The organism is Saccharothrix ecbatanensis, assembly GCF_014205015.1.
Lineage (GTDB): Bacteria > Actinomycetota > Actinomycetes > Mycobacteriales > Pseudonocardiaceae > Actinosynnema > Actinosynnema ecbatanense.
Window position 1 is genome coordinate 973,165 of the sequence record NZ_JACHMO010000001.1, and the last position, 56,095, is coordinate 1,029,259.

56 protein-coding genes and 1 pseudogene (2 of these 57 running past the window's edge) are annotated in these 56,095 nt (G+C 69.6%); 26 read left to right on the top strand and 31 right to left on the bottom strand.

Going from position 1 to position 56,095, the window contains the following annotated elements; all coding sequences use genetic code 11:
- On the top strand, window positions 1–220 hold the 3' portion of the coding sequence (locus F4560_RS04375) for an AbiTii domain-containing protein (protein WP_184916529.1). Its footprint begins 593 nt before the window's first position; only the last 220 of its 813 coding nucleotides appear in the window; the start codon falls outside the window, past its left edge; its stop codon occupies window positions 218–220.
- On the opposite strand, the gene F4560_RS04380 is transcribed toward F4560_RS04375, so the two are convergent.
- From F4560_RS04380 to F4560_RS04420, 9 genes are all read right to left on the bottom strand, one after another.
- Entirely contained in the window at window positions 189–815 is a 627-nt protein-coding gene (locus F4560_RS04380) for a phage tail tube protein (RefSeq protein WP_184916532.1), read from the bottom strand. The genes F4560_RS04375 and F4560_RS04380 overlap by 32 nt on opposite strands.
- Window positions 816–906: 91 nt before the next feature.
- Entirely contained in the window at window positions 907–1,323 is a 417-nt protein-coding gene (locus tag F4560_RS04385) for a hypothetical protein (protein WP_184916535.1), read from the bottom strand.
- Window positions 1,320–1,637, bottom strand: coding sequence for a hypothetical protein (locus F4560_RS04390; protein WP_184916538.1), 318 nt, complete (start codon window positions 1,635–1,637; stop codon window positions 1,320–1,322). The genes F4560_RS04385 and F4560_RS04390 overlap by 4 nt, the downstream gene beginning before the upstream one ends.
- A 3-nt stretch (window positions 1,638–1,640) precedes the next feature.
- Entirely contained in the window at window positions 1,641–1,943 is a 303-nt protein-coding gene (locus F4560_RS04395; RefSeq protein ID WP_184916541.1) for a hypothetical protein, read from the bottom strand.
- 158 nt (window positions 1,944–2,101) lie between these two features.
- The gene (locus F4560_RS04400) at window positions 2,102–2,452 is read right to left on the bottom strand and encodes a hypothetical protein (RefSeq protein WP_184916543.1); all 351 of its coding nucleotides are present in this window, start codon (window positions 2,450–2,452) and stop codon (window positions 2,102–2,104) included.
- A 42-nt stretch (window positions 2,453–2,494) separates the two neighbouring features.
- Window positions 2,495–3,610, bottom strand: coding sequence for a pentapeptide repeat-containing protein (locus F4560_RS04405; protein ID WP_184916546.1), 1,116 nt, complete (start codon window positions 3,608–3,610; stop codon window positions 2,495–2,497).
- Window positions 3,611–3,685: 75 nt separating this feature from the next.
- Window positions 3,686–3,865 carry a hypothetical protein gene (locus F4560_RS04410; RefSeq protein ID WP_184916549.1) on the bottom strand — a complete coding sequence of 60 codons (180 nt, stop codon included), beginning with the start codon at window positions 3,863–3,865 and terminating at the stop codon, window positions 3,686–3,688.
- A complete protein-coding gene (locus tag F4560_RS04415) occupies window positions 3,862–4,857 on the bottom strand; it encodes an SU10 major capsid protein (RefSeq protein ID WP_184916552.1) in 996 nt (331 codons plus the stop codon). The genes F4560_RS04410 and F4560_RS04415 overlap by 4 nt, the downstream gene beginning before the upstream one ends.
- Before the next feature lie 16 nt (window positions 4,858–4,873).
- Complete coding sequence (locus tag F4560_RS04420; protein ID WP_184916555.1) at window positions 4,874–5,221, bottom strand: hypothetical protein; 348 nt, start codon at window positions 5,219–5,221, stop codon at window positions 4,874–4,876.
- 374 nt (window positions 5,222–5,595) lie between these two features.
- On the opposite strand from F4560_RS04420, the gene F4560_RS04425 reads away from it, so the two are divergent.
- Window positions 5,596–5,802: a hypothetical protein gene (locus F4560_RS04425; RefSeq protein WP_184916558.1), complete on the top strand. Its 207-nt coding sequence runs from the start codon at window positions 5,596–5,598 to the stop codon at window positions 5,800–5,802.
- A gap of 53 nt (window positions 5,803–5,855) precedes the next feature.
- Here the strand turns inward: F4560_RS04425 and F4560_RS04430 are convergent, their stop codons facing one another.
- From F4560_RS04430 to F4560_RS04445, 4 genes are all read right to left on the bottom strand, one after another.
- Entirely contained in the window at window positions 5,856–6,482 is a 627-nt protein-coding gene (locus F4560_RS04430) for a hypothetical protein (RefSeq protein WP_184916560.1), read from the bottom strand.
- A gap of 659 nt (window positions 6,483–7,141) precedes the next feature.
- Window positions 7,142–7,663 (bottom strand): DUF6907 domain-containing protein, encoded by a 522-nt coding sequence (locus tag F4560_RS04435; protein WP_184916565.1) that lies wholly within the window; start codon window positions 7,661–7,663, stop codon window positions 7,142–7,144.
- Between the two features lie 298 nt (window positions 7,664–7,961).
- Entirely contained in the window at window positions 7,962–11,606 is a 3,645-nt protein-coding gene (locus tag F4560_RS04440) for an AAA family ATPase (protein WP_184916568.1), read from the bottom strand.
- Window positions 11,603–12,847, bottom strand: coding sequence for a metallophosphoesterase family protein (locus F4560_RS04445; RefSeq protein ID WP_184916571.1), 1,245 nt, complete (start codon window positions 12,845–12,847; stop codon window positions 11,603–11,605). The genes F4560_RS04440 and F4560_RS04445 overlap by 4 nt, the downstream gene beginning before the upstream one ends.
- A gap of 472 nt (window positions 12,848–13,319) precedes the next feature.
- Here F4560_RS04445 and F4560_RS04450 point away from each other — a divergent pair, with 472 nt between their 5' ends.
- From F4560_RS04450 to F4560_RS44075, 5 genes and pseudogenes are all read left to right on the top strand, one after another.
- The gene (locus tag F4560_RS04450; protein WP_312868433.1) at window positions 13,320–15,413 is read left to right on the top strand and encodes a tellurite resistance TerB family protein; all 2,094 of its coding nucleotides are present in this window, start codon (window positions 13,320–13,322) and stop codon (window positions 15,411–15,413) included.
- A complete protein-coding gene (locus F4560_RS04455; RefSeq protein ID WP_184916576.1) occupies window positions 15,410–16,732 on the top strand; it encodes an ATP-binding protein in 1,323 nt (440 codons plus the stop codon). The genes F4560_RS04450 and F4560_RS04455 overlap by 4 nt, the downstream gene beginning before the upstream one ends.
- Window positions 16,707–19,535 carry a DEAD/DEAH box helicase gene (locus tag F4560_RS04460; RefSeq protein WP_184916579.1) on the top strand — a complete coding sequence of 943 codons (2,829 nt, stop codon included), beginning with the start codon at window positions 16,707–16,709 and terminating at the stop codon, window positions 19,533–19,535. The genes F4560_RS04455 and F4560_RS04460 overlap by 26 nt, the downstream gene beginning before the upstream one ends.
- A gap of 628 nt (window positions 19,536–20,163) precedes the next feature.
- Window positions 20,164–20,223: pseudogene (locus tag F4560_RS46805) on the top strand (hypothetical protein); the annotation flags it as partial.
- A gap of 506 nt (window positions 20,224–20,729) precedes the next feature.
- The gene (locus F4560_RS44075; RefSeq protein ID WP_246478107.1) at window positions 20,730–20,933 is read left to right on the top strand and encodes a tyrosine-type recombinase/integrase; all 204 of its coding nucleotides are present in this window, start codon (window positions 20,730–20,732) and stop codon (window positions 20,931–20,933) included.
- Window positions 20,934–21,119: 186 nt separating this feature from the next.
- Here the strand turns inward: F4560_RS44075 and F4560_RS04470 are convergent, their stop codons facing one another.
- Window positions 21,120–21,350: a hypothetical protein gene (locus F4560_RS04470; RefSeq protein ID WP_184916582.1), complete on the bottom strand. Its 231-nt coding sequence runs from the start codon at window positions 21,348–21,350 to the stop codon at window positions 21,120–21,122.
- 110 nt (window positions 21,351–21,460) lie between these two features.
- On the opposite strand from F4560_RS04470, the gene F4560_RS04475 reads away from it, so the two are divergent.
- The 5 genes from F4560_RS04475 to F4560_RS04495 all read left to right on the top strand — a co-directional run bounded on the left by F4560_RS04475 (window position 21,461) and on the right by F4560_RS04495 (window position 23,382).
- Window positions 21,461–21,613: a hypothetical protein gene (locus F4560_RS04475; RefSeq protein ID WP_184916585.1), complete on the top strand. Its 153-nt coding sequence runs from the start codon at window positions 21,461–21,463 to the stop codon at window positions 21,611–21,613.
- 135 nt (window positions 21,614–21,748) lie between these two features.
- Complete coding sequence (locus tag F4560_RS04480) at window positions 21,749–21,940, top strand: hypothetical protein (RefSeq protein ID WP_246477724.1); 192 nt, start codon at window positions 21,749–21,751, stop codon at window positions 21,938–21,940.
- Window positions 21,937–22,269 (top strand): hypothetical protein, encoded by a 333-nt coding sequence (locus F4560_RS04485; protein ID WP_184916588.1) that lies wholly within the window; start codon window positions 21,937–21,939, stop codon window positions 22,267–22,269. The genes F4560_RS04480 and F4560_RS04485 overlap by 4 nt, the downstream gene beginning before the upstream one ends.
- A 226-nt stretch (window positions 22,270–22,495) precedes the next feature.
- The gene (locus tag F4560_RS04490; RefSeq protein WP_184916591.1) at window positions 22,496–22,771 is read left to right on the top strand and encodes a hypothetical protein; all 276 of its coding nucleotides are present in this window, start codon (window positions 22,496–22,498) and stop codon (window positions 22,769–22,771) included.
- A complete protein-coding gene (locus F4560_RS04495) occupies window positions 22,768–23,382 on the top strand; it encodes a hypothetical protein (protein WP_184916594.1) in 615 nt (204 codons plus the stop codon). Before F4560_RS04490 ends, F4560_RS04495 begins: the two co-directional genes overlap by 4 nt.
- A gap of 3 nt (window positions 23,383–23,385) precedes the next feature.
- On the opposite strand, the gene F4560_RS04500 is transcribed toward F4560_RS04495, so the two are convergent.
- The 3 genes from F4560_RS04500 to F4560_RS04510 all read right to left on the bottom strand — a co-directional run bounded on the left by F4560_RS04500 (window position 23,386) and on the right by F4560_RS04510 (window position 26,779).
- Window positions 23,386–24,576, bottom strand: coding sequence for a hypothetical protein (locus F4560_RS04500; protein WP_184916597.1), 1,191 nt, complete (start codon window positions 24,574–24,576; stop codon window positions 23,386–23,388).
- Window positions 24,569–25,660 carry a helix-turn-helix domain-containing protein gene (locus F4560_RS04505; protein WP_184916600.1) on the bottom strand — a complete coding sequence of 364 codons (1,092 nt, stop codon included), beginning with the start codon at window positions 25,658–25,660 and terminating at the stop codon, window positions 24,569–24,571. Before F4560_RS04505 ends, F4560_RS04500 begins: the two co-directional genes overlap by 8 nt.
- A gap of 132 nt (window positions 25,661–25,792) precedes the next feature.
- A complete protein-coding gene (locus tag F4560_RS04510) occupies window positions 25,793–26,779 on the bottom strand; it encodes an Acg family FMN-binding oxidoreductase (RefSeq protein WP_184916603.1) in 987 nt (328 codons plus the stop codon).
- 140 nt (window positions 26,780–26,919) lie between these two features.
- On the opposite strand from F4560_RS04510, the gene F4560_RS04515 reads away from it, so the two are divergent.
- Window positions 26,920–28,614 (top strand): sensor histidine kinase, encoded by a 1,695-nt coding sequence (locus tag F4560_RS04515; RefSeq protein ID WP_184916605.1) that lies wholly within the window; start codon window positions 26,920–26,922, stop codon window positions 28,612–28,614.
- Window positions 28,615–28,618: 4 nt separating this feature from the next.
- Here the strand turns inward: F4560_RS04515 and F4560_RS04520 are convergent, their stop codons facing one another.
- Window positions 28,619–29,269, bottom strand: a complete 651-nt coding sequence (locus tag F4560_RS04520) for a response regulator transcription factor (protein WP_184916608.1) — start codon at window positions 29,267–29,269, stop codon at window positions 28,619–28,621.
- A gap of 112 nt (window positions 29,270–29,381) precedes the next feature.
- On the bottom strand, window positions 29,382–30,089 hold the full coding sequence (locus F4560_RS04525; protein WP_184916610.1) for a putative universal stress family protein: 708 nt from the start codon (window positions 30,087–30,089) through the stop codon (window positions 29,382–29,384).
- 189 nt (window positions 30,090–30,278) lie between these two features.
- On the opposite strand from F4560_RS04525, the gene F4560_RS04530 reads away from it, so the two are divergent.
- Window positions 30,279–31,151: a universal stress protein gene (locus tag F4560_RS04530; RefSeq protein WP_184916613.1), complete on the top strand. Its 873-nt coding sequence runs from the start codon at window positions 30,279–30,281 to the stop codon at window positions 31,149–31,151.
- A 77-nt stretch (window positions 31,152–31,228) separates the two neighbouring features.
- On the opposite strand, the gene F4560_RS04535 is transcribed toward F4560_RS04530, so the two are convergent.
- Window positions 31,229–31,660, bottom strand: coding sequence for a universal stress protein (locus F4560_RS04535; RefSeq protein ID WP_184916616.1), 432 nt, complete (start codon window positions 31,658–31,660; stop codon window positions 31,229–31,231).
- Window positions 31,661–31,868: 208 nt separating this feature from the next.
- On the opposite strand from F4560_RS04535, the gene F4560_RS04540 reads away from it, so the two are divergent.
- The 6 genes from F4560_RS04540 to F4560_RS04565 are packed head-to-tail and all read left to right on the top strand — an operon-like array spanning window position 31,869 to window position 38,978.
- Window positions 31,869–32,345: a universal stress protein gene (locus F4560_RS04540; RefSeq protein ID WP_184916619.1), complete on the top strand. Its 477-nt coding sequence runs from the start codon at window positions 31,869–31,871 to the stop codon at window positions 32,343–32,345.
- Complete coding sequence (locus F4560_RS04545) at window positions 32,342–34,969, top strand: bifunctional acetate--CoA ligase family protein/GNAT family N-acetyltransferase (RefSeq protein WP_184916622.1); 2,628 nt, start codon at window positions 32,342–32,344, stop codon at window positions 34,967–34,969. The genes F4560_RS04540 and F4560_RS04545 overlap by 4 nt, the downstream gene beginning before the upstream one ends.
- The gene (locus tag F4560_RS04550; RefSeq protein ID WP_184916625.1) at window positions 34,966–35,388 is read left to right on the top strand and encodes an OsmC family protein; all 423 of its coding nucleotides are present in this window, start codon (window positions 34,966–34,968) and stop codon (window positions 35,386–35,388) included. The genes F4560_RS04545 and F4560_RS04550 overlap by 4 nt, the downstream gene beginning before the upstream one ends.
- The gene (locus tag F4560_RS04555; protein ID WP_184916628.1) at window positions 35,385–35,858 is read left to right on the top strand and encodes a universal stress protein; all 474 of its coding nucleotides are present in this window, start codon (window positions 35,385–35,387) and stop codon (window positions 35,856–35,858) included. The genes F4560_RS04550 and F4560_RS04555 overlap by 4 nt, the downstream gene beginning before the upstream one ends.
- A complete protein-coding gene (locus F4560_RS04560) occupies window positions 35,855–36,478 on the top strand; it encodes a CBS domain-containing protein (RefSeq protein ID WP_184916631.1) in 624 nt (207 codons plus the stop codon). The genes F4560_RS04555 and F4560_RS04560 overlap by 4 nt, the downstream gene beginning before the upstream one ends.
- Before the next feature lie 10 nt (window positions 36,479–36,488).
- Window positions 36,489–38,978 carry an HAD-IC family P-type ATPase gene (locus F4560_RS04565; protein WP_184916634.1) on the top strand — a complete coding sequence of 830 codons (2,490 nt, stop codon included), beginning with the start codon at window positions 36,489–36,491 and terminating at the stop codon, window positions 38,976–38,978.
- A 78-nt stretch (window positions 38,979–39,056) separates the two neighbouring features.
- Here the strand turns inward: F4560_RS04565 and F4560_RS04570 are convergent, their stop codons facing one another.
- Entirely contained in the window at window positions 39,057–39,353 is a 297-nt protein-coding gene (locus tag F4560_RS04570; RefSeq protein ID WP_184916638.1) for an HPF/RaiA family ribosome-associated protein, read from the bottom strand.
- Window positions 39,354–39,490: 137 nt separating this feature from the next.
- Between F4560_RS04570 and F4560_RS04575 the strand changes: the two genes are divergently transcribed.
- From F4560_RS04575 to F4560_RS04585, 3 genes are all read left to right on the top strand, one after another.
- Entirely contained in the window at window positions 39,491–41,857 is a 2,367-nt protein-coding gene (locus tag F4560_RS04575) for a phosphoketolase family protein (protein ID WP_184916641.1), read from the top strand.
- Window positions 41,857–42,963: an acetate/propionate family kinase gene (locus tag F4560_RS04580; RefSeq protein ID WP_184916645.1), complete on the top strand. Its 1,107-nt coding sequence runs from the start codon at window positions 41,857–41,859 to the stop codon at window positions 42,961–42,963. Before F4560_RS04575 ends, F4560_RS04580 begins: the two co-directional genes overlap by 1 nt.
- 159 nt (window positions 42,964–43,122) lie before the next feature.
- Window positions 43,123–43,809 carry a hypothetical protein gene (locus F4560_RS04585; RefSeq protein ID WP_184916648.1) on the top strand — a complete coding sequence of 229 codons (687 nt, stop codon included), beginning with the start codon at window positions 43,123–43,125 and terminating at the stop codon, window positions 43,807–43,809.
- 417 nt (window positions 43,810–44,226) lie between these two features.
- Here F4560_RS04585 and pflA read toward each other — a convergent pair whose 3' ends face one another.
- The 3 genes from pflA to F4560_RS04600 are packed head-to-tail and all read right to left on the bottom strand — an operon-like array spanning window position 44,227 to window position 48,232.
- A complete protein-coding gene (gene pflA, locus F4560_RS04590) occupies window positions 44,227–44,952 on the bottom strand; it encodes a pyruvate formate-lyase-activating protein (RefSeq protein ID WP_184916651.1) in 726 nt (241 codons plus the stop codon).
- Window positions 44,952–47,198, bottom strand: a complete 2,247-nt coding sequence (gene pflB, locus F4560_RS04595; RefSeq protein ID WP_184916654.1) for a formate C-acetyltransferase — start codon at window positions 47,196–47,198, stop codon at window positions 44,952–44,954. Before pflB ends, pflA begins: the two co-directional genes overlap by 1 nt.
- Window positions 47,195–48,232: a zinc-dependent alcohol dehydrogenase family protein gene (locus F4560_RS04600; RefSeq protein ID WP_184916657.1), complete on the bottom strand. Its 1,038-nt coding sequence runs from the start codon at window positions 48,230–48,232 to the stop codon at window positions 47,195–47,197. Before F4560_RS04600 ends, pflB begins: the two co-directional genes overlap by 4 nt.
- Window positions 48,233–48,405: 173 nt before the next feature.
- Between F4560_RS04600 and F4560_RS04605 the strand changes: the two genes are divergently transcribed.
- Window positions 48,406–48,906 carry a flavodoxin family protein gene (locus F4560_RS04605; RefSeq protein ID WP_184916660.1) on the top strand — a complete coding sequence of 167 codons (501 nt, stop codon included), beginning with the start codon at window positions 48,406–48,408 and terminating at the stop codon, window positions 48,904–48,906.
- Window positions 48,907–49,409: 503 nt separating this feature from the next.
- Here F4560_RS04605 and F4560_RS04610 read toward each other — a convergent pair.
- The 7 genes from F4560_RS04610 to F4560_RS04640 form a co-directional block, all read right to left on the bottom strand.
- Window positions 49,410–50,147 (bottom strand): DUF6544 family protein, encoded by a 738-nt coding sequence (locus tag F4560_RS04610; RefSeq protein WP_184916674.1) that lies wholly within the window; start codon window positions 50,145–50,147, stop codon window positions 49,410–49,412.
- A gap of 62 nt (window positions 50,148–50,209) precedes the next feature.
- Complete coding sequence (locus F4560_RS04615; RefSeq protein WP_184916677.1) at window positions 50,210–50,728, bottom strand: universal stress protein; 519 nt, start codon at window positions 50,726–50,728, stop codon at window positions 50,210–50,212.
- A gap of 65 nt (window positions 50,729–50,793) precedes the next feature.
- Window positions 50,794–51,384 (bottom strand): DoxX family membrane protein, encoded by a 591-nt coding sequence (locus tag F4560_RS04620; protein ID WP_184916679.1) that lies wholly within the window; start codon window positions 51,382–51,384, stop codon window positions 50,794–50,796.
- Between the two features lie 119 nt (window positions 51,385–51,503).
- Window positions 51,504–51,950 carry a hypothetical protein gene (locus F4560_RS04625; RefSeq protein ID WP_184916682.1) on the bottom strand — a complete coding sequence of 149 codons (447 nt, stop codon included), beginning with the start codon at window positions 51,948–51,950 and terminating at the stop codon, window positions 51,504–51,506.
- A 130-nt stretch (window positions 51,951–52,080) separates the two neighbouring features.
- The gene (locus F4560_RS04630; protein ID WP_184916685.1) at window positions 52,081–52,344 is read right to left on the bottom strand and encodes a DUF4342 domain-containing protein; all 264 of its coding nucleotides are present in this window, start codon (window positions 52,342–52,344) and stop codon (window positions 52,081–52,083) included.
- A gap of 19 nt (window positions 52,345–52,363) precedes the next feature.
- On the bottom strand, window positions 52,364–52,633 hold the full coding sequence (locus F4560_RS04635) for a DUF1876 domain-containing protein (protein WP_184916688.1): 270 nt from the start codon (window positions 52,631–52,633) through the stop codon (window positions 52,364–52,366).
- Between the two features lie 29 nt (window positions 52,634–52,662).
- Entirely contained in the window at window positions 52,663–52,878 is a 216-nt protein-coding gene (locus F4560_RS04640) for a DUF7455 domain-containing protein (RefSeq protein WP_376775271.1), read from the bottom strand.
- Between the two features lie 208 nt (window positions 52,879–53,086).
- Between F4560_RS04640 and F4560_RS04645 the strand changes: the two genes are divergently transcribed.
- Entirely contained in the window at window positions 53,087–53,653 is a 567-nt protein-coding gene (locus F4560_RS04645) for a DUF6069 family protein (protein ID WP_246477726.1), read from the top strand.
- Window positions 53,654–53,988: 335 nt separating this feature from the next.
- A protein-coding gene (gene ppdK, locus F4560_RS04650) for a pyruvate, phosphate dikinase (RefSeq protein WP_221483337.1) crosses the window boundary here: on the top strand, window positions 53,989–56,095 show its 5' portion. The gene runs 581 nt beyond the window's last position; only the first 2,107 of its 2,688 coding nucleotides appear in the window; it begins with the start codon at window positions 53,989–53,991; its stop codon lies off the right edge, out of view.

A 56,095-nucleotide genomic window follows, 5' to 3' on the forward strand; every position in this document is an offset into this window, starting at 1 on the left:
CAACGTCGTGTTCAACGGCGGAAGGCGAAACAACATTTCGTTCGTGAACAGTCAGGCGTCTGGAGGAGGGACCAGCAGCGTCCAGGCCCCCGAGGAAGCTCCGAAGCCGGAGGGCTGGTGGCAGCGGCTGAGAAGGCGCGGTCTGTTCGTGGTCCTGTCGACCATCGCCGCTGCCGCAATCGCCCTGTTCACCTGGATTGAGTGGAAGCCGTGGGCGTAGCACCTCCGCTCGGTGCCATTAGTACGGCGGGGTCGTCGGTGAGCCACACGGCCAACGTGGTGCCGGTGGCCGGGGCGAGCGCGGCGAACGTGAGGCCCCAGCGGGCTTCCTGGGTGCGGGTCCATTGGGCGTCCTGGGTTTCAGAGACCTCGGCGCGCGGGACGTAGAGCCGGTGGTGGTAGATCGCCGTGGCGGAGATTTGGTCGACCCAGTCGACGCACAGGGCGCGTTCGTCGCCCTTGGGGACGGAGGAGATCTCGGCGCGGTACTTCTTCGACCCGGCGGCGGTCTCGGTGAACACCATCCCGCCGAAGTAGGCCGACAGCACCGCGCCCTTGATCTCCTGGAAGACGCTGGAGACGCCGAACTCCTGGGAGGTGTAGATGTAGCGCGCGGGGGTGATCTGTTGCCAATGCGTGGTTCCGGACTTCTCCACCGCGCGGCGGATCGTCACGCCGTCCTCGGTGGACAGGCCCAGGCCGCTCCATGCGGCGGGGAGCGGGGTTGTCGGGTCGGGCGGTTCGGGTGTGCCCGGTGGGGCGAGGGACAGTTCTCCGGTGCCGGGAACGCGGACGAGGGTGGGGTTCAGGGCCAAGCGGACGACCTCCAGGAGGAACGCGGGAGGGCCGCTCTCCTGGAAGTGGTGCCGGGAGGCGGGCAGCCTCCCGAGATGCGGGTACGAGGGTTCAGCGGATGGTGGAGCGGGCGCGCACCGCAGCGGCGGCGGTGGCCAGGGGTCGGTCGGTGTGCGGGTCGAGCCCGCCGAGTGGGCCGCTGACGGGTTCGCCGCCGGTCAAGCCGGGTGCCGGTCGGGGGGCGCACAGCAGAGCCAACGCAAGGCCCACGGCGGCTTTGGCGGCGTGCTCGGAGCGGTGCCAACAGGTCAGCCGGACCACCACACGCTGCACAGCCGGCCACTGCCAGGTGTGACCGTCCTCGGCGACCAGCAGCCACGGAAGCGACGGCGGACCGCCGTCCGGGCCGGTACCGACCTGAGTCGAGACCTTGATGCCGGCGAGCACCGGTTCGGGGCGAGCGGCCAACTGCGGCCGGAGGGCGCGGACGACCAGCTCGGCCACGTCGACCGGGACCGGCAGCGTCACGTCTCCTCGCCCGCGTTCAGGCCGTCGACCTCCAACCCGGTCGCCTCGGCGCTGCGTTTGAGCAGGCCGTAGCGGGCCTCCATGCCGACCCCGGCGGGATGGCGTACCGCGACGGTGAAGGCCGCCCGGTCGTGGCGGGGATCAGCGAAGACCTCGACCGGCAGCAGTTCGCCGCTGGTGACGCGGTGACCGGCGCCGCGCGCCACCGCGCCGACCTGATCGGCCGCGGCCTGCACCGCGTCCCGGAAGCTGTCCGAGTTCAGCAGCTCGCGCACGCCGTCCCGGTCGAGGCGGAAGCCGTGGAAGGCGTCCATCGTTCAGCCCTCCACGTGCTTGAGTCGGGTCTCGTAGTGGACGTGGCCGAACCGGGGTTCCCAGAGGTCGGGTTCGCCGTCGACCTCCAACACCCGGCCTTGCCACTCGATGCGCTCGCGGGCGGCCAGGCGTTCGATGCCGAACATCCGCCACGAGGTGACCACCGGGCGGCGGCCCGGTTCGATGGGTTCGGACGAGGTGACCGGCTGGAGCAGGCCCCACATCACCCGGCGCGGGGCGTCCGGCCCGTAGTCCAGGTCCGGGGTGGGGTTGTCGTAGGCGTCGGTGACCGGCGTCGGGGTCACGACGAGGAAGCGGTGAGGTAGCTAGATGCGTGCTCCAATCAGGTGAAACGAGGCTGAATCGCTTAAGTCGGCGGGAGAGTCCGCCGATGCTGGGAGGAGAAGCGCCGGACCCGTCACAACGGGCTGGCGCTCTGCCATATCCGGCGGATCCGTCGAGGTCACACCGTCCAGATTGAGAACGCGCCGCGCGGCGCTGGCGCGGGCGGCCGGAGCAGGTCCAACTCGTCGTCGGTCAGGTAGAGCCCGCCGCCCTCGTGTGCGGCCGTGCGTGAATGCCCGCCCACCGTCTCGGACTTGTTGCCGTCCGGCGGGGACGCCAACGCCCGCAGCACGGCCGTGGCGAGCACACCCGGCGCGGTCGCGGGCGGCGGATCGGACAGTTCCGGCACACGGGCACGGACGATCGCCGAGGCGTCACCGACCAGCACCGCCGCGCGAGCCTGCTGCTCGGCGGTGAGCTGTACCTCGGTGCGGGCCTGGACATCGGCGACGGTGGCCAAGGGTGTCATCCATCACCCCAGCGACCGGCGAGGAAATATCGCGACTGTTGGTTACCTTGAAGTCGGCAGCCGAACCCACCTTGCAGCATCGTCAGGCAGCAAATCGAATTGCCGCAGCACATCGGATACAGCCGCAGCCGAGAAATCGACCAGGCCGCTGGAGAACGTCGCGCGCCCGAAGTCGACTTGGCCGCCCGAGAAGCTCGATCCTACGAAGCTGACTTGGCTGCCGGAGAACGTCGCGCCCCAGAAGTTGACTTGGCTGCCGGAGAACGTCGCGCCCCAGAAGTTGACTTGGCTGCCGGAGAACGTCGCGCGCCCGAAGTCGACTTGGCCGCCCGAGAAGCTCGATCCTACGAAGCTGACTTGGCCGCGGGGGAACGTTGCGTCACGGAAGATCATGATGGTTCCGGGCACGAGGTTGATCTTGGTGAGGTCGCCGCCGTCGAGTGTTGCGCCGGTGAAGTCGAAGACATGCCCGTTCCATGACACGGGGGACGTGGGGCGGAGATGTGCGGCGATGACACGGATAACGGTGTGGCGGACCTGTTGTTCCTCGCGATGGTCCGCAGTCGACGCGGCGCCAGCTGATGTCGGAGCCGGGTGCGTGGTGTCGCGGCGGGGGGATGGTTTGCGCAGTCCGAGTCCTCGGTTGCCCGATGGCGGTGTCGTGGTGTGTGGGTCGTAGGGCATTCGCAGGTAGGCGCACAGGACGTCGATGCAGGTCTGGCGGTGCTCGTCCCAGTCGTCGGCGAGGGCGGCCATGGCGTAGATGCCTGCCAGACGGACAGCCGCCTGGGGTGAGCCGATGAGTTCGGATGCCTTCGTGAAGCGGTCGGTGAATGCCTTGGTGTCCTCGCGGCGTTCGGCGGCCTCGCCGAGTCGTTGTTTGCGGTAGGCGACGGTGAGGGCGATGACGCCGCCGATACCGCCGACCACGGTCAGCGCGATCTTGAGCCCATCGAACTTGTCCTGGGTGCTCGCAGGCCCGGAACTCGCCGGACGCAGGGCGGGCTGTCCGAGCAATAGCCACAACGCCCAGGCGGTCAACGCGGCCACGACGACGCCCAAGAGCAGCCACAGGGCGATGTGGCCGGCGAAGGGCAGCCGCAGCGCCGGTCCACGTAGCGCCGGTCTGCGTCGCGCGGCGGTCCGCAGTACGCCCATCGGCTGCCCTCCCTCGGGTCGGTTGCTCCTACTTGATCGTGCCGCACCACCGAACCGTCACGACGCCGAACGTGTCTATTCGGTGGTGGGAGTACGAGGTGGACGACCGCCGGCCGCGCGGATGCAGAGATCGGCGGGCAGGGCGCCCAGGGCCTCGATGATGATCTTGTCGGTCACTTCGGCCTCGCCGTCGGTGAACCTCACGCCCAGGTCGTGGATCACGAGCTGCTTGTAGCGGTTGCTGGTGAACTTCACGCACCACCGCCTGTCGGGCCGGTTGTGAGGTTGGTGGTCTTGCCGTGTGCGATCTCCGGCCCGTACTCCAGGCTGATCTCGCCGTAGATCTGCGCCCGGTCCGTGCTGCCGGTCTTGGCGAGCGGTTCGGAGAACAGGAATCCCTGTCCGGGCTTTTCCAGCAGTACCGGGGCACACTGGTCGAGGCTGACCACCTGCACCGTGTCGGTGGGCATGTACCGGTTGAGCATGATGTTGACGCGGCCGAAGTCGGTTTCGATTGTGGACACCGCGACGCCGCCGACGTTGCGGGTCTCCTCGCGGTAGTTCTTCTTGGTGACGAACTCGTTGGTGAGCTGCCGCTTCTGCCAGGCGTTGCACATCAGCGTGGCCGTCTCGCTGATCTGGATGCCGCCGTTCTCCCACACCTTCTGCATCAGGTCGATGATCAGCGCCTCGGTCAGCGGCTGCGGGGTGGCGTTGGTGATGACGTTGGTGCGGGTGGCCTCCAGGATGCCCCGCGTTTTGCGCACCGTGGAGTTGTCGGTGGGCTCCTGGTACTTGCCGATCAGGAACGTCAACTCGACGTCGCGGGCGATCTGCACGAGCGCCTGGCGGGTCTGCCAGTCCATCTCGTTCGGCACGGCGTTGGTGCCGTCGATCGCGGCGGCGTTCGGGTTGGCCGCCCAGGTCCCGGCGAACATGTTCTGCGTCGACTGCCGGGTGTAGGTGATGCCGACGGTTTCCTGGTGGATTTCCAGAACGTTGCGGTCTTGGCCCCGAATGCGGGTCTCGGCGGGCGGGGCGTCCGCACCCTCCAGGCGCTGGCGGTTGGGGTCGGGCGGGCGCAGGTCGTACACGGTCCAGGTGTGCACGATTGCGTTCGCCCGCCGCCCGCCGGTCAGACCGCCGATCGAGGACAGGAACGACGTGTCCGTGGGCGTGAGGCCGAACAGCTCGCCGACGTAGTTGGGACTGTTGTAGGTGTTCGCTATCGCGGCGATACCGGGCAACGATTCTCCTTACGGGTCAAGGGATACGGGGTGCCGCCGTGCGGTCCTGCTCGGCGAGACGCTGGTTCTTCAGCGAGATGGCCGTGGCCCAGTCGCTACGCGCCTCGGCCTCGCGGATCTGCTCGGCGACACCGGACGGCCCGCCCTGCCGTTGCCCCTGCGACGGGTCGGGCGCAGGTCGGCGCGGCCCGTCGACGCGGGCCAGGTGCGGGCGTTGGGCGAGCACCGCGGCGAGGTCGGCGGTGATGGCGGCGGTGTCGACCGTGCCGTCCTCGCCGAGGTAGCGGTCCCGGTTGTCCAGGTAGCGCGGAGCGTCGGTCGGATCGGCCCAGCCGGACGCGGCGGCGCGGATCTCCGCGTCCACCGCCGTGCGGCGCAGCGCGGCGAGCTGCGCTTCGGCGGCCGTCGCGCGCTCGGCGGCCTTCTCCGCGTCGGTCTTGTTCGCCGCCTCGATCTCGTCCAGGCGGCGGGCCTTCTCGCGGTTCTCCCGCGCCTTGGCCTCCGCACCGGTCAGCTTCGTGCGGGCCTCCTCGTACAGCGCCCGGTAATCAGGCTCGGCGTCCTTCCCGGTGCCCTCGGCCGGGTGGGGACGGGGCGGGCGGTTCAGCGGCCGGTGGAGGGGCTGAGGGCGGCTGTGCGGGCGGTTCCGGGGCGGGTGGGGTGGTCGGGTTGTCGGACAGGGCGGAAACCCCCTTTCGTGTGACGTGCGCAGCCGGGCGGACGTGGGAAGATCCGCGCGTGAACAACCGGCCGGTGCGCACGCTCGCTGTCGCGGCGCTGCTCGCCACCTCGGCCGGCGCCCAGGTCATGGCCGGTGTGGATGGCGGTCTCACCGTTGCGCAGGTGGCCTGGTTAGCGGGAACCGTCCTGGCCGCAGGAGCGGCCGGACTCTTGACTGGCTCGCCCGTCGAAAGAAAAAAAGGGCTCGTCTATCTACCTAGATAGATCGGCTTCAAAAACGCTGAAGTTGACCTTGCCAACCTGTGTGACCTGCGTGCCTACCTGAGGTAGCCGAAGCGGCGTAGCTGCCGCACCAGCTCGGCCTGGTCTTCACCCACGGTGTTGACGAGTTGGGCGGCGGTGGGCCGGGGCACCTGGGAGCGCCGGTACCGGCCGCTGTTCTTGGCCAGTTCGCCGCGCTGCTGGCCGATGCCCCGGCTGGTGATCGCCTCGCGGGTGAACTCGTATCCGCCAGCCACGTAGACCTGGTTGCGACGGCGGGCGTTGACCACGCGGCCGATGTCGGCACCGGCCCGGATCGCGGCGGCCTCGCCCTTGCCGAACGCCTTGTCCTGCTGGGCGAGGGTCATCCCGTCGAACAGTGCTCGTGGGCTGTCGGAGCTGCCGCCCTCGCGCCACTGCTCCGAGGTCACCGGCCGCATCGAGCAGTCACAGCGCGGGTGCCGCAGGAACCCGGTCGAGTACCGGTACAACCGGCCCGACAGCAGGATGCAGCGCCCGCACGCGGGCAGGGTCACCACCCGCTCGTACCCGGCGATGTCGGGTTCGACCACCGCGCCGACGTGCAGCGCGAGGCGGGCGGTGTCGTTGGTCTCGGTGGACACGTAGGTCAGCAGCTTCGCCAGGCCGGGCTTCGGTCTCGGGCACGTCGGCGGCGCGGGCACGGCGGTAGAAGCCGAACGCGAAGTCCGTCAACGCCGAGATCAACAGCCCGTTGGCGGCCAGGCCGACGAACGCCGAGGCCACCAGCAGCGCGAGCGGAGCCGACACCGCGCCCACAGCCAGCAGCGTGCCCGCGATGTAGAGCGGTGCCAGCGCCGCCGACTCCTGCTGCGCCTCCTCCACCGCCGCTACGATCTGCGGTCGGATCTCCTCCACCCAGGAGGCGAACGGGTCGCGCGGGTCGAGCTGCCGCCAGGCGGACTGGGCCTGGTCCACGGCCACGCGGACGATGCGCTGCTGTGTCAAAGATATGGGGTCCGGCTCTGACCTGCGCTTTCTCGACTGGCGCAGGTCAGAGCCGGTCGTTCCTCACGGTCAAGCCGAGTTCCGGCAACTTCCACCGCGTTCCGGTCGCCGCCAGATCGCCGTTTGATCTTGCTTGTGGTTGGTCGATCAGCGAGCAGCTCATCGGATCTCCGCGTGGGTCGGTTGGCTGCGACCTCCGATCACTCAATGCGTCGTAGTCGGTCGTCCGCTGCTGAAGCTCCACCACTGCTCGCGCGACGCTCCTCCTTGCGGACCGGGCAAGCGTGGATTTGGCCCGAACCGGTACCGATGTCTGCCAAGGTGATCCTGCTGTCGGCCAGGTGGAGGCGGCTGGTCACGCAGCCTTGATGGACGGCGCCATCTTCGGAGCAATAGAGGTCAAGTTGGCGGCCTCCATCAACACCTTGGCCAAGGTGCGAGCTTCTGCGGGTGTGAGGTGCCAGCCTTTCGCGGTCTCGCCCAGTCCGCACCAGATCATGGCACGATGCTCACGGACCATCTGGCGGATGTGGAGCGCGACGTACTCCGGTTGAAACGGCCCCTTCGACAGGTCGCCGTAGGTTTCCGCCTTCTCGTTGATCAACGGCACCCTGCCCTGCCAAGAAGAATAGTGACCACGATCATCGGGGTGGTCATTGTCCGCGTGTAGCCCGTCACACCACGGCGGGCAAGGTGAATCCAGCCAGAAAACCTTGCGCTCGCACATCATGCGATCTTCTTCTGAACAGGCAACCAGCGTCGTGTCGGTACTATTTTCGACTACTTTCAGATTGACCGGAACGCGTCCGCAGTGGATGCAACTGACGCCCGATAGTTGGTCCTTGGTGAGCTTGTCGTATGCAATGCCATCCGTCATTTTTGTGCTCCCTTTGTGTGGCGATATGTTGGTTTGCATGTTTCGACTACGGTTGAGTGGTGCTGTGCATCAAATGGATCCTGATTAATCGTCTTGTGGTACATACGGCGATTGGTCGTCCTCGCCGTAGCGCTGAACGGGTGCTGCCCGCTGGGCTGAACGGGTGTCGTGAGGCCGCCGCTGACCGCGTGACGCGGACTGCCTCTCACTCGAGAGGAGGCGGTGTCCGCTGGCCGGAGACGGGACAGCTCGGACGGTCGTGCAAGAAGTGGTCCACTGCACCCGCTGGCGCGTGTGATCAGCCGTGAGTGGCTTCGTAGGCGTCGACGAGGTCCTGAGAGATCCGGCCGCGATCGGCCACCGGCCTGCCGGTTTGGCGCGCCCACGCCCGGACCAGTGTCGGGTCGACCGTCCTCGTGGCGCGCGGCGCGGGTTCCGGTTGGTTCCCAATCACGATGCGCTCGCGCGCGGCGTCGCGGATCTCCTGCGGGGTGCGCGTCGAATCGATCGGGGGCGGGACGACCAGTTCGGCGACGGTGAGGTTGTCCAACTCCAGGCCTTCCGCGACCTGTCGGATGTGAGTGTGGTGGCTGAAGACGACGATCTGCCACTGGCGTGCGAGCCGTGCCATCACCTTGAGCGTTGCTGCGGCCCTGGCGTCGTCGAAAGTCATCAGCACGTCGTCGAGGACGACCGGCAGCGTCGGGAGCCCGCGGGTCCGCCTGTCGTCCTGCAACGACTCGATGCCGGCCAGGCGGAGGGCGAGGAACGCCTGGTCGGCCGTCCCTTCCGACAGCTCGTCCGGTTTCCGGGGGCGCTCATCGGCACCGACGATGCGCAACGACCGCCCGTTGGCGTCGCTGTACGTGTGCAGGGCGACATAACGCCCTCCGGTCAACTCTTCGAGGATGCGCCCGGCGGTGTCGAGCAGCGGTGAGGCGTGCTCCCGCTCGTACGCCTCCAACTCGTCGCGCAGGACCGTGCGCTGGATCTCGGCGACCAGGTACTCCTCGACCTCGTCGGCCAGCGCGGCCAGTCGTTCGTGCGCTTTGGCGTGCAGTTCGGCGGCGCCGGGCCGGGTGATCAGCGCTTGGTGGCGTTGGGAGAGCTCGCCGTAACGGCGTAGCGCTGCTTCGTGCGTCTCGTCGGCGTCCTCGTACCGCTGCCGCGCAGTGTCGACGTCGATGCGCAGTTGTTCCTCGTCGACATCGCTCAACTCGGCGACCAACTGCCGCAGGTCGGTTCGCGGCAGCGCGATGCGCACCACTTCGCTGTGCTGGTTGACGTCGGTCGACAGGCTGGCCAGTTCCTCGCCGCGTTCAGCCGCGGCGTCGAGGTCCGAAGCGTCGGTCCGGCGACGCAAGTCGTCCAGAGCGGCGACGGCCAGAAGCCGTTGCCCGGCGTGCTCTTCGAGCTTTCGGCGCAACGAGTCGAGCCTGTCCGCGAGGTTGTCCGCAGTGCCCTTGGCCTCCAACGCCGACTGGACCCGCGCAGACAGGGTGTCGAGCGCGTCGGTGATGCCGTCCTCCTCGACACCCGAACGTGCGGTGAGTGCCGCCAGATCCTCCACGAACCCCTGATGCCGTTCAGCCAGCTGTCGTGCCCGTGCACGGAGGCCGGTCGCGGTGACGTGTGACGCGCGGGCTCGCGCGACGATGTCGCGCCGCCGGTACCACCCGGTCGGGCTCAGATCGGGGAGCTGGGCGGCGGCCAAAGCTGTCCGCCACCGGTCAGCTGACCAGTCCCGCTGCGAACGTGCCCGTTCGAGTTCCCGCTCCGCCTCCTGCCGGATGGTCCGCACGTTCTGCGCGACCGCACGTGCTTCGCGTGCGTAGTCGTCCTCGGCCAGCAGCCGCCTCGCTGCTTCGAGCAGGCTGTCCAGATCCGCCTCGGGCCGAGGTCGTCCCGCCCGAGCGAGTACTTCCGCCAGGTAGTTGCGCCGCTCCTCGACCGCCGGCCGCAGGTCCTCGGCGGTGCGGCTCGCGGTGACCTCCTGCCCTTCGGCCGTGAGCGCTCCGGCCAGCGACTCGTGGAGCACGAGCGCATCGCTGACGGGCGGATGCGGAACGCCAACCGGTTTCCAGATGGCCTCCCACGCCTGGCAGGCCGCTGTGTACGCGCGTTCTGCTTCCGCGACCTTCGATCCGGCGGCGACCGCCTCGGCACGGGTCTTCGCCAGTTCGGCGGTCAGGATTCTGCGTCGTGCCACCATCTCGACGTGCTCCGCGAGCAGGTCGCCGACGCGGTCGGCCTCGCGCACGGCGCGTTCGACCTCCACCGGCAGACCGGGCGCTCGCGCGGGCGGTTGACCCTCCAGCCAAGCGCGCACGACCTCGGTGATCAGTTCGTCGCGTGCCGCACGGGCAGCCGTCACCTCTGCAGGGTCCGGGACGTGGTGCAGTTCGTCCCCCGACAGTTGCCGTTGGACATCGGCCGACCGCCGTTCGACGTCGTCCAGTTCTCGACGGGCCGTCCGGATGACACCGTCGGAATCCGAGATTTCGTCGCAGGCGCCTATCACCGACTCGCGGGATGGCAGTGCCCCGAGACGCGTGTGTGCGGGCAGGCCCACCGTCGTGAGAAGGCGGGCGTGCTCGTGTCGCGCATCCGCCACCGCTTCAGCAGCGCGCCGGAAAGCGGTCACCACCGAATCCTCGGCCTCGATGGCACTCACCACTTCACGCAGTGACGCGACGATCTGCACGTCCGGCGCCTCCGCGTTGGGCGTAGCGGGTTCGCGGTCACCTGCGGCTTCTACCTGGCGTTGTCGCTCGGCCACGACGGCGTCCGCCTGGACGAACGCCTCCGCTGCGGCATCCAACTCGGCGACGCGATCCTCGCCGACCCACAGCGTGCTCAGCAGCACGTCGACCGGCTGGTCGACGTTGCCGGTCAGGTCGACCAGCAGCGCGCGGGTGCCCGCGTCGCTTTCATCGGCTTCCGCTAGGCAGACCCGGGCCTGCTCCGCGTCGTCCAGTCTGGCTGCGGACTCTCGCTTCAGGCGCTCCACCAGGTCGCGGTCCCCGAGGGCGGGGTCCTCGGAAGCGATGCCGGCCAGCTGCGCGGACGTCGCGGCGATCTCGCCCTCGATGTCGACGATTGCACTGTCGGTGAGGTGGAGTCGTGCTGCGGTCCCGGCGTGGAGTGCGAGATCTTCGGCGTCCAGGCAAGGCCCTGCCGACCGCAGGGTTGCGATCCTGGCTTCGGCTTGAGCAAGCTGCCGGACCCTGTCGACCACCCGTAGCCGCGCCTCCTGGTCGGTCAGCCCGGCGACGGCGGCATCCTTGACCCTCCTGGTCCGCTCGACGTCCTCGCCGACCTGGCGCAGCACCTCGCGGATGGCAGTGACGTCGGCGGCGAGCGCAGTGGCTTCCTCCACGTCGTGGACCGCCTGTTCGTACTCGGCGATTGCACGACGTGCCCGAACGGTCTTGTTCCCCCGGTGCTCCTTGTACAGCGAGTCGGCACGCGCCGAGAGCGAGTCCAGCAGGTGGTGCACCGACAGCCCGCTGCGCGCTCGGAAGATCAGGGACGCGAGGTCGCCTTCACCCTTGAACAGGTGCTCCCCGCCCTTGCGCAGCTCCTCGTGAGACAGGCCGAACGAGGTCCGCCACCGGCCGCGATCGTCCCCGTCCCCCTGCCACACCGCGGGAACCACCCTGTGCGTGGTGGTGTCGACCAACCCGCTCGCACTTCGCTCGACGGGGACCTCGGTGCCATCGGGCAGGACGAGCACCGCGCTGACGGCCAGTTCCTGCCGGCGGAAGTGGAAGGCGCGCTTCGAGGACTGCGGTATCGACCACAGCAGGTCGGCCAACGCGTCGAGCGCGGTGGACTTGCCGGTCTCGTTGGGGCCGAGCACCACGCTCAGACCGGTGCCGAGTTCGATCGTCCGGTTCCGGAACGCGCCGTAGCTGTCCAGCGTGAGCAGCCGAACCCTCATCGGTCCTCCCCGGTGGTCATCTTGGCGACCAGGCCGTTCATCGCCGCCGCAGTGATCCGCTCCAGCACGACGGGGTCGTTGAGGTCCAGCGGGCTGTCCTTGTGCAGCACCCGGCCGAAATCGCGCTTGAGCGGTGCGGTCAGCCTGTCAACCAAAGGGCTGTCGTGACCCAGGTCCTCCGCCCTGCGGAGCACCGCTTCGATCAGCCGGTCGTTCGCCCGGTCACCGGCCCGGGGCATGCGCGCGTGGGAAGCGGCCTTCTCCACTGTGACGCCCGCGCGGACGCCGGATGCCCGTACCTCTTGGACCAACCGTTCGCGATCGCTCAACGCTCCCGCCGCCCGGGTCGTCCCGGTCACCGTCACCCTGGCGACCAGCGGACGGCCTTCGGCGGCGACACGGGCGTCGGCCAGGCTCGTCTCCACCGTGTCGAGCACTTCGTCGAACGTCCCGTGCCCGGACGCGTCGACCTCGATCCGCTCCCAGCGAGCCACGTCGAGTGCGACGAACCTCGGATTTGCGGGCTCGTCGCGGTCCAGGTCGACCACCAGAGCACCCTTGGGGCCGGTCTCGTTGGCGTGCCTGCCCTGTAGGTTGCCGGAGAACGCTGCGACCCACTGGCCGCCGTTCACCACCCGCCGCTGATGGACGTGGCCGAGCGCGAAGTATTCGTACCTGGGCTTGAGCAGGTCCGACGGGTCGCACGGTGCGTAGGTGTCGTGGCCCTCTGCGCCGGATACCGCCGTGTGCAGGATGCCGACGTTCACCATGCCGTGGACGCGGTCGGGATAGGCCAGCGCCAGGTTCTTCGTGACGGCCCGCGTGGCGAACCCCTGGCCGTGCACGGCCAAGCCGAGGTTCTCGTCAATCACGGTTTCGGCCTTGTCCACGTCCAGCACGGTCACGTTGTCGGGCAGCCGCACGGCCTTGGTGACCACGCTGGCCGCGTCGTGGTTGCCCGCGGCCATGAACACCCGCACGTCGTGGTCGTTCAGGAAGTCCATCTGCTCGGCGAAGAACCGGCCGGTGGCGTAGTCGGGCCAGTCGCCGTCGTAGATGTCGCCGGCCAGCACGAGCGCGACCGCTTTCTCGTCGACGGTCAACCGCACCAAGTTCTTCAGCGCCTGCCGCGAAGCCTGGCGCAATTGATGGGCGATGTCCTCCTTGACGAACCCGCCCAACCCCCGCAGCGGGCTGTCGAGGTGGATGTCCGCCGCGTGCACGATCCGTACCCCGGTCACCGTTGCACGCTCCGGAGTTTCGTGTGGATCGCGGGCAGCGGGACCAGGTGGCGATCATGCAAAGGAATCATGGCTCGCACATCGCAGCCCTTCACGGCAGCGCTACATCGACCTTCCACACGATTGGGTGAGTAACACTCGCGTATTGGCTCGTTGCTGCGACAAGGCGAAAGTGTCACCGGAGTAATTCACCCATTCGGCCGCTAACGCTGGGTCGAACTGACGCGACGTAGCCGCTGTCACCGATTAGAACGACCGTCCGTGTGCACGCAGCGCGAGTTAAGGGGTCCGAGTGGGGCTGTTGGGCCGAGTGCGGCAGCTGTTCGAGGGCAAGCCCGCTTTCGTGGCGCCACCGCGACCCGCGCCGCCGCCGGCAGTACCCGTGCCGCCACCGGTGCCCGTGTCGCGTTCGACCCGGACCGGTCCACCACCGCCTTCCCGTCCGCAGCCGGTACCGCGTCGTCAGCCCTCGGTGTCCGCCCCGACTTGGGTACAGGCCGGTGCCACATCATCAGTGGCCGGCCGGTCGCTGCCCGGCGGGATGCTCTACATCGGGAAGTTGTCCCGGGGTGACGCGGTACCCGCTCGGAACGTCGAGGTGATCGACCCGACCTTGCCGATCGACTGGCGCAAGCCCGACTTCGCCGGTCGGGACATGGACTACTGGCCCGCCTACCACTCGATCACGCCTCGCAGCCGGGCCGCGTACCTGCTGTGGCTCGAGGGCGGCAGGTGGGCGCCGGACGCCTACATCGGCTACGTGTTCCTGTACTTCTACGGCCTGGAACGCCGGGCGCTGGTCGATGCGCAGCAGGACCCGGCCGCGCGGGCCGACCTGCCGCGCATCCTCGGCGAGGTCGTGCGCCTGCTGACCGTCTACGGCGACAACTCGTCGTTCCGGCAGTACGCGACCGAGTTCCAACAGGTCCTGCGAGCCCTCATCACCAGGGGAGAGGGGCCCGCGCCCGACCCGGTCGAGCATGACAAGTGGCCCTCGCCGCTCACGCTGCGCGTCGGCATCGGCCGCTTCGCCGCCGAGGGACGTCCCGTCCCGGTGGACTGGGCGTGGTCGTGGGCCATGCTCCACCCCGAGATCTACGCGCGCACGCCCGCGACGCGGTGTCCGAACGAGTTCCGCGCGCTGTTCGCCACTCGCTACCGGGCCCGCCATGCCGACGGCATCAAGGTCCGCCCCCTGAAGAGCCGGGTGGACCTCTCCTACCGCCCTGCCAGTGGCGGGCTGCGGACGACGAGTTGGCACCTGGACGTGCCTGACGTGCTCACCGCCGCCGCGCCGACGAAGGCGCTCAAGGCGCTGATCGAGTCGTGCACCGATGACCTGGACGCCTACAGCCGCCTGATCGGCCGGCAACCCGAGGCGGCGGGGACACTGCCCGCGCTGGCCCTGCTGCCGGACGAACTGTTCACCGGTGACCTCGACGGTCTGCGCCCGGTGCGCGACCTGGTCGACCGGACCCTCCCGGACGATGCATCGCAGGCCCGGTTCGAGCTGGCCGACCTGACCTCGCTGTGGCCGTCCCGCACACCCGGGAAGTTCGCGAAGGCCGACGCGGTCGGACTGGCGCAACTGCTGGACAAGTTCGGCATCGGCATCGAGCCCGACGTGCGCATGGGCGCACCCGTGCAGAGCACGGGACCGGCCGTGCTGTTCCGGGTCACCGCCGCGCAGCCGGCGACCGCGACGCCCGAGTACACGGCCGCCACGACGTTGCTGCACCTCGCCGCGGTCGTCTCGACGGCCGATGACGACGTGTCCGCCGCCGAACGTGACCACCTGGTCTCCCACCTGGAGTCGAGCCTGCACCTGACGCCGGGAGAGCGGATCCGGTTGACCGCCCACCTGGACTGGTTGCTGGCCTCGAAGCTGAAGCTGACCGGGCTCACCAAGCGCCTGGGCGGCCTGACCGACGCGCAACGCGCCCACGTCGCCGAGTTCGCCACCGCGATCGCGGCCGTGGACGGCGTCGTCTCGCCGGGCGAGGTCGACACACTGCGCAAGATCTACAAGCTGCTGGGGCAGGAGCCGGACTCGGTGTACACCGAACTGCACGCTCTCACCGCCGCGTCCACCCGCCCCGCGCCGGCCACCGAACCCGTGGTCGTCGTGCCCGCGGACACCGGCCCGACCGGCTACCTCATCCCGCCACCACCGAAGCCGGAGCCACCGGTCGGCGCCGTGCGGCTCGACCCCGCCTTGGTGGAGGCCAAGATGCGGGAAAGCGCCGCCGTAGCCGCGCTGCTCGCCGACGTCTTCGACGACGAGCCGGAAGAAGCAGCACCACCGCCACCCGCACCTGTTGTCGCGGTGGACCTCGTCGGTTCCCTCGACGCCACCCACTCCACCTTGCTGCGGGAACTGGCCACTCGACCGTCCTGGAGCCGTGCCGACTTCGACGCCCTGTGCGCGAAGGCCGGTCTGCTGCCCGAGGGTGCGCTGGACGTGCTCAACGAAGCGGCGGTCGAGGCCGCCGACGAACCGGTCGTCGAGGACGACGACACCCAGCTCGTGATCAACGACTACGCAATGGGAGAACTGCTCGCATGAACGACACGCGCATCCGCCCCCGCGACCGCGACGCGATCATCCAGTCGCTGCGGGCAGGCGTCGTGCCCCGCTCGGGCCAGCAGCACGTCCAGGTCGGGCGTGCGCGCGAGGTCGAGTCGCTGCTGCGCGACCTCGACAGCGTCGCGGACGGCGGCTCCACGGCCCGCTTCGTCATCGGCGAGTACGGCTCGGGCAAGACGTTCTTCCTGAACCTCATCCGCGCCGCCGCGCTGAAGAAGCGCCTGGTCACGATGCACGCCGACCTCGCGCCCGACCGTCGCCTGCACGCCACCGGCGGCCAGGCCCGCAGCCTCTACGCCGAACTGGCCCGCAACACCTCGACCTCCGCCAAGCCTGACGGCGGCGCGCTGGCAGGCATCGTCGAACGCTTCGTCTCCCAGGCGCTCACCACCGCTCGCGAGCACGGCACGTCACCGGAGAACGTCATCCGGCAGCGCATGGCCGAGCTGTCCGAACTGGTCGGCGGCTACGACTTCGGCACCGTCGTGGAGGCCTACTGGCGTGGCCACGACACCGGCAACGAACAGCTCAAGATCGACGCGGTGCGCTGGCTGCGCGGCGAGTTCACCACCAAGACCGAGGCCCGCGCCGCGCTCGGCGTGCGCACGATCGTGGACGACGCGAGCTTCTACGACCAGCTCAAGCTGCTGTCCCGCTTCGTGCGAATGGCCGGCTACAGCGGCCTGCTGGTCTGTCTGGACGAGATGGTCAACCTCTACAAGCTGACCTCCTCGCAGGCCCGTTCCGCCAACTACGAGCAGATCCTGCGCATCGTCAACGACAGCCTCCAGGGCATCAGCACCCACGTGGGCTTCCTGTTCGGCGGCACGCCGGAGTTCCTCATGGACACCCGCCGCGGCCTGTACGCCTACGAGGCGTTGCAGTCCCGCCTGGCGGAGAACGCCTTCGCCGCCAACGGCTTGGTGGACCATTCCGGTCCGGTGCTGCGGCTGACCAACCTCGCCCAGGAGGACTTCTACGTCCTGCTCACCAAACTGCGCCACGTGTACGCCTCGGGCGACCCGCAGCAGTACCTCGTGCCCGACGAGGCGCTGCACGCGTTCATGCACCACTGCTCGCAGAACATCGGTGACGCCTACTTCCGCACCCCGCGCACTACGATCCGGGAGTTCCTCAACCTGCTGTCCGTGCTGGAGCACAACCCCGGCCAGCCGTGGGAACCACTCGTGGGCGGCGTGCGGTTCGAGGCGGAGTCGAACCCCGACCTCGAACCACTGGAGCCGGCCACGCAGGACGAGTCGAGGGTGGACGATGAGCTGGCCACCTTCCGCCTCTGAGGCCCCACCGGGATCCTCGCAGTTCTTCCGCCTGCACCAGAAGGTCCAGCGCTGGATCCACCGGCAGGGGTGGCCGAAGCTCAACGACGCTCAGGAGCAAGCAATCCCCTTGGTGCTCAAGGGGACCGAGGACGTGATCGTCTCGGCGGCCACCGCGTCGGGCAAGACGGAGGCGGCGTTCCTGCCGATCTGTTCCGCCCTGCTCGACGAGGTTGACGACGGCGGCATCCGGGTGCTCTACGTGTCACCGCTCAAGGCGCTGATCAACGATCAGCACCGCCGCCTCGACGAGTTGTGCGAAGAACTCGACCTGCCGGTACATCGCTGGCACGGCGACGTGCCCGGTTCGGCCAAGGCCAAGGTCCTCAACAAGCCCGACGGCATCCTGCTCATCACGCCGGAGTCACTGGAGGCGATGTTCGTCCTGCGCGGTATGGAGATCGGCTGGTTGCTGCGTGCTCTGCGGTGGGTAGTGATCGACGAGATGCACTCGTTCATGGGCACCGAGCGCGGCGCGCAGCTCCAGTCCTTGCTGCACCGTGTCGAGCTGGCAACCCGGCGTCGCATCCCCCGCATCGGGCTGTCGGCCACTCTGGGCAGCATGGAGTCGGCGCGCGACTACCTGCGTCCGGGCAACGGCCGGAATGTCCACCTCCTAACCGCCTCGCACCAGAGCGGGGACATCAGCGCCATCATCCGCGGGTACGTCCATAAGGCGCCCACCACGGAGGATGAGGAATCCGACGAGGGCACCTCCGTCGAGCGAATCTGCGAACATGTATTCACCACCCTGCGTGGCGGCAACAACCTCGTGTTCTTCGACCGGCGCGGCGACGTCGAGCTGTACGCCGACCGGCTGCGCCGCCGCAGCGAGGAACGTGCCGTGCCCAACGAGTTCTTCCCCCACCACGGAAGCCTCGCCAAAGACGTGCGCGAGCACGTCGAAGACCTGCTCAAGAGCAACCGGCCCGTCACCGTGATGTGCACCTCCACGCTGGAGATGGGCATCGACATCGGCACCCTCACCTCCGTCGCCCAGGTCGGGGCACCACCCTCGGTCGCGAGCCTGCGCCAGCGCATCGGCCGCTCCGGACGTCGTGGCGAGCCCGCCGTGCTGCGCATGTACGTGACCGCCCAGGAGATCGACGCCGACATCGCGCCCCAGGACGAGCTGCGTGCCGAGCTGTTCCAGGCCGTGGCGATGATGAGCCTGCTGTCCGAGCGCTGGTACGAGCCCGCAGACACATCCTCGCTGCACCTGTCCACGCTCATCCAGCAGATCATGTCCGTCATCGCCCAGCACCAAGGCGCCCGCCCGGCCGAGCTGTTCCAAGCGCTATGCATCTCCGGATCGTTCGCGCACGTCGACGAGACCACCTTCGCCACCCTGCTGCGCGACCTCGGTCAAGCCGAACTCGTCCAGCAGGAACCCGACGGCCTGCTCCTGCTCGGCAGGGTGGGGGAGCGGATCGTCAACCACTACTCGTTCTACGCGGTCTTCGCGGAGAAGCAGGAGTACCGGCTGGTCCACGGCTCCCGCACCCTCGGCGTTCTGCACGTGACCACACCCACCGAAGTCGGTTCGCTCGTCATCTTCGCGGGCAGGCGCTGGAAGATCGTCTCCGTGGACGACCAGGCGGCCCTGATCCAGGTGGAGCCCTCACACGGCGGACGGGCACCCAAGTTCGCCGGCGGTCGTGCCGAGATCCACGACGAAGTCCGCCGCCGGATGCGCGTCTGGTACGAATCCGACGACGTCCCCGCCTACCTCGACGCCACCGCCCAACGCCTCCTCGACGAAGGCCGCGCGGCCTACCGCCGCTTCGACCTCACCCGAAACCCCGCGCTGGCCAAGGGCAACGACACCATCGTCTTCCCTTGGCGCGGCGATCGCATCCTCAACACCCTGACGGCCTGGCTGACCCGTGCGGGTGTGCCGGCGGTCCGGGACGGCGTCGCCTTCACCGTGCCCAAGTGCACTCCGGCCCAACTGCGCGCGGTCCTCCAGCAACTGTTCCTGGAGGACGACACCACCGCCGAGGACATCGCCGCCGCCCTACCTGACACCGCGGTCGAGAAGCACGACGTCCACCTCGGCAAACCACTGCGCATCCGTGGCTACGCCGCCGGGTGCCTGGACATGGCGGGCGCACGTTCCGCACTTGCCGACCTGGTCGACCGGCTGCCCGAGCACGATGTCGACGTCATCACCGGAATCCCCTTCGCCCCGGCACCTCTCGTCACCACCCCGACGGCCTACGCGGTCGTGGACGTCGAAACCACCGGCTTCGCCGCCTGGGGCAAGGACCGGGTCATCGAGGTAGCGGTCATCCGCGTCGCCCTCGACGGCACCGTCCTCGGCGAGTGGAGCGCACTGGTCGACCCACAACGTCCACTCGCGGCGACCGAAGTCCACGGCATCACCGAGGACGACCTGGCCGGTGCACCCGTGTTCGCCGACGTGGCGCCTACCCTGGCCGCACACTTGGACGGCGCCGTCGTCGTAGCCCACAACGCCTCGTTCGACTTGAGCTTCCTGAATGCGGAGTTCGCCCGCACCACCACCCCACTCACCCTGAGCGCGACGCTGTGCACGATGAAGCTCGACGACCACGTCCACCAGGTGGGTCGCCGCAAACTGCACGACTGCATCACCGCGATCGGCATATGCACCACTCAGGGCACGGCCCACCGAGCCCTCTCCGACGCCAGGGCCACCGCCGACCTGCTGCGGCACTACCTGACCCACACGCCCCACGATGTGCGAAAACTCGTCACCGCGTCCGAGCGCAGCACCTCGTAGGTCCCTGGGCTGCCGAACCGGCCATTCTCGACGAGCTGCTGTTTCTGCTTGTCGAGCATGGACGGAGGTGTTGTTGGTGGGGTATTCGCGGCGGCGTGTGGGTGTGTCTGGTCGGGTTCGGTACACGGCGTATTACTGGGATGCGTGGGGCCGAGAGCGGTCGGCTGGGACGTTCGATCACGTGCGTGATGCCGATCGGGCGTGGCAACGGGCTGAGGTGGACGTGGTGTCGGGTCGGTTCGCCGACGTCAGGAGCGCCCGGCAGTCGTTTGAGCGGTACGTGACGGTGGTGTGGCTGCCATCGCACCTGGTCGAGGCGACCACGCGGCAGACCTACACGCATGTGGTGGAGCGGTATCTGGTGCCGGAGTTCGGTCGGATGCGGATGGATCGGGTGCTTCCGTGTCACGTTCGGGACTTCGTGCACCGGTTGTGCGACGACGGTGTGTCGGCTCAGGTAGTGCAGCGGTGTCGCACCGTGCTCAGTTCGATTTTCACCACGGCGTTGCGGGACCAAGTCGTGGTGCAGCACCCGTGCGTCGGAAGCCGCGGTCCGGTGGTGCCACCGGTCCCACTGCGGGTGTTGGAGCCGGAGGAGTTCGAGTCGCTGCTTGATGCCCTACCCAACATGCGGTGGCGGTTGTTGGTCGAGGTGGCGATCGAGTCGGGTGTGCGGTGGGGTGAGTTGGTCGAGCTGCGGGTGCACGACCTCGATGTGGCGGCTCGTCTGTTGACGGTGGGCAGGACGGTGGAGGAGGTCGAGCCGCGGTTCCATCCGACCGGCGGGCGTTTCCTGGTGAAGGAGTACCCGAAGGATCGGGAGTTCCGTCGACTCCGGCTGGGCCGACAGCTTGTCAGCCGGGTCGCGGCCTACGTTGAGCAATCAGGGCTCGCACCGGGTGACCTGCTGTTCTCCTTCCCGGAGCGTGCGGCGGTCATGGAACCGAGCTCATCCGGCGACGGATTGGATCCGGGCGATCAGGGACGCTGTCGCGTTACTCGGCGCGTGGATGCCGATGTGGAACGTGCCGCGCTGCCTACGCCGGCTACCGGGCCCGGCGGCGTGTGCAGGGCAAGGATTGCCCTCGGCGTGGACGGTGCGTGGACACTGACGGGCACCTACCTCGCAGGTGGTATCTCAGGAATATCTGGAAACCGGCCCTGGCCGCGGCTGGGGTCACGCGTCGGGTGCGGATGTATGACCTGCGGCACGCGCATGCCTCCTGGCTGCTCGCCGGTGGTGCCGACATCCAGACCGTCCGCGAGCGTCTCGGTCACGCCAGCCTGCGGGCCACCGAGAGGTACCTGCACACTCTTGCCGAGTCTGACGAGATGGCCCGAAGCCGCCCTGGTCTCGTGCCGGTCGACTACGAGCAGGCGTGCGGCAACGTCAGATAGTCGAGGCGAGGTTCACGGTCAGGTGACGGTCAAACGCCAGAGGGCCTGTCGGCGATGATCACCGACAGGACCTCTGAGCTGCACTTCTCTGGTGGACGATACTGGGATTGAACCAGTGACCCCTACCGTGTCAAAAAAAAGATATGGGGGTCCGGCTCTGACCTGCGCTTTCTCGACTCGCGCAGGTCAGAGCCGGTTGTTCCCAACGGTTAGGTCGAGTTCTATCGGGTTCCACCGCGTTTGCGTCGCCGCCAGATCGCCGTTCGATCTTGTCGCGACGTCGGTCTTGGGACCTTGATCGCTCGGATGTCCTAAGGTATGCGTGCCCTGGACCGGCGAATTGTCTTCCGCAGCGGTTTCACCGGCGACCAGCTTCATTGGCGAAACCACGTGGATGAACTCACGCAGCGGGACCACCCCTGCTCGCTCGGGCAAGACGGCGTGGTGTCCGGTCCGGTCGTGCCGGACGGACCACCCCACAAGCGAGCGTCAACAGCCTGGTCCAGGCCATATTGGACAGTCCGCACGTGAGCCACGGCTGGCTGAACTCAAGTGATGTCGGACTGCACAAGACCGCCGGCGGACCCGCGGCGAGCGTGACCGACCTCGGGCCGGTCCGTTCGACCCGGTCCGCCGGCCACCTCGACGGCGGCGCCGCCCAGCGAGGCCGCGCGGCATGACCCGGCACCGTTCGTCCCACTTGCCCCGAGCGCGGACGCCACGTCCGCCCGTCCTCGGCCCCGGCCCCCTCAGTCGCCGCGTCGGCGCCGGTCATCGGGTCGCTGTGCACCTGCTACGGCGGCCTGGACCTCGGCGTGCTCATGGGCGTATCGCCCGGATGGGTCACAGACCTCCCGCTGCCCCGCGCCGCACAACTGCGGGCGCTGGGCAACGGCGTGGTCCCCCAGCAGGCCGCCCACGCGGTGTCGCTGCTGCTGGACGAGCTCGCCGAGCCCCTCCACATTGAGCACCGGCCCCAGGCCGGCGAGGAGGTGCTCGCGGCATGACCGCACGAAACCCGGCGGTGCCCGATCCCGGGCCCGCCCTGCGACTGCTGTTCCTGGCGGCCGGAGTGAAGCGCACCACGGTGCTGTTGCTGGCCTGTGAGGGCGAGATCCCGCGCTTCGACCTGGTGCTCTGTTCGGCGGGACTGGCGGGCCCGCCAGGGTGTGGGGGTCGTCTTGGACGCGTCGGAGACGGTGATGCCGTGAAGCTGACGGGGTTGCCGCGCACCGTGACAACCCCACCCTGCGCGAGCTGCATCGGGCCATCGTCGCGTTGCGCCGCAGTCAGCCAGACGCGCGTCGGATGCCGTGGTAATTCGATCATGCGGTGACCTGGGGCCAGCTGTTGCGCTGGGCGCACTACGCCCTCGTGGTGCACCCGCTGGACACCGCCCTGGCGGAGAAGCACTGGCAGGCGCCGCGGACCGCGCTGGACGTCTGGACTTCACCGGTCAGTCGATCGAAGGCCGAGCGACAGGAGCAGTCGCCGGTATGGGTTGATCTTTGTTCGAGACGTGCTTGGCCTGGTGTGCGACCCGCTCGACGCGAGCAGGCTCGTTGGCCCCGACGAAAGGTAACCCGACGATCTCCCCCGACTGGCTCGCCGGATTGACGCGCGACATGCTCCACAACATGATCGAGTCGGCGATGGTCGCAGCCTTGCGGATGGTTCCCGAACGGGTGTTCGATGCCGGAGGCTTCGATGTGATCCCGCAGGTCGTGGCTGGAAAGTGGCACCCGGGGTGGGCAAGCGTCGGCGTGCTAGGGAAGGATCATGCCGTGCAGACCGTTCCCGGTGTCGCCTCGCCTCTCCTGAGGAGGGTCGAACGATGACCTACCCAGTTCGCGCGGTGGGAACGATGTCGGGCACCGTGTTCACCCTGCCCGACAGGGATACGAGTTCGACGAAGGTGCGGATCTTCGGCACGTCGGCGACGATCGTCCACCGTACCCATCATGCCGAACACGGTCGTCGATGTGGTGAAGGTCTTGGTCATCTCGACTCGATGGAGTTGCTCGACGTTCTCATGGGGTTGCCTTCCGGGGAGGCGGTGCCCCTTTCCGCGGTTGGTCCGTCGAGTCTTCGTGTGCTCCGGCGGGCGCCTAGCGGAGTAGTGAACTTCACGCCCCGCTCGGTGACCCGGCTTGTCGTTCCCGTGGTGACCCCCTTGCTCGCCGTCGTGTATTCCTCGCACTGGCGTGACGGCTTGGTGCGCGCGTCCGAGTTCGCGGCTTACTGCCCGCGGATGTTCGTCGCCCGAGAGCTTCCCGAGAACGCTGATGAGGTTCTCGTCGAGGCGTCGTGGTACGGCGTTGGCGTCGCGGTAGGGCCGCGGTCCGCGCCGACCGTGGTGCTGGATCCGGAACCTCTGTCCGAGTGGCGTCCGTCCGTCGCGTGGTGGCGCTTCTGCGAGCGCGTCTACCGCCACACGCTCGACCGCTGACACTCACGGCTGGTCGGTCGGCCAGAGTGGCAGCTTGGCCCAGACCTCCAAGGGCTTCTGTGGTTTCAGCGGCTTCGCCCGCTTGAGCTGGGCGGGGATGAGGTCGTGGTTGTCGAGCGCGTTGCGGCAGATGTTCTGCCAGTACTGGGCGCGTTGACGCAGCGTCGGCGCGTCGAGCATGTCCGCCGCGTACCCGGACCAGACGGCCACGGCGTGCGCCATCGCCTCGTTCTTGTCGGTCCGCTGGAGGAACCTCGTCAGCTTCCGCTCGGCGCAGACCTCGCAGGGACAGCGAGGGGCCAGGTGCTCCTTGGCGCCGAACAGTTCAGCGAGCTTCTTGCCTTTCCACCAGCACATGAGTTCGGGGATCAGGACGCTCGGCGAGGGGTCCTGACTGAACGCCATGGACTTCTGCGGCGGCTCGACGGTGTGCCGGATCTTTCCGCCGGTGCCGATGGTGCCGGCGAAGGCGCCGTGGGCGACCAGGTCGAACGCGTTGAAGTCCGTGCGCATCGGCATGAGCTCGATCGTCGCGGCGAGCGTCCTGAGGTTGGGGATGATGCGTGCCGCGGCCTGCGCGAGCGGGTCGAACTGCTTGCCGAGCACGAGCGCGACCGGGCAGCCGATGTCGGCCAGGATCGCCGTCGTCTGGCGGATGAACTTCCGGTCGAGGAAGGAGATGTCCAGCGGTGCCACGAAGATCATGTCGTTGCGACGCAGGAGTTTCACCTGCCGTGCAGCCGCCTTGAGCGAGTCGGTGTCGCCCGCGGCGATGTACTTGGTCGGGGTGAGCGCCGCCGGCGCGCCTGCCATCAACTGCTGGTTGAGCATGTCCTCGAGGCTCGTCGGGAGCAGTTGGTGCTCGGGGGACCAGAAAGGCGCGTCCACTGTCGCGACGTGCTTCTCGTACGCGGCGGGGTCGACCAGGACAAGGCCTTCGAACCCGTCTTCGGCGAGCAACTTCATGCGGTCGTACGTCTTGGCGCCGGCGAGGACGAACCCGCTGCGTTCCAGGTTGACGTGCGGCCGCAACGCGGGCACTTGATCCGGGCGCGCGTAGATCAGCATGCGGTTGAGCAGGACGCCGACACTGCCTGCGGGGCGCTGCGGCGAGGGGAGGTCGGCGAGCTGCGCGAGCGGGCTCGCCGTTCCGTCGTTCGGCGGGGAGGAGCTCCCGTCGTGGAGATCAGTCATCGTCTGCCCCCAACACATCGTCGCCGAGCATTGCCCGGAGGTTCTCGGCGGTCGTTCCCGCCTTCGCGGCTGCGGCGTCAACGCCGCCGGTCGAGCGGACCGCGGCGGCTACGAGGGCGGGCACCACTGTCGGCGCGTCGTCCGGCAGCGGCTCGGGTTCTCCGGTCTTCCAGCCGAGTGCGGACATCTGGGTGTTGAGCGTGCGGTACCGGGAGTCCGTGATGACGGCCAAGTCGACCGCACGGCGCAGCAGCGCGGCTGCGGACATGCGCCAGTGCGCCTTCAACTGCAACAACCGGGCCGGAGTGATCGGCATGGCGCGGAGGTCGCCCCGCACCTGGGCTACCGGTGCGAGCAGTTCGCCGGCGAACGCCTGCGCCATGTCCTCCACGTCCATGTCCGGCGCGGGGGCACATGCGATGTGGCCCAATTCGTGAGCCAGGGTGAACCTTTGACGTTCGGCGGGCGCGTCGGTGTTGACCACGAACACCGGCGCCTCCCCCGGGGGGTGCAGGCTGGTCGCGTCCACCTCGCGTCCTCCGAGCGACATCGGCACCACGAGCGCGCCCACCTGTTCGGCGACCGCGGTCACGGACTCGATCGGCCCGTCCGGGAGCTTGAGCGTGCGCCTCAGCGCGCGTGCCGCGTCCTCCGGGCCGTCCATGCCTCCGACCCGCATCGGAACGAGCGTGAACTCCCGTAGGGGCACGGTGGAGTCGACCGCGAGCCTCCGGAGGTAAAGGCGCAGCAGGTTGATCCGAGCGTGCAGTCGCCGCAGCGTCGACGCCTTCGTCGACGCGCGGTTGCGGTGGTAGAGGCACCCTTCACCGAGCGACCACAGCTTCGCGTCGCTGACGAGAAGGTCCGGGGTCGCGCTCAGGGCGCTCGCGAACAACTCGAGCCGCTCCCCGGCGACCGTCAGCAAACCCTTCTCCGCACGGGAGACGTAACCCTGGCTGATCTCCGGATCCGCCTTCGCCAGCCGGGTCAGCTCCTCGGCCAGCCGCTTCTGCGTCCACCCGACCGCCTCACGTGCGGCGACCAGCAGATCCGGGTTGGCATCACCGGCCACGAAGCCGTTCATGCAGGCAAACATACGTCAGAATATTCCGACTGTCCACAACCTCTGTGGGTAGGGGCGCGCTGTGCGCCGAGGGTGACGTCGTGGGCAAGTCGCGCGGGATCGCGCTGACGTCGTTGGACAGCTCGTTGAGGTTCAAGCCGTCCTGATCGGCTCCAGAAGGAGCTCCCGGACGGTGCGGCGGGGGCTGGCGGGGACTGGTGAGCCGAAGCCGATGCGCAGGACGGTCTGTGGTTCGAGGTTTCCGCCGAGGGTGCGGCGGAGTTCTTCGCGGACGGGGCGCACTTCGATCGCCTGGGACATGAAAGAGGCCGACAGGCCGAGTGTGGTGGCGGTGAGCAGGACGCGTTGCAGTGCCTGTCCGGCTTGGAGTTCGGCGAGCGGTCCGCTGTAGAACGAGCTCAGCACCACGATGAGCGGGTCGGATTCGTAGTCCTTGCCGGGTGGCCGTTCCGCGGCTTGGAAGTCGCGCATCGCCCACTCGTCCTGGGGTGCGGGGCGCACGCCGGCGGACGTGGGTGGGATGCCGTCGCCGGTGCGCGGGCCGGTCCAGTCGGTCAGCTCGGCCCTCACTTCCGGCGCGCCGGCCTGGATCCGCTGCGCCTTGGCCACGAGTCGCTGCAATCGGGCGCGCTCGTCGCGGTCGGTCACGACGTGCAGCCACGACCGCTCGCGCTCGGCCGCCCGCACCAGCGCGTGCCGGTGCCCGACGGGTACCGGCGCGTCCCTGAACGGCTTGCGGTTGGTCCGTCGGGCCGGTATCGCCTTGATCAGTTGGCGGGTTTCGTCGTCGAGGTCGCGGTTGCCGCCTCGGCGGACCGTGGCCAGTGCCCCGGGTGTTTCGGCGCCGGGCATCAGGGTGACCAGGGGGCGGATGCCGTGGTCGCGCAGGGCGAGGCGGAGGTTGAACAGCGCCGCACCGCAGGACAGTCGCAGCTCCCGATCCTCCGGATCCGTGGCGGGAAGCCTGCGCGCCGGGTCGGCGTGCAGTTCGATGCGGTCGGGCGCGAGTCGGAACCGCCAAGGTTGGGTGTTGTGCACCGATGGGGCGAGCGCGGCGGCTGTCAGCACGTCGGTCACCTCGTCCACCGCGAGCCCGAGCACCTCGGTCACGTCTGCCATGTCGTCCCTGCCTGTTTCGCCTGGTGCAACCAACGTCTCCACTGTGCGTCGCGGTGGAGCGGGAACACACGGTCGAAGGTCCCTTTCGGGCAGGGTCCGCCGGACTTGGCCGCGCCCGGTGGTGGTGGAAGGCTGGTCCCGTGACCGGATCTGCTGACAAGGAGACACCGCACCGCCTGCTGGGCGGGCTGCGGCTGGACGAATTGCTGGACGAGGTGCGGGAGCGGCTGACCGAGATCGGCTCCACCCGGGACAAGATGCAGGGTCTGCTCGACGCGGTGCTGGCGGTCGGGGCGGGGTTGGAGCTGGATTCGACGTTGCAGCGGATCGTGCAGGCGGCGGTGGAGTTGGTCGGCGCGCGGTACGGCGCGTTGGGTGTGTTGGGCACGCAGGAGAACCTGTCGGAGTTTGTCTACGTCGGCATCGATCCGGAGACCCGTTCGCACATGGGGCACCTGCCGCGGGGCAAGGGGCTGCTCGGGCTGCTGATCAAGGACCCGCGGGCGATCCGGCTGCACGACCTGTCCGAGCACCCGGCGTCGGTGGGCTTTCCGCCGAACCACCCGCCGATGCACAGCTTCCTGGGTGTTCCGGTGAGGGTGCGCGACGAGGTGTTCGGCAACCTGTACATGACGGAGAAGATCGACGGTGGCGACTTCAGCGCCGACGACGAGGTCGTGCTGACCGCGTTGGCGGCTGCGGCGGGTGTGGCGGTGGAGAACGCGCGGCTGTTCGAGCGGTCGCGGATGCGCGAGCGGTGGCTGGAGGCCACCGCGGAGATCAACACCGAGCTGCTGGGTGGCGCCTCGGCCGACGACGCGCTGCGGTTGATCGCGCAGCGGACCCGGGAGCTGACCGGCGGCTCGATGTCGCTGATCGTGCTGGTCGACGGCGTGGACGGGCAGCGGCTTCGCATGGCTGCCGGCGCCGGTGAACGGGTCGAGGCCCTGGTCGGCGGGCTGCTGACCGGATCCGGGACGGTCGTGGCCGAAGTGCTCGCCACGGCCACGCCGACGCTCGTGGAGGACCTGGAGGGACGGCTCGGTGACGCGCCCGTCGACGCGGGCCCGGGAGTCGCAGTGCCGTTGCGGGCCGGTTCGACCGTGACGGGTGTGCTGCTGGTGGCCAGGGAGAAAGGTGGCGCCCGGTTCGGCGCGGACCAGGTGCCGCTGCTGGCGTCGTTCGCCGATCAGGCGGCGGTGGCGTTGGAGTTCGCCGAGAACCAGCGGGCGCGGCGGCTGGTGGACGTGCTGGAGGACCGAGACCGGATCGCGCGGGACCTGCACGACCACGTGATCCAGCGGTTGTTCGCCACCGGCATGAGCTTGCAGGGCGCGTTGGGCACGATTCGTGAGCCGCAGGTGCGGGAACGGGTGCGCAAGGCGGTGCACCAGCTGGACGAGACCGTGCTGGAGATCCGCACCTCGATCTTCGACCTCCAGGCGGGCGATGACCTGCCGGGCCTGCGGCGGCGTCTGCTGGACCTGGTGTCCGAGCTGACGGAGAACGCGTCGGTGACGCCCACCGTGCGGATGACCGGGACGGTGGACAACTCGGTGCCCGACGACGTCGGCGAGCACGCCGAGGCGGTGGTCCGGGAGGCGGTCACCAACGCGGTCCGGCACGCCAATGCGAAGGAACTCGTCCTCACCGTGGAGGCGGGCGACGAGTTGACCATCTCGGTCGTGGACGACGGTGTGGGCATGCCGCCGCAGGTGGCTCGCAGCGGGTTGCGCAACCTCGAACAGCGGGCCGTCGCGTTGGGCGGCACCTGTTCGGTGACCGCCGAACCCGGCGGCGGTACCCGTCTGACCTGGCAGGTGCCGCTGGCGTGACGTCCTAGCCCTCCGACGGAGGCGTGGGCTTGCGCAGGCGGGTGGCGAGGACGGCGGCCTGGGTGCGGCGTTCGAGGCCGAGCTTGGCCAACAGGTGCGAGACGTAGTTCTTGACGGTCTTCTCGGCCAGGAACATCTTCTCGGCGATCTGCCGGTTGGTCAGCCCTTCGCCGATGTAGTCGAGCACCGTGCGTTCCTGGTCGGTGAGCATCCGCACCGGGTCGCCCTGCTCGCGTTCGCGGCGGATGCGGTTGAGCAGCGCGGCCGTGGAGCGGGCGTCGAGCAGGGATTCGCCGGCCGCGACGGTGCGGACCGCAGTTTGCAGGTCGGTGCCGAGGATGCGCTTGAGGACGAACCCGGACGCGCCGGCCATGATGGCGTCGAACAGGGCCTCGTCGTCGGTGAACGAGGTCAGCATCAGGCACTTGAGGTCGGGCATGCGGGAGCGCAGCTCGCGGCACAGCTCGATGCCGTTGCCGTCGGGCAGCCGAACGTCCAGCACGGCGACGTCCGCGCCGCTCGCGTGCACCCTGGCCAGCGCTTCGGACACCGACCCGGCCTCGCCCACCACCTCCAGATCGTCCGCACTGTTCAGCAGTTCGCGTACGCCTACGCGGACCACCTCGTGGTCGTCCACCAGAAACACCCGGGCCACCGGTTTCACCCCTCTGTCTTCCGCCTGCACCGACCCTCTCCGAGGGAAGACGACCGACACAGGGTCCAAAGACCCTCCCGCTACACGCTCAACGTCCCTCCTTCCCATCTTGTCAGCGCACCGCGTGCACTGCTCGCTCGTGCTCGGCGGAAGGTGAGGCTGCGACGTCGGCCGGGTAGCGGTGTGCCACGAGGACGGGGCACGGGGCGTGGTGCAGGGCCGTTCGGGTGGCCGGACCGCGTCCGGCCAGGACGAGCAGGTCGGTGTCGGCGTACCGGGTGATCGCCTCGTGGGGGTGCATCCTGGCCAGCACCGAGGTGTGATGGGTGCCGCGCAGCACATCGTCGGCGTGGGCGACCGGCCAGACGGGGTCGTCGGCACGCACCGGCAGCGACGGTGTGGCGTGCAGGACGCGCAGCGCCACGTGCTGCCCTTCGGCGTAGGCGACGGTACGGGCCAGGGCCAGGTCGTCGTCGGCCACGTCACCGGACAGCAGCACGGTGACCCGGCGGTGGGTGCGGCGCAGGGCCTCGGCGGTGCCGCGGACCACGACGACGTCGCACACGGCGTGCTTGACCAGCGGCAACACCAGCCTGCCGAGGCCCAATGACGTGCCGTTGGCCCCGCGGTAGCCGACCACGAGGAGCCCGGCCCGGGAGCCCGCGAGCATCAGGTCGTGGACGGGGTCGGCGGTGGGTAGGTGCACTTCCAGCGGCGCCCCGGTCGACGCGGCGTGCTCGGCCGCCCACCTCAGGGCGGCCTCGCCCCAGGGGGAGCCGTCGTCTGCAACGACGACAGGCGCGGGAGTTCCGTGGGTCATGGCTTCACGGTGGTCCGCCTGATGTCGGCGGCACAGGGTCGTGGGTGGTGTTGGGCGGTGACCCAAGGGCCCTGTCCGGTGAGGACCTAGGACCACTGCCCTCGGCGCCACGGCTGCCTAGCGTCGAATCCGAGGGAGACACGCGGGTCGGCCTGCGGTCCCGACAGCGGATTCGGAGAGGAACCTGTGATGAGTGCCCCGATCGTGGTCGGTGTGGACGGTTCGGAGTCGGCGTTGACCGCCGCCAAGTGGGCGGCCGAGGAAGCCGCACGGCACCGCGTGCCGCTCAAGCTCGTGCACGCCTATCTGCTGCCCACCCGCGGCTACCCGGAGATCGTGCTGACCGGCCACGAGGTGCGGGAAGCGTTCGAGCAGCAGGGGCGGCAGTGGCTGGAGGAGGCCGCGTCCGCTGCCCGTGCGGCCGTCCCCGGGGTGGAGGTCGAGACGGCCGTCGTGATCGACCGGCCCGCCGCCGCGCTGATCGCCGCTTCGCACGGGGCACGACTGGTCGTGCTCGGCTCCCAGGGGTTGGGTGGCTTCTCCGGCCTGCTGGTCGGCTCGGTCGCCGTCGCGATCGCCGCGCACGGCAAGAGCCCTGTGGTCGTCGTGCGCGATGAGGTCCGCCGGGACGGTCCGGTCGTGGTGGGTGTGGACGGCTCGCCCACGAGCGAGGAGGCGATCGCCTTCGCGTTCGCCGAGGCGTCGCTGAGCGGCGCACCGCTCACCGCGGTCATCGCCTGGACCGACTTCCTGGTCGACAGCGCCTACCACTCGCGCTTCACCGTCGACTGGTCGCAGGTCGAGGACGAGCAGCTGCGCCTGCTGGCCGAACGCCTCGCGGGCTGGCAGGAGAAGTACCCCGACGTCCACGTGGAGCGCGTGGTCGTCCACGACAGGCCCGTCCGGGCGCTGATCGACGCGGCGGAGGATGCCCGGCTGCTCGTCGTGGGCAGCCACGGCCAAGGCGGCTTCTCCGGCATGCTGCTCGGCTCCACCAGCCAGGCACTCGTCTACCACGCTCCGTGCCCGCTGGCCGTGGTCCGCCCGACCACGGCGGAGTAGGGAGCGCACGAGCCAGCGACAAGGGGACCGGTCCGTTGACCGGTCCCCTTGTCGCGTGAACGCGCCCCATGCGGGAGTCAGGTCCGGCCGGGCGGCACGACCACGACCGGACACGTCGCGTGGCGCAGGCAGTTCGCGGTGACGCTGCCCGGGAGGAACCACAACCCGCTGTGCCCGTGGGCGCCGACCACGAGCAGGTCCGCCTGCCGGGACGCTTGTGCCAGCGCGGTCCGCGCATCACCCACGATGGTCACCTCGGCGACCGGCGGCGCACCCGGCACGACGGCACGAACCTCCTCCACGATCGCGTGGAGTTCGCGGGCCGGGTACCGGTGGCCAGGGGTGTCGGCGTGCGGGTGCACACCCATCGACGTCGCCGCCACGAATTCCGGTTCGCGCAGCCACGCCATCGTCGCTTCGACGGTGTCACCGGTCTTCACCGCTTGCACCAACGCCCAGCGCAGCGCCTCGCGACTCGCCGGCGACCCGTCCACACCAACCAGGATCATGGCCTTCTCCTCTCCGTTCACCTGGAGCGTTCGCCCTGCGACGGCATGACCGACAGGGACCTAAGCCACCACACGCCGGGGTCGATGCGCACCACCGCCCACGCCGCGCGGCCTTCAGGGCCGAAGGTCCCGGAGCCGACGGGACCGCGGCCACTGACCAGGCCGATCCCGTGTCGGGAGGCTGGAGGCGAGCACCCGAGGAGGGGACATGGAAGAGACGATCGTGGTGGGCGTGGACGGCTCACCGGTCAGCCGGACCGCGTTGCGCTGGGCCGTCGAGGAAGCCAAGCTGCGCGGCTGCGCGGTCGAGGCGGTCCTGGCCTGGCACGTGGACTACGCCATGGTGATCGGGCCGATGTCAGCCACCGTCGCCGCCGGGATGGACCGCGACAAGCTGCGCGAGGAACACCGGCGCGTGCTCGACGAGGTGGTGGCGGAGGCCGGTGGCGACGTTCGGCCCGTGCTCACCGAGGGCGACGCCCGCGACGTGCTGGTCAAGGCGGCCGAGCACGCGTCGCTGCTCGTGGTCGGCAGCCGGGGAGCGGGGCCGGTCCGCGAGGTGTTGCTGGGTTCGGTCAGTTCCTACTGCGTGCACCACGCCAACTGCCCCGTGGTGGTCATGCGCACGCCCAAGCCGGAGCACGTCGAGCCCAAGCCGATCATCACCCCGGGACCGCTGCTGTGACCGCCTCTGTGAACGTCGACCGGGCGTTGTTGGCGGACGGCTCCGTGGTCGCGCTGCGCGAGCTGGGAACCGCCGACGCGGACGCCCTGCTCGCCCTGCACCGCGACCTGCCGGTGGACGACCGCTACCTGAGGTTCTTCAGCGCCGCGCCGCGGCACCTGGACGAGTTCGTCGCCCGGCTGACCTCGCCCACCGAACCCCTGCACGTGGTGATCGGCGCGTTCGCCTCGAACGTCCTGGTCGGTGCGGCGAGCTACGTCCTGCTCGACGACGACACCGCCGAGGTGGCGTTGGTGGTAGCGCACGACCGGCAGTCCCACGGGGTCGGCACGCTGTTGCTGGAGCACCTGGTCTCCCTGGCGAGGCGGCGGGGCGTGCGGCGGTTCCGCGCCGAGGTGCTCTCGGTCAACTCGAAGATGTTGCGGGTCTTCGCCGACCTCGGTCTGGTATGGACGTCCACAGTGGATAGCGGGGAGGTCCGCGTCGACCTCGGCCTCGATCCCGGCGAGCGCTACCTGGACGCCGTCGCCGACCGCGAGCAGGCCGCCGACGTGGCCAGTCTGCGTGCGGTGCTGAAGCCGACGTCGGTCGTGGTGGTCGGCGCGGGTCGGAAGTCGTCGTCCGTGGGCAACGCGGTGCTGGCCAACCTGGTCGACGGCGGCTACACCGGCGCGCTGTACGCGGTGAACCCGCACGCCCGGCAGATCCTGGGTGTGCGGTGCCATCCCACGGTCACCGAGCTGCCTGAGGCGCCCGACCTGGCGGTGGTGTGCGTGCCCGCCGAGGCGGTCGCGCGGGTCGCCGAGGACTGCGGTCGGCGTGGGGTGAAGGCGCTGGTCGTGATCACCTCCGGCGTTGACCCCGACGGGCTGCTGGAGGTCGTGCGACGGCACGGCATGCGCATGGTCGGTCCGAACTGCGTCGGCGTGTCCAGCACTGACCCGGATGTGCGGATGGACGCCACCTTCACCCGCGACCGGACCGGGCAGGGCGGCATCGGCCTGGTCACCCAGTCCGGTGGTGTGGCGATCGCCGCGGCCGAGCAGCTGCGGCGGCTGGGGCTGGGCACCTCGGAATTGGTCTCGACCGGTGACAAGTACGACGTGTCCGGCAACGACCTGCTGCTGTGGTGGGAACGCGACGAGCGGACCCGGGCGGTGGCGCTGTACCTGGAGTCGTTCGGCAACCCGCGCAAGTTTTCCCGTCTGGCCCGGCGGGTGGCGCGACGCAAGCCGGTGCTGGCGATCCGGGCGGCGGGCAGCGAGGCCGGTCAGCGTGCCGCCGCGTCGCACACCGCCTCGACCGCCACCCCTGCCGTGACGCGGGACGCGTTGTTCCGGCAGGCGGGGGTGATCGCGGTGGACGGCGTCGGCGAGATGGTCGACGTGCTGGCCGCGCTGCACGCCACTCCGCTACCCGCTGGTCGCAATGTGGCCGTGCTCGGTAATGCGGGCGGACTCGGAGTGCTGGCCGCGGACGCCTGCGCCCACCACGGGTTGACCATCGCAGATCTGGGTCCGGACACGGTGGAGGCGCTTGAGGCGCTGCTGCCGGGCACCGCGAGCCCGCACAACCCGGTCGACACCACGGCGGTCGTGGACGACCGCACGTTCGCCCGCTGCCTGGACCTGCTGGTGGCCGATCCGGCGGTGGACGCGGTCATCGCGGTCACCGTGCCCACGGCGTTGGGCGACCCGGCCGGTGGTATCCACCCCACGTCCAAGCCGGTGCTCGCGGTGAGCGCCGACCAGGACGGGGCGGTGTCGCTGCGCGGCGACGCCATCGCCTGCTACACCGAACCCGCCCGTGCCGCCGCCGTGCTCGCCGCGCTGGCCGAGCGCGCGACGTGGTTGCGCCGCCCCGTACCGGAGCCCGCCGAGCTGTCGGGGATCGACTTGCCGACCGCCCGCGCGGTCGTCGCCGCCCACCTCGCCGTCGACCCCGCCGGTGGCTGGCTCGACCCCGACCAGGCGGTGCGGCTGCTGGGCGCGTTCGGGCTGCCGGTCCTCGGCGGAGTGCTGGTGGAGGACGCCGAGTCCGCGGTGGCCGCACAGCGGTCGTTCGGCGGACCCATCGCCCTCAAGGCCGTGGCCCGGGGACTGCTGCACAAGAGCAAGGGCGGCGGCGTGCTGCTCGACCTGGCCGGTGAGGACGCCGTGACCTACGGCTTCGAGTCACTGCGCGAGCGGTTCGGCGAGCAACTGCACGGCGTGTTCGTGCAGCCGATGGCCGACCGGGGACGCGAACTGCTCGTCGGCGTGGTGACCGATCCCCAGTTCGGCCCGCTCGTGGTGACCGGTCTGGGTGGTGTGGACACCGACCTGGTCGACGACCGCGCCGCAGCCCTCGCACCGCTGTCGGAGGCGGACGTGGACGACCTGCTGCACGGCTTCCGGGCCGCACCCAGGGTGTTCGCCGAGCACGACGAGGCGGCCGTGCGGGACGTGCTGCTGCGGGTCGGCCGGCTGGCCGAACTCGTCCCGGAGATCGCCGAACTCGACCTCAACCCGCTGGTCCTGACCGGGCAACGCGTGCTGGCGGTCGACGCCAGGGTCCGCGTCGCGCCCGCCGCACCGGTCGACCCGTTCCTGCGCAGGCTCCGCGACCCGAGGAGGACGTCATGACCGTCATCGCCACCGCCCCGGTCGAGGTGACCTACGAGTCCGGCGAGGAGTACGTGGTGCGGCTGGGCGATCACCGCCTCCGCACCGACCAGCCGCGGGACTCCGGCGGCCGCGACGCGGGCCCGAGCCCGGTCGAGCTGCTGGTCGCGTCGATGGCCGCCTGCACCGCCTTCTACGCGGGCCGGTTCCTCGACCGCCACGGCGAGACGCGGCACGGCCTGTCGGTGACCGCCCGGTACCGGACGGTCTCCGACCCGCTCGCCCGCATCGCCGAGGTGAGCCTGACCGTGCGCGTGCCGCAAGGGCTGTCCGAGCGGCACAGGACCGCCCTGCTGGCCGTGGTCCGGCACTGCACCGTGCACAACACGCTCCGGCGAGCGCCGGAGATCCTCATCGAGTTGACCGAGGTGAAGTCATGAACGCAGGTCCGATCGTCGTCGGTATCGACGGCACCCCCGCCGGCGAACGCGCGCTGCGCTGGGCCATGGACGAGGCGGCGCAGCGCAAGCTGCCGCTGCACGTCGTCAACGCGTACCAGTACGAGCCGCTGGCCGACTGGGCGATGACGTCCGAGCAGGACGCGCGGGCTCGTTCGGAGGCGCTGGTCGAGGACGCATTGCGCGCGGTGGCCGTGGGCAGGCTGGAACTCCCGCGGATCATCCGGCATTGCGTGCGGGGACCGGCCGCCGAGGCGCTGGAAGTGCAGGCGCGGGGCGCGTCGATGCTCGTGGTGGCCTCGCACAGCGGCAGCCGCCTGCGACAGGTGCTGCTCGGCAGCACCAGCGCGCACTGCGTGCGACACGCGACCGTGCCCGTGGTGGTCCTTCCTTCGGCCGACGAGCAGCACGACGGGGCGGCGGTCGGCACGGGACAGGAGGCCGGGCGATGAGAGTCCGTGACCTCATGACGCGCGACGTGGTGACAGTGTCGCCCGAGTCGCCCGCGCGTGACGCTGCGGCCCTGCTGGCCACCAAGGGGTTCACCGCCCTGCCGGTGGTCGACGGAGCCGGCACCCTGGTCGGCGTGGTGACCGAGACCGACGCGCTGCGCGACCGGCTGCCGGTCGACCCGCGCACCCTCGTGCACGGTGAACCGTCGCGGGCGCGCGCCGTCCCGCGCCGGACCGTCGCCGACGTGATGAGCGAGCCCGTGGTCGCCGCCGCGCCCGGCACGGACGTAGCCGAGCTGGCGCGGTCGATGGTGCGGCACGGCGCGCGCAGCGCGTGCGTGGTGGACGGCAAGCGGCTGGTCGGCATCGTCACCCGACGCGACATGCTGCGCGCGATCAGCCGTGACGACCGAACGCTGGCCGCCGAGGTCCTGCACCGCCTGAGCCTCTACGCCGACGCCCACCGCTGGACGGTGTCCGTGGTGGACGGCCGTGTGTCGATCGTGGACACGGTGGACGACGAGTGCGACCGACACGTGGCCGCGGTGCTCGCGGGCGCCGTTCCCGGTGTGGTCGACGTCCGCTTCCCGGAGGCCCGGCATGCCGTCGACCACGGCTGAACGTGAGGCGATGCCTCACGGTATGCCGGTGCACGAGGTCGTGCTGCTCGCCGAGACCGACGCCGACACCGGCCTGTCCGGCGTCGTGGCCGGCGAGCGGCTGGCCTCGCTGGGCCCGAACAGGCTGCCCGAGCGGCGCGGCCCCGGCCGGCTGCGACGGATGCTCGCCCAGTTCCACAACCCGCTGATCTACGTTTTGCTCGGCGCGGCGGCGTTGACCGCCGCGCTGGGCGAGACCGTGGACGCTTCCGTGGTGCTGGGCGTGGTCCTGGTCAACGCGATCGTCGGCTACATGCAGGAGGTGCGGGCCGAACGCGCCCTCGACGCCCTGGAGGCAATGGTCCGCACCGAGGCGACCGTGATCCGCGATGGCACCGCTGCGCGGATCACGTCCGACGATCTGGTGCCCGGCGACCTGGTCGTGCTGGAGGAGGGCGACCAGGTGCCGGCCGACTTGCGGATCGTGCGCACGCGCGAGTTGCGCGTGGACGAGTCCGCGTTGACCGGCGAGTCTCGGCCCGCGCACAAGGACCCGCTGCCCGTGCCGCACGACACCGCGCTGGCCGACCGCGCGAACATGGCCTACTCCGGCACGCTCGTCACCACCGGCGGCGGGCGTGGCGTGGTGGTCGCCACCGGCGCCGACACCGAGATCGGCCACGTGCACCGGCTGGTCGGCACCACGACGACCGTGCAGACGCCGCTGACCCGCAAGCTCACCCGGTTCAGCAAGCTGCTGACCGTTGTCATCCTCGGGTTGGCCGTGGTGACCGTCGTCATCGGGGTGTTGCGCGGTGAGCCGTTCGCCGAGATGGTGACCGCCGCCGTCGCGCTCGCGGTCGGTGCGATCCCCGAAGGGCTGCCCGCCGCGGTGACGGTGACTCTGGCCATCGGCGTGGCGCGCATGGCGCGGCGCAACGCCGTCATCCGCCGACTGCCCGCCGTGGAGACCCTCGGCAGCACCACGATCATCTGCACCGACAAGACCGGCACCCTCACCGCCAACGCCATGACCGTGCGCCAGGTCGTGGCCGGCGGGCAGCGATGGGACGTCGACGGCATCGGCTACTCGCCGCTCGGCGATCACCCGCCCGCGCCGGAGGCCGTGCGTGAGGTTCTGCTGGCAGGGCTGGCGTGCAACGACGCCCACGTCGTCCTCCAGGACGACCGCTGGACCGCCGTCGGCGACCCCACCGAAGCCGCGCTGGTCGTGTCCGCGCTCAAGGCCGGGTTGACGGCACAGGACGTGCCCGAACGCGTGGACGAGTTGCCGTTCACCTCGCAGCGCCGGTTCATGGCCACCCGGCACACCGGTGGCGTGGTCTACCTCAAGGGCGCGGTCGAGCGCATCTTCGAGTTCACCGGCTCCACCGACCACGCCGCCGCCGAAGAGTTGGCCGTTCGCGGCCTGCGGGTGCTCGCGTTCGCCCAGGCGCACGTGCCCGAAGACAGCCCGTTGACCGAGGACGCGCTGCACGGCGCCGTCCTGCTCGGCCTCCAGGCCATGCACGACCCACCCCGGCCCGAGGCTGTCGACGCGGTCCGCGCCTGCCAGGACGCGGGCATCGAGGTCCGCATGATCACCGGAGACCACCTCGGCACCGCCCGTGCCATCGCCGCCCACTTCTCCCTCGCCGACGACGCCGTGCACGCGCGCGTGTCGCCCGAGGAGAAGTTGAGGCTGGTCAAGCAGTTCCAGGCCGACGGACACGTGGTCGCGATGACCGGTGACGGCGTCAACGACGCACCGGCGTTGCGGCGCGCCGACATCGGCGTCGCCATGGGACGCGGCGGCACCGACGTCGCCAAGCAGGCCGCCGACATGGTGCTGACCGACGACAACTTCTCGTCCATCCGCGCCGCGGTGGAGGAGGGGCGCGCGGTCTTCGACAACCTGCGCAAGTTCATCATCTGGACCCTGCCCACGAACATGGCCGAGGGACTGGTCATCCTCACCGCGATCCTGCTCGGCACCGCCCTGCCGATCCTGCCGGTGCAGATCCTGTGGATCAACATGACCACCGCCGTCGCGCTCGGCCTGACCCTGGCCTTCGAACCACGCGAACCCAACGTCATGCGCCGCCCACCGCTGCCGCCGTCACTGCCACTGCTCACCGGCGCGCTGGTGCAACGCATCCTGCTCGTCTCCGCCGTGCTGCTGGCCGGGTCGTTCGCCGTCTTCCACCTGCACGGCGGAACGCTGGACCAGGCGCGGACGGTCGCGGTCAACGTCTTCGTCGCCGCCCAGATCGCCTACCTGTTCAACTGTCGGTCGCTGCGGGACCTCCGGCCGCACGTCGGCTTCCGCCGCAACCCGTGGCTGCCGGCCGGCATCGCCGTCACCGTCGCCCTGCAACTGCTGTTCACGTACCTCCCGGTGATGAACACCCTGTTCCACACCGCGCCGATCGGCTGGCGCGACTGGGCGGCCGTGGTGGCGCTGGCCGTCGTCGCCTACGGGGTGGTCGAAGTCGAGAAGTGGTGGCGTCGCAGCAGGTGATGGGCCGAACGTCCACCGACACGACAAAGCCGGTGATCCGGGAGCGACTCCCGGATCACCGGCTCGTGACGGCCGGGTTCAGCGGCCCATGTCGGCGAGCTGGTGCTGCAACTTGTCGTGCAGCAGGTCCACGGCCTCCTGGTAGGTCTCGGCGCTCGCGTTGGCGTTGACCGGTGTTCCATTGACGTCCAGGGACGCGTGCGCCGCCAGCAGCCGAGGCCCGTCGGTGCTCAGCCGGACCTTCGCGTAGGAGATGTCGGCGGGGGAGTACTTGGCGACGGTGGCGACTTTGGCGCGGGCGTAGTCGGCGGCTTCGCCGGACACACCGGCGGCCAGGTCGACCCTGATGGTGACGATCTCGTGCACGTGGCTCATGCCTCCAGCCTCGCCGTTGCCCGCGCCGGTCGACAGTGACCAAGGTCCCGGCCGGCAGGGACCCTCGGAACTGGGGCCGGCCCGATGACGAAACCAAGCTGGGGGCCATCACCCCGAAACCTGGTCAGGAGAGCGAGATGTCGCAGCAGCCGGAGAACACCGTGCCGGACTTGTCCTTGGTCGATGCCTACTGGCGGGCCGCGAACTACCTCTCGGCAGGGCAGATCTACCTGCTGGACAACCCCCTGCTGACCGAGCCGCTGAGGGCTGAGCACATCAAGCCCCGCCTGCTGGGCCACTGGGGCACCACGCCCGGCCTGAACTTCGTCTACGCCCACCTCAACCGGGTGATCAACGACCGGTCCCAGGACGTGCTGTTCGTGACCGGTCCGGGTCACGGCGGTCCGGCGCTGCTGGCCAACACCTGGCTGGAGGGCTCATACACCGACACGCACCCCAACGTGCAGCGTGACGGCGAAGGCATGCGCAAGCTGTTCCGCCAGTTCTCCTTCCCGGGCGGGGTGCCCAGCCACGTGGCGCCCGAAGTGCCCGGCTCCATCCACGAGGGCGGCGAGCTCGGGTACTCGTTGGCGCACGCGTTCGGCGCGGCGTTCGACAACCCCGACCTGGTGGTGGCGTGCGTCGTCGGCGACGGTGAGGCCGAGACCGGGCCGCTGGCCGCGAGCTGGCACGGCAACAAGTTCCTCGACCCGGCGAACGACGGCGCGGTGCTGCCGATCCTGCACCTCAACGGCTACAAGATCGCCAACCCGGCGATCCTGGCCCGCATCCCGCACGACGAGCTGGACTCGCTGCTGCGCGGTTACGGCTACGCCCCGTTCTACGTGGAGGGCGACGACCCGGCCCTGCTGCACCCGCGCATGGCCGAGGTCTTGGACGAGGTGTTCGACAAGATCCGGGCCATCCAGGACGCCGCTCGCGCCGGGGACCCGGAGCGCCCGCGCTGGCCGATGATCGTGCTGCGCACGCCCAAGGGCTGGACCGGTCCGTCCGAAGTGGATGGTGTGCCGGTGGAAGGCACGTGGCGTTCCCACCAGGTGCCGCTCTCCGGCGTCCGCGACAATCCCGGCCACCTGCGGCAGTTGGAGGCGTGGCTGCGCTCCTACCGGCCGGAGGAGCTGTTCGACGCCGACGGCCGCCCGAAGCCAGAACTGCTGGCGTTGGCGCCGCGCGGTGAGCTGCGGATGGGCGCCACCCCGCACGCCAACGGCGGCTTGCTGCTGCGAGAACTCCGCATGCCCGGCACCGCGCCGTACTCGGTCGAGGTGGTCAAGCACGGCACCACCACGTCCGAGCCGACCCGCGCACTGGGCCGCATGTTGCGCGACGTCATGACGTTCAACGCGGCCGAGAAGAACTTCCGCGTGTTCGGCCCGGACGAGACCGCCTCGAACCGCCTGGACGCGGTGTTCGAGGTGACCGCCAAGCAGTGGTTGGCCGAGAAGCTGCCCACCGATGAGCACCTGGAGCGCAGCGGCCGGGTGGTGGAGGTGCTGTCGGAGCACCTGTGCCAGGGGTTCCTGGAGGGCTACCTGCTGACCGGGCGGCACGGCCTGTTCAACTGCTACGAGGCGTTCACCCACATCGTGGACTCGATGTTCAACCAGCACGCCAAGTGGCTCAAGACCCATCGGGAGATCGACTGGAGGCGCCCCGTGGCGTCGCTGAACTACCTGCTCTCGTCGCACGTGTGGCGGCAGGACCACAACGGCTTTTCCCACCAGGATCCAGGCTTCATCGACCACGTGATGAACAAGAAGGCCGAGGTCGTCCGCGTCTACCTGCCCGCCGACACCAACACCCTGCTGTCCGTGGCCGACCACTGCCTGCGCAGCCGCGACTACGTCAACGTCATCGTCTCGGGCAAGAACTACACCCCGGACTGGCTCGACCCCGAGGAAGCCGACTTGCACTGCGCGCGCGGAGCGGGCATCTGGGATTGGGCCGGCACCGTCGACGGCCTGACCGAACCCGACGTCGTGCTCGCCTGCGCCGGTGACGTGCCCACCCTGGAGATCATGGCCGCCGCCGCGTTGCTGCGCGAGCACCTGCCCGAGCTGAAGATCCGGGTGGTCAACGTCGTGGACCTGATGCGGCTGCAACCGGACACCGAGCACCCGCACGGCATGCCCGACCGCGAGTTCGACGCCCTGTTCACCCCGGACAAGCCGGTCCTGTTCGCCTACCACGGCTACCCGTGGCTGATCCACCGCCTCACCTATCGCCGCACCAACCACCACAACATCCACGTGCGCGGCTACAAGGAGGAAGGCACCACCACCACACCGTTCGACATGTTGGTGCTCAACGACATGGACCGCTACCGGCTGGTCATCGACGTGATCGACCGGGTGCCCGGCCTGGGTGTCAAGGCCGCCGGGTTGCGCCAGCGGATGCAGGACCAGCGCACCCGCCACCACGCCTACATCCGTGAGCACGGCGAAGACCTGCCCGAGATCCGCGACTGGACTTGGCCCTACTGATGAACGTGCTCGTGGTCAACACGGGCTCATCGAGCCTGAAGCTGTCGGTGCTGGGCGAGGACGACACCGTCCTCGCCCAGCACCACGTCGAGCGGTGGAACGGCACACCGAACCTCGACCTGTCACTGCCGCCCGTGCACGCCGTGGGCCACCGCGTCGTCCACGGCGGCACCCGCTTCACCACCCCGACCCTCGTCACCCCCGACGTTCGCCGCGAGATCGCCGCCCTGACCGACCTGGCCCCACTGCACCAGCCCAGGGCGTTGGCGGGCATCGACGCGGCGCAAGCGCTGTTCCCCGACGTGCCGCACGTGGCGTGCTTCGACACCGCCTTCCACCGCACCCTGCCACCCGCCGCGGCGACCTACGCCCTGCCCGCCGCCTGGCGCGAGCGCTGGGACCTGCACCGCTACGGCTTCCACGGCCTCTCCCACGCCTACGCCTCCCGCCGCGCGGTCGAACTGGCCGGCGGCGGCACCCGCGTCGTGACCTGCCACCTCGGCTCCGGCTGCTCCCTGGCCGCCGTCCACGACGGCCGCTCGGTCGACACCACCATGGGCTTCACCCCACTGGCCGGTCTCCCCATGGCCACCCGCAGCGGCGACCTCGACCCCGGCCTGCTGCTGCACCTGCTCGACCACCTCACCCCCGCAGAACTGGCCGACGGCCTCGCGCACCACTCGGGCCTGGTCGGCCTGTCAGGTCGCGCCGACCTGCGCGACGTGCACACCGCGGTGGCCTCCGGCTCCGCCGACGCGCGACTGGCGCTCGACGTCTTCGTCCACCGCCTCCGTCAGGGCATCGCTGCCATGGCCGCATCGATGGGCGGCCTGGACCTGCTGGTGTTCACCGGCGGCATCGGGGAGCACGACGCCGAGTTGCGTGCTCAGGTGGTGGACGGCCTGGCGTTCCTGGGCGCTGCCCTCGACGTTGAGACCAATGCTGCTGTCCTGGGTGATACCAAGGTCAGCACGGAGGCCTCCACATCGGCGGTCTGGGTGGTCGTCTCTCGAGAGGACGCCGTGATCGCCGCAGCGACGAGGAACGCTTGCCCCTCCAGCCGGTGCAGCAAGGGATCCTCCAACCGGGTCGGACACGCCGGATAGCCAGACGACGCACCGGACTTCCGCTCGTGCTCCTCGTCGACGTGGCATACTGACCGCATGTCGCGTAAGGGTTTCAGAGGGGCGCCTCCCAAGGTGTCGCCAGAGCTCTTGCGCGCTCGACATCTCGAAGCTCCCGCTCAGCGGGAAGCCCGGCTGTCGATGGCCGTCCTGTTGGGTGATAGCGATGTTGTAGTCGGCGATCACGGATCGCTCGGTGCCTACACGTCTCTGATCAACACGACGGTAGCGGCTTCTGGGATGAGCCGTCGTGAACTGGTTGGTATGGCGCGTGCTGACCGCGCTGTGCACGAGACGATGCCTGACAGCGGCATCGACGCGGACGTCGACGTCGAGCGGTGGGATCGGTTGGCGCGGGAACTCCGCAGATCCGACCCCGGTCGTCAGCGCACCGAGTGGTTGGGCATTGAGGCGTTCGCGCCTGCTCACGCGTCGCGAATGAGGCGGTTCGTCGCAGAGCAGTGCGGACTTTTTCGGTTCTTCGTGAGTAAATCTCAAGAATTTCTTGGCACGTCTGCCGCGACCTACTTCCTTGCTACGGGTTCCGGCAAGACGATCACCATGTTGTGGTCTGCTATGCAGACTCGTCTTGAGCGTGCGATTGACAGCTTGTTTGTCTCCTGGGTCCTGCTGCTCAACCTCCGTGGCGACGGCAAGTTGTACTCGATCTTGCAACGCGTCAGGTTGGCGTCGCAGGTGGCTGCCGCGTTCCCGGATCAGCCGCCTGGTGAGGTAGTTGTGGCCTCAGGTCGCATGCCGCGTGGTCCTGATGTCCCTCGAGAGGTCCCTGTTCTGGCCCCTCGCGGGATGCGGTTCGTCCTGGCTTAGCCAAGTCGGTCTGCCCCGCTAGTCTTTGCGGAGTTGACCCATGAATACCGCCGGCACTATTGCTGCTCTTTCGAGCTTTATTGGTTCTACTGTCGCCGCAGTTGCCTCGGCACCACCGTGGGTGGTTCTGCTCCTCATCGGTACCGCTTTGTTCATCGTCATCGCGATGGCGGGACCGGCATGGATCACGGCGCTGACCGCATGGCATGAGGCCAAGGCGAGGCGAATCGACGATGCCCAGCAACAGGCCGAGAAAAGGCGCCGGGAGTTGCCGTCATCGACGGAGCGGCAGCCGGATGTGGGGCAAGTCGGTCAGTCCGCATCACGCCGTCGACGCCGTCGCAGGAGGCGCGGTAGGGGCGGTACGGGGAAGGCGGACGTATAGGTCTGGGTCATGTCGGCGAGCTCGCGGTGACTTCATGTCCGCAGACCCTGTGCGCGGAACTGGCCGCGCACATGTTCAACCAGTTCCGAGTCGGGGATCGGGGTGTCGGCCAGCGCGAACGGTAGGCCGATGGCTTCGTACTTTGGCGTGCCCATCTTGTGGAACGGCAGTACGTCGACCCGATCCACACTGTCCATAGTGGAGACGAACGAGGCGATCCCCTCCACGTTGTCCGTCGCGTCGGTCAAGCCGGGAACCAGGACGAATCGGATCCACATCGGCTTGTCCAGGTCGGCCAGCCGGCGGGCGAACCGCAGGGTCGGGGCGATCTCGCCGCCGGTGACGTGCCGGTAGGTGGTCGGGTCCCAGGACTTGATGTCCAGCAGCACCAGGTCGGTGTCGGCCAGGAGTTCGTCGGTGGCGCGGTCGCCGGGGAATCCGGAGGTGTCCAGGGCGGTGTGCAGGCCCATGCCCTTGACGGCGTGCAGCAGTTCGGCGGTGAACTCGGGTTGCAGCAGCGGTTCGCCGCCGCTGATGGTCACGCCGCCGCCGGCGACATCGATGAACCGGCGGTACTTGGCGATCTCGGTCACCAGGTCGTCCACGCTGACGCGCTGCCCGTACCGCGCGAACCGGGTCTCCGGGTCGTGGCAGTACAGGCAGCGCAGCGGGCACCCGGCGGTGAACACGACGAACCGGGTGCCGGGGCCGTCCACCGCCGTGGCGAGGTCCCAGGAGTGGACGGTCCCGGCGGTCATCACAGTGATCCGTGGAACGTGCGGTTGACCACGTCTCGTTGTTGTTCGGGTGTCAGGCGGACGAAGTTCACCGCGTAACCCGACACTCGGATGGTCAGCTGCGGGTACTTCTCGGGGTGTTCCATCGCGTCGAGCAGGACTTCCCGGTTGAGCACGTTGGCGTTGAGGTGGAAGCCACCGGCGTCGGTGTAGGCGTCGAGCACGCCGACGAGGTTGGCCACCCGCTCCTCGGTGTCGCGGCCCAATCCGTTCGGCGTGATGCCGGCGGTCAGTGAGATGCCGTCCAGTGCCTCGTCGTAGGGCAGCTTGGCCACCGACAGCGCCGCCGCGACCAGCCCGTGCCGATCCTGGCCGTTCATCGGGTTGGCGCCGGGTGCGAACGGTTCGCCCGCGCGTCTGCCTTCCGGGGTGTTGCCGGTGTGGCGGCCGTAGACGACGTTCGAGGTGATGGTCAGCACCGACTGGGTGTGCAGGGCGTCGCGGTAGGCGGGGTAGCGGCGTACGAGCGCCATGAAGTCCTCGACCAGCCCCACCGCGAGGGTGTCGGCGCGGTCGTCGTTGTTGCCGTAGCGGGGGAAGTCGCCCTCCACGGCGAAGTCGACGGCCAGGCCGGTGTCGTCGCGGACCACCCGCACCTTCGCGTGCTTGATCGCCGAGAGGCTGTCCGCGACGACCGACAGGCCTGCGATGCCGCAGCCGAGCAGCCGCTGGGCGGGGTGGTCGTGCAGGGCCATCTCGATGCGTTCGTAGGCGTACTTGTCGTGCATGTAGTGGATGATGTTCAACGCGTCCACGTAGGTGCGGGCCAACCAGTCCAGGGTGCGGTCGAACGCCGCGCGGACATCGTCGTAGTCGAGGTGCTCGCCGGCGATCGGAGGTTGGTGTGGGGCGACCAGTTCGCCGGTCAGCTCGTCGCGTCCGCCGTTGATCGCGTACAGCAGCGCCTTGGCGAGGTTGACCCGTGCGCCGAAGAACTGCATCTGCTTGCCGACCTTCATGGCCGACACGCAGCAGGCGATGGCGGTGTCGTCGCCGAAGCGGGGTCGGATCAGCTCGTCGTTCTCGTACTGGATCGAGCTGGTGTCCACGGACACCCGTGCGCAGAACCGCTTGAAGCCCTCCGGCAGCGCGGGCGACCACAGCACGGTCAGGTTCGGCTCCGGCGCGGGTCCCAGGTTGTAGAGGGTCTGGAGGAACCGGAAGCTGGTCCTGGTCACGAGCGGGCGGCCGTCCTCGCCGATGCCGCCGATGCTCTCGGTGACCCAGGTCGGGTCGCCGGAGAACAGTTCGTCGTAGGCGGGGGTGCGCAGGAACCGCACGATCCGCAGCTTGATCACCAGGTCGTCGACGAGCTCCTGGGCCTGCGACTCGGTCAGCCGCCCGGCGTCGAGGTCGCGCTGGAGGTAGATGTCCAGGAACGTCGAGGTGCGACCCAGCGACATCGCCGCGCCGTTCTGCTCCTTCACCGCCGCCAGGTAGGCGTAGTACAGCCACTGGACGGCCTCACGGGCGGTGTTCGCCGGTCGGGAGATGTCGTCGCCGTAGGACCGCGCCATCTGCTTCAGCTCGTCCAGGGCGCGGATCTGCTCGGCGAGCTCCTCGCGGTCGCGGATCACCGCTTCGGTGGACGGCACGTCGTCGATCGCGGCACGCTCGGCCCGCTTGGCGTCGATCAGCCGGTCCACGCCGTAGAGCGCGACGCGCCGGTAGTCGCCGATGATCCGCCCCCGCCCGTAGGAGTCCGGCAGACCGGTGATGACCCCGGCGCGGCGGGCGCGTTTGATCTCGTCGGTGTAGGCGTCGAACACGCCGTCGTTGTGCGTCTTGCGGTACTTGGTGAAGATTTCTTTGACGGCTGGGTCGAGCTCGTAGCCGTAAGCTTCCAGACCGGCCTCCACCATGCGCAGGCCGCCGCCCGGCATGATGGCCCGCTTGAGCGGGGCGTCGGTCTGCAACCCGACGATCAGCTCCTGCGCCCGGTCGAGGTAGCCGGGGCGGTGGGAGGTGATGGTGGACGGCGTGTGCACGTCCACGTCCAGAATGCCGCGTCGGCGTTCCTCGGCGAACAACCCGGACAAGTCCCGCCACAGCGTCTCGGTCCGCTCGGTCGGTCCGGTCAGGAACCCGTCGTCGCCCTCGTAGGGGGTGTAGTTGGCCTGGATGAACCCGCGCACGTCGATGTCGTGCCGCCAGTTAGCGCCGCGGAACCCGGTCCACGCGTCGAGGCGTTCCTCCACCGCGGTCATCGCGTCAGCACCACTTTCAGCGCGCCGGTCTCGGCCGCCCGTTCGAAGACGTCGTAGGCCGCCTCCATCTCGTCCAGCGCGAACCTGTGCGTGGCGAACCGGTCGGCGTCCAGCCGCCCCCCGGCCAGCATCGTCAGCAGCGTCGGCGTGGTGACCGTGTCGACCAGGCCGGTGGTGATGGTGACGTTGCGGATCCACAGCTTTTCCAGGTGCAGGGTGGCCGGCTTGCCGTGCACGCCGACGTTCGCGACCCGACCGCCGGGGCGGATCAGCCGCGCGCACAGCTCGAAGGTCTCCGGCACGCCCACCGCCTCGATCGCGAGGTCCGCGCCCAGCCCGCCGGTCAGCTCGAACACGACCCGCTCGACGTCGTCGGCCGCGTTCACCGTCACATCCGCACCGAACTGCTTGGCCGCGTCCAGCCGCGCCTCGGCCAGATCCACCGCCACGACGTGACCGGGGCTGTAGAAGCGTGCGGTCTCGATCGCGGCCAAGCCGATCGGCCCGGCACCCACGATGACGACCGTCTGACCGGGCTGGACCTTCCCGGCGAGCACGCCGACCTCGAACGCGGTGGGCAGGATGTCCGACAGCATGACCGCGGCGGTGTCGGTGACACCGTCGGGCAGCAGGTAGGTCGAAGTGTCCGCGAACGGCACCCGCACGTACTCCGCGTGCGTGCCGTCCACGGTGTGGCCCAGGACCCAGCCGCCGCCGCCCAGGCACTGCCCGTACATCCCGGTCCGGCAGTACGAGCACCTGCCGCACGCGCTGATGCACGACACCAGCACGCGGTCGCCCGGCTTGATTTCGGTGACCGCCGCACCGACCTGCTCGACCACCCCCACACCCTCGTGGCCCAGGATCCGGCCGGGCTCCACCTCGGGCACGTCACCCTTGAGGATGTGCAGGTCCGTGCCGCAGATCGTCGCCGCGGTGATCCGCACGATCGCGTCGGTCGGGTCGACCAGCTCCGGGTCGGGCACGTCCTCCCAGGCCTTCCGGCCGGGACCGCGATAAACGAGCGCCTTCATCGTCTCCTCCTCGAATTCCGTCCACCTCGAGCGTCGGCCAAAACGTGGACAGGAGGCAGAGCCGTCGGTCCCGGCGGCTACGGCGAAGGTCCCGGTGCGGACGGGACCGTTCGCCGCTGTGCGGTCACCGGGGGAAGGCGAACCGTGGGAGGTGACAGGAAAGGTGGTCAGTCATGGCTCGGGCACTCGTGGTCTACGAATCCATGTTCGGCAACACCAAAGCCATCGCCGAGGCGATCGGGCAGGCGTTGGCGGCCGATGTCGTCGAGGTCTCAGACGCACCCGACGTGCTGCCTGACGACGTCGGCCTGGTGGTCGTCGGGGCGCCCACGCACGCCTTCAGCCTCAGCCGCCCCGCCACCCGCCAGTCCGCCGCCAACCAGGCCACCGGCGACCTGGTGTCCACCGGCCGCGGCGTCCGCGAGTGGCTGGACACCCTTGCACCGCTCGGACACCACGTCACCGCGCACGCCTTCGACACCAGGGTCAAGGTCGGGTGGCTGCCCGGCTCCGCCGCCAAGGCCATCGCCAAGCGGCTGCGCGCCCTGCACTTCCAGGTGCCGGGCAAGCCGATGTCCTTCCACGTCGGCGGCACCCCCGGCCCGCTGCTGGTCGGCGAGCCCGCCCGCGCGGACGCCTGGGCCCGCTCGATCCTCGCCGAGGCTCGGACCTGAACGCCGTTGCCGCCGGGGCCTGCGTCGGCGAATCGGCCGCACGCAGGCCCTCGACGGCCTCGACCTGATCGTCCTCCCCGGTGCACGGGCTGCCAGCCACCACGTCACCGCGCCCGCCTGCGACGCGGGTGTTGTCGGCGAAGTCCTGACCACAAGCTCATGCTGGACAGGCACCTGCGCACCATCCCGGTCGTGCGGGACGGCGTCCTCGTCGGAGTCGTCGCCAGGCGCGGCCTGCTGCGCATGATCGCCCGGGACGACGACGTGATCGCGACCGACGTGCGGCACCAGCTGTCCGTCGCGTCGGGCCGCGTCCCATGGCGGATTTCGGTCACCCGAGGGGTGGTCGCGCTGGCGGGTGAAAGGTGCGGACGACGTGGAGCGGCACGTCGCCATCGTGGTGGCCGGCGCGGTGCCGGGGATGGTGGGCGTCGAGATGGCCGAGTACAACGGCACCGCGTGAGGCGCACCGCGTCCGACCGGCCTGCCGGACCGGCAGCATGTCACTCAGGCGTTGTGCTGTAGGTGATGTCCGCTTTCGTGTAGTCGAACTGGGCGTAGGCGAAAGGCCCGTCGGGTAGGTGCCAGACCGCTGTGCCGCGACGGGGGCGTATGCGGCCCGCTACCAGGTTCCAGCCTTCGACCGGGGTGGACCAGCGGGTCTTGACCAGGCCCTCGGGCAGGTCTGCCCAGCGGTCTTCGGTGGTGAACTCGCGTGGTGCGCCGCGGTCGTCCACGGTGACCCGCGCGGTGACGGTGTTGTCGTGGTCGGTCAGGGTGAGGCCGAAGGTGTGATCGTCGATCGCGGTCCACTCGACGGGCAGGCGCAGCAGCATCGACGGTGCGAGCAGGACGGCGTCGTTGAGGAACGTCACCAGCTCGCCGAGGTCGAACTCACGGCCTTTGCCGTCCGCGACTGCGAACAGTCCCAATGCAGTGGCGTGCATCCGGCCGTGTCCGTGCTCGTACAGGTCCTCGGCCTGCACCGGGATGAGGTGCGCGAGCCTGAGTCGCATGCGGAAGTCGCGGGTCAGGTCGGCGGCGCTGTTGTGCTGCTCGCTCGTGCAGGCGATCCAGCGCTGGTCCGGGCGCATCCGGAAGAAGCCGTGCGCGGTGGCGTGGAACGACATGTCGGCCGGACGTCCCAGCACGCGGGTGAACGTCAGGTAGCGCTGTGCCGGCTCGGGCAGGTGGGCGATGTCGTCCGCGGTGATGGGAGCGGCGTGAACCGTGCTCGTCATTGGTGGCACCTCCACCTCCGAGCCTGCTCCACCCGCTGTGTGCGCCGCAGAGCCGGAGGTCATCATCGAGCGGGGACTTCCGGCGCGTCGTGCAGGTCAGTCGAAGGTGCTGCTACCGGGCCCTTGCGGAGGTGTCCGGCAAGCGCGCACGGACCAGTGCTCGCGGCGTCGTCGTTCCCTTCGACAGGCACCACCACGACCGGGCACTTCGCGTACCGCACGCAGTACGACACGACCGATCCGATCGCCGCCGCGCCCGCCCGGTGGTAGTGGTGGCCGCCCAGCACCAGCACGTCGGCGTCCTCGGCCAGACCTACGAGGGCCGGACCGGCCTCGCCGTCCACGACCGCTTCCTGGATCCGTGCGCCCCACGTCGTGCCGAGTCTTGTGACGGCTTCGCGCAGCACCCGCCGTTGCGCGGCGTGCAAGGCATCGTCGCCACCGCACACCTCGGGGTATATCCGGCAGACCGACACGGCCAGCACGGTGCCGCCCTCGGCATGCCGTACGGCCCACTCCAGGGCGACGGTCCCCGCCGGCGAGGCGTCGACGCCGACGACGGTCCTCTTGGTCCAGGTCACGATCTCGTCCTCTCCACCCGGACGCGTCGGAGCGGGCGAGCCCCGCCCGCCCGCTCCTGTTCGCGTCATCGCAGCCAGGTGTGGTCGCGGACCACGGGCAGGGTCGCCCACTGGCGGCCGAGGCCCCAGGTGGCGCCCGCGCCGGTGAGGGCGACGGCGATCAGGGCGACGGCGTAGATGATGTGGTAGTCGATGATCGGGTTGGTGGACATGCTGGGTTCGCCGGCCGAGGTGAACTGCGCGAGCGGCCACTCGGCGGCCCACATGAGCAGCATCATGAGGGTTCCGGCGATCGCGGCGACGCGCAGGCCGATCCCGGCGATGACCGCGACGCCGATGGCGAACAGGCCCAGCATGAACAGCCAGTCGGCCCACCATGCGCCGGCCCAGGCGTGGAAGGTCGACTCGAACGGGCCGACCGCGACACGACTGAGGAAGCCCTTTGTGGGCGATCCGCCGTTGATCCACGCGTTGGCCGACTTGGTGGCGTAGTCGAGCCCGAACAGCTTGTCGAAGAAGGCCCACAGGAAAACGAACCCGGTCGTGATCCGCAGGGCCGCGAGCGCGATTGCCCCGGCGTCGGCACGGACCGCCGTCGTGGCGGTCGCACGGGCAGTGGTCCCTGTTGCGGCACCGGAGTGGCTGAACGCTGTCATGGTTTCTCTCCTCTTGCTCTCGTCTGCGACATGAGCTTCGCGCCCGCGCCGGTTGTGCGACGCGGGCGAAGGTCCCTGATCGACGGGGACGTCCGGCACCACGTTCGGCTCCCGGGTCTTCACGGGTCGACGTCCGCCGCCACCAAGGCGTGCAGGAGCTTGACCAGTTGGACCACGAGGGCGATCGACACGGCGACGAGCACGATGGTCAGCGTCGTGCGCGTGATCGTCGTCCACGGGATCTCCGTGTCGTCGAACCTGAAGGGCCACACCGCCGACATCGACGTCAGCGCGGCCAGCGCCGCTGTCGTCGTCAGCACGTCGCCGAGCAGGACCAGCCGCCGTCGGGGGAACAGCGCGCAGAGCGTGTTGACGACGACGCCGAGTGCCAGACCGATGTCGATCCACACCACGACGTCGATCGCGTCGTCGGTGAGGAACGGAACCGTGCGCCACCCCGGAGAAACGTTGATCAGGACCAACAGGATCACGTCTACCACCGCGCCGACCAGGTATCCGGCGCGCGGTTCCGCCGTGACGGACGGTCGGATCGATGTGCTCGTCATCGTCCCCTCCACCGGATCGGGTGTCGCTGTCCCATCCATCGTCGGTTGCCCAAGAGGTCGCGGGCAGGGGCGGAAGACCGCGTCAGGGCGGGACCGGAGTCCCGCTCTGACGTGCCTCTCGATCGAACCGTCAGGTCTGTGGCGGCTCGTGGCGCTCGACGTCGACCGACCACTCGCCGGCGAGGGCGGCGATCGCCGCGACGGCTGCCACGACGGGGGCGGCGACGGCGACGACGACGCCTGCCGTCACAGGGATCTCCATCACGGTGTGGCCCTTGTCGTTCTTGATGACCAGACGCCGAACGTTGCCCTCATGGAGCAGTTCCTTGACCTTCTCGACGAGCGCTTGCCCGCGCAGGTGCGTGGTCTTCCGGGCTTCCAACTGCTCGGTCATGTCGTACCTCCGTTCCCGGTCACCTGGTCAGGTGTGCCGGCTGGTGGGTGACGTCCTCGATGTCGGCTGTCGCGGCGTCGAGGAGCTGGTGCGCGAGGTCGGACAGCGCCCTCGCCGTGGCGAGCTCGTCACCGATCTCGGGGATGTCGGTGTCGGCCGGGTTCAGCCTCGCGGTGCCGACACCGACCAGGTGCGTGTTGTCGCGCGTGTGCAGGCGTGCCTTCGCCGTGGTCTTGTCGTCGTGCTCGTCGATGGTGATGTCGACGCGCCACTGCTTGGTCTCTCGCATCGGGTCCTCCTCCACTCGGGTGCCGGTGGTCAGCCGTCGCGGGTGTCGACGTGGTGCTCGATCCGCACGGCGACACGTTCCAGCGCGGCTCGGTGCCGGCGTTCGTGGTGGTCGCAGAAGGTCAACTCCCCGTCGTGCAGCACAACGCGCACTCGGGCACGCGCGCCGCAGCGGTCACACCGGTCTTCGACGGGGTTCAGGCCGGTCGTGATCGTGTCGAGCGCGGTGGTCATCGCTGTGGTCATGACGGACTCCTCTTCCTTGACCTCCAGCGTTCTCTCGGGCGGTGGGGTGGTACAGGGACCTTCGACCCGCGCCGGTCGGGATCCGGAGCAGTCGCCGGCACCTGCCCGGTGGGACCTCCGACCCTGGGGTCCGCCGTGCCGGAGGTCGAAGCTGGACGCGCATGGGTCGGTGTTCGACATGCCACGCCCACCCGGAGGAGGAACCGCCATGACCAGCCGCATGAACGACCACGGCACACGCACGGACCAACCGAAGGACTTCGTCGTCTCGTGGCCCGCGGAGGACGATCCTCCGGAGACCCGGGCGCTCCCGGCGGTCCGGTCCGACGCGCTGGCCGGAGAGCTGTCGCTCGACGGGTTCCACACTGGACGGCTGTGGACCGGCGGAGCCGCGACCGCGCTGGTTGCCGGGCTGCTCGCGGTCGTCGGGATCCTGGTGGCTCGCGGGTTGCTCGACATCGCGGTACTCGCCCCGAAGGGCGAGGGCGCCTGGGGCAACGCCAACACCCTGACCTACGCGCTCGCCTCGGCGGTGTGCGCGTTCGCCGCCACCGGCCTGGTGCAGCTGCTGCTGACCACCACTCCCCGTGCGGTCCGGTTCTTCACTTGGATCATGGTGCTGCTGACCGCGATCGCCGTGGTGTTGCCGCTGAGCCTCGACGTGGCCGCCGAGAGCCGCGTGTTCACCGCCGTGCTCAACGCCACGATCGGCCTCTCGATCACGGCGCTGCTGTCCGGCGTCGTGGGCAGTGCCCGCCGACGGTGGAACGCGTGAGCCGAGCTGGACGCGATCCTGGAGAGCTCCATTTACCTGTTCAACCGAGCGGTGGCAACCGTAGACCCTGAGGTCGTTATCCCTGGCCGCGCTGCGCCGTCGACAGCGTGGAGCGCCGCGCGGTGACCAGGGACGTCAGGTGCGTTCAGAGAGGACCTTCGGCGGCGGCGTGGCTGGTGCGGCCGGCCCATCGTGGGAGAGCGGAGTCGTCCGGGCATCCGGTCTGCCGGTTCGCCACGGGACGGCGGCGGCCCGGTGCGGCGGAGCACCGGGGGAGCACATCGGCGGTCGGGCACCGTGCCTGTCCACGAGCGACTGAACGAGGAGTGATGACGATGCCCAAGTACGTGTACGACTTCGCCGAGGGCAACCAGTTCATGGCGGACCTGCTCGGCGGCAAGGGGGCCAACCTCGCCGAGATGACCGTGATGGGGTTGCCAGTGCCGCCCGGCTTCACGATCACCACCGAAGCCTGCCGCGCCTACCTGACCACCGGCGCGATGCCGGAAGGGCTTGCCGCGGAGGTGGACGAGCACTTGCACGCGCTGGAGCGGGCGATGGGCCGCAAGCTCGGGCAGGTCGACCAGCCGCTGTTGGTCGCGGTCCGGTCCGGCGCGCGGTACTCGATGCCCGGGATGATGGACACGGTCCTCGACATCGGGCTGACCGACGACTCGGTGGCCGGGCTCGCCGCGTGGGCGGGGGACGAGCGGCTCGCCTGGGACTCCTACCGCAGGCTGGTGCAGATGTTCGGCACGACGGTGCTGGGTGTCGACGCGGAGCACTTCACCGACGCGCTGCGGCACGCCAAGCGGACCAAGGGCGTCGCCGGCGACCTCGGTCTGGACGCCGGGGACCTGCGTGCGCTGACCGCGACGTTCAAGGACATCGTCCGCGAGCGGGCCGGCCGGGAATTCCCGCAGGACCCGCGCGAGCAGCTGGACATGGCGATCGCGTCGGTCTTCGCGTCGTGGCGCACCGATCGGGCCCGGACCTACCGGCACGCCGAACACATCCCGGAAGACCTCGGCACGGCGGTCAACGTGTGCGCCATGGTGTTCGGCAACCTGGGCGACGACTCGGGCACCGGCGTCGCGTTCACGCGTGACCCGGCCACGGGCGCGTCCGGCGTCTACGGCGACTACCTCCCCAACGCCCAGGGCGAGGACGTCGTCGCCGGCATCCGCAACACGCTGCCGCTGCACCGGCTCGCCGACCTGCAACCCCAGGCCCACGAGCAGCTGATGGACATCATGGCGACGTTGGAGGAGCACTACCGCGACCTGTGCGACATCGAGTTCACCATCGAACGCCACAAGCTGTGGATGCTTCAGACCCGCGTCGGCAAGCGCACCGCGGCCGCCGCGTTCCGCATCGCCAACGCGCTGCGCGAGGAGGGCGTGATCGACGCCGACGAGGCGCTGCGGCGGGTGACCGGCGCGCAACTGGCCCAGCTGATGTTCCCGCGCTTCGGCGACACCGACCGGGTGCCGCTGGCCACCGGCGTCGCCGCGTCGCCCGGCGCGGCGGTCGGCGAGGTGGTGTTCGACTCCGCGACCGCGGTCCGCCGGGGAGAGCAGGGCGCCGCCGTGATCCTCGTGCGCCGCGAGACCAACCCCGACGACCTCGACGGGATGATCCACGCCCGAGCGGTGCTCACCAGCCGAGGCGGCAAGACCTCACACGCCGCCGTCGTCGCCCGCGGCCTCGGCCGGACCTGCGTGTGCGGGGCGGAGTCGCTGACCATCGACGCCGAGGCCCGCCGCTTCACCACCGCCGACGGCACGGTGGTCGCAGAAGGCGACGTCATCTCGGTCGACGGGACCGCCGGCACGGTCTACCTCGGCGAACTGGCCGTGGCCCCGTCCCCGGTCGCCGACTACTTCGAGGGCCGCCGCACCGCCGACAGCGACGACCTGCTGCGGGCCGTGGACCGCATCATCAGCCACGCCGACCGCCGGCACCGCCTGGAGGTGCGTGCCAACGCCGACACCCCGCAGGACGCGCACCGTGCCCGCCGGCTCGGCGCCACCGGGATCGGGCTTTGCCGCACCGAGCACATGTTCCTCGGCGACCGCCGCACCCTCGTCGAACGACTGATCCTGGCGAGCGGTGAAGCCGCCCGCGCCGAAGCGCTCGCTGCGTTGCTGCCGTTGCAGCGCGCGGACTTCACGCGCATCTTCGAGGAGATGGACGGCCTGCCGGTCACCATCAGGCTGCTCGACCCGCCACTGCACGAGTTCCTGCCCGACCACGTCGAGCTCACCGCACGGGTCGCGGTCGCGAAGGCACTTGGGCAGACCGACGCACCGGAGGACCTGCTGCGGGCGGTCGACCGGCTGCACGAGCAGAACCCGATGCTCGGCACGCGCGGCGTGCGGCTCGGACTGATCATCCCGGAGCTGTACGACTTGCAGGTCCGCGCAATCGCGGAAGCCGCGG

What these genes read in the sequence shown, in the direction of transcription:
- F4560_RS04435 (WP_184916565.1), bottom strand. Translation starts at nt 7,663, where the DNA reads ATGACGGATGGCATTGCATACGACAAGCTCACCAAGGACCAACTATCG.
- F4560_RS04460 (WP_184916579.1), top strand. Translation starts at nt 16,707, where the DNA reads ATGAGCTGGCCACCTTCCGCCTCTGAGGCCCCACCGGGATCCTCGCAG.
- F4560_RS04575 (WP_184916641.1), top strand. Translation starts at nt 39,491, where the DNA reads ATGTCGCAGCAGCCGGAGAACACCGTGCCGGACTTGTCCTTGGTCGAT.
- F4560_RS04525 (WP_184916610.1), bottom strand. Translation starts at nt 30,089, where the DNA reads ATGACCCACGGAACTCCCGCGCCTGTCGTCGTTGCAGACGACGGCTCC.
- F4560_RS04630 (WP_184916685.1), bottom strand. Translation starts at nt 52,344, where the DNA reads ATGACCGAGCAGTTGGAAGCCCGGAAGACCACGCACCTGCGCGGGCAA.
- F4560_RS04635 (WP_184916688.1), bottom strand. Translation starts at nt 52,633, where the DNA reads ATGCGAGAGACCAAGCAGTGGCGCGTCGACATCACCATCGACGAGCAC.
- F4560_RS04400 (WP_184916543.1), bottom strand. Translation starts at nt 2,452, where the DNA reads ATGACACCCTTGGCCACCGTCGCCGATGTCCAGGCCCGCACCGAGGTA.
- F4560_RS04580 (WP_184916645.1), top strand. Translation starts at nt 41,857, where the DNA reads ATGAACGTGCTCGTGGTCAACACGGGCTCATCGAGCCTGAAGCTGTCG.
- F4560_RS04485 (WP_184916588.1), top strand. Translation starts at nt 21,937, where the DNA reads ATGACCGCACGAAACCCGGCGGTGCCCGATCCCGGGCCCGCCCTGCGA.
- F4560_RS04640 (WP_376775271.1), bottom strand. Translation starts at nt 52,878, where the DNA reads ATGACCACAGCGATGACCACCGCGCTCGACACGATCACGACCGGCCTG.
- F4560_RS04585 (WP_184916648.1), top strand. Translation starts at nt 43,123, where the DNA reads ATGGCCGTCCTGTTGGGTGATAGCGATGTTGTAGTCGGCGATCACGGA.
- F4560_RS04405 (WP_184916546.1), bottom strand. Translation starts at nt 3,610, where the DNA reads ATGGGCGTACTGCGGACCGCCGCGCGACGCAGACCGGCGCTACGTGGA.
- F4560_RS04565 (WP_184916634.1), top strand. Translation starts at nt 36,489, where the DNA reads ATGCCTCACGGTATGCCGGTGCACGAGGTCGTGCTGCTCGCCGAGACC.
- F4560_RS04535 (WP_184916616.1), bottom strand. Translation starts at nt 31,660, where the DNA reads ATGATCCTGGTTGGTGTGGACGGGTCGCCGGCGAGTCGCGAGGCGCTG.
- F4560_RS04555 (WP_184916628.1), top strand. Translation starts at nt 35,385, where the DNA reads ATGAACGCAGGTCCGATCGTCGTCGGTATCGACGGCACCCCCGCCGGC.
- pflB (WP_184916654.1), bottom strand. Translation starts at nt 47,198, where the DNA reads ATGACCGCGGTGGAGGAACGCCTCGACGCGTGGACCGGGTTCCGCGGC.
- F4560_RS04605 (WP_184916660.1), top strand. Translation starts at nt 48,406, where the DNA reads ATGGCTCGGGCACTCGTGGTCTACGAATCCATGTTCGGCAACACCAAA.
- F4560_RS04455 (WP_184916576.1), top strand. Translation starts at nt 15,410, where the DNA reads ATGAACGACACGCGCATCCGCCCCCGCGACCGCGACGCGATCATCCAG.
- F4560_RS04625 (WP_184916682.1), bottom strand. Translation starts at nt 51,950, where the DNA reads ATGACGAGCACATCGATCCGACCGTCCGTCACGGCGGAACCGCGCGCC.
- F4560_RS04530 (WP_184916613.1), top strand. Translation starts at nt 30,279, where the DNA reads ATGAGTGCCCCGATCGTGGTCGGTGTGGACGGTTCGGAGTCGGCGTTG.
- F4560_RS04540 (WP_184916619.1), top strand. Translation starts at nt 31,869, where the DNA reads ATGGAAGAGACGATCGTGGTGGGCGTGGACGGCTCACCGGTCAGCCGG.
- F4560_RS04550 (WP_184916625.1), top strand. Translation starts at nt 34,966, where the DNA reads ATGACCGTCATCGCCACCGCCCCGGTCGAGGTGACCTACGAGTCCGGC.
- F4560_RS04610 (WP_184916674.1), bottom strand. Translation starts at nt 50,147, where the DNA reads ATGACGAGCACGGTTCACGCCGCTCCCATCACCGCGGACGACATCGCC.
- F4560_RS04570 (WP_184916638.1), bottom strand. Translation starts at nt 39,353, where the DNA reads ATGAGCCACGTGCACGAGATCGTCACCATCAGGGTCGACCTGGCCGCC.
- F4560_RS04560 (WP_184916631.1), top strand. Translation starts at nt 35,855, where the DNA reads ATGAGAGTCCGTGACCTCATGACGCGCGACGTGGTGACAGTGTCGCCC.
- F4560_RS04645 (WP_246477726.1), top strand. Translation starts at nt 53,087, where the DNA reads ATGACCAGCCGCATGAACGACCACGGCACACGCACGGACCAACCGAAG.
- F4560_RS04620 (WP_184916679.1), bottom strand. Translation starts at nt 51,384, where the DNA reads ATGACAGCGTTCAGCCACTCCGGTGCCGCAACAGGGACCACTGCCCGT.
- F4560_RS04510 (WP_184916603.1), bottom strand. Translation starts at nt 26,779, where the DNA reads ATGGCAGACGTGACCGAGGTGCTCGGGCTCGCGGTGGACGAGGTGACC.
- F4560_RS04390 (WP_184916538.1), bottom strand. Translation starts at nt 1,637, where the DNA reads ATGGACGCCTTCCACGGCTTCCGCCTCGACCGGGACGGCGTGCGCGAG.
- F4560_RS04500 (WP_184916597.1), bottom strand. Translation starts at nt 24,576, where the DNA reads ATGACTGATCTCCACGACGGGAGCTCCTCCCCGCCGAACGACGGAACG.
- F4560_RS04600 (WP_184916657.1), bottom strand. Translation starts at nt 48,232, where the DNA reads ATGAAGGCGCTCGTTTATCGCGGTCCCGGCCGGAAGGCCTGGGAGGAC.
- F4560_RS04440 (WP_184916568.1), bottom strand. Translation starts at nt 11,606, where the DNA reads ATGAGGGTTCGGCTGCTCACGCTGGACAGCTACGGCGCGTTCCGGAAC.
- pflA (WP_184916651.1), bottom strand. Translation starts at nt 44,952, where the DNA reads ATGACCGCCGGGACCGTCCACTCCTGGGACCTCGCCACGGCGGTGGAC.
- F4560_RS04495 (WP_184916594.1), top strand. Translation starts at nt 22,768, where the DNA reads ATGACCTACCCAGTTCGCGCGGTGGGAACGATGTCGGGCACCGTGTTC.
- F4560_RS04505 (WP_184916600.1), bottom strand. Translation starts at nt 25,660, where the DNA reads ATGAACGGCTTCGTGGCCGGTGATGCCAACCCGGATCTGCTGGTCGCC.
- F4560_RS44075 (WP_246478107.1), top strand. Translation starts at nt 20,730, where the DNA reads ATGTATGACCTGCGGCACGCGCATGCCTCCTGGCTGCTCGCCGGTGGT.